Below are 57,076 nucleotides of genomic sequence, written 5' to 3'. Positions count from 1 at the left end.
CACCTTGCTGGGGAAGCTTTCCACCACTTTACCGTGGCGGTCGATCAGGTATTTATGGAAATTCCAGGCCGGCGTCTTGCCCGTCTGCTTGATCAGGTCCACGTACAACGGATTGGGCGCGGGGCCGGAAACCGCCGATTTGGCGAACATGGGGAACTTCACACCATAGGTGTTGTAGCAGAAATCGGCGATTTCCTTGCTGTTGCCCGGCTCCTGCTTGCCGAAATCGTTCGACGGAAAGCCCAGTACCACCAGGCCCTTGCTGCCGTACTTGGCGTACAGCGCTTCGAGCCCTTCATACTGATTGGTAAAACCACAATAACTGGCCGTATTGACCACCAACACCACCTTGCCCGCGTACTGGCACAGGTTTTGCGGCGCTTCATCCTGCAGGCGGTTGAAGGTCTGCTTGAGGATGGCGGGACAGGCCGCTGGCGCCGCGGCGGCAGTCTCGGCGGCATGGGCCGGCATGGCCAGGCTGGCGCCGGCGGCAAGGGTGGTGAGCGCAAACAGCTGGGCAAGGGTCTTGGACATGAGGGGCACCATGGTTGAACGGAAAAAAACCATTCTATGTCAAACGCCGCGCACGCGCATGCGGGCGACAACAACAGCGATTGCTTGACCGGCATCAAGAACGGTGCAGTACTTGCCCAGCGCACAGTTTTTTTACCTATGCTCGGCCTTCCTGCCCTTGCCTTGTGGAGTCACCATGTCCTTCCCGCACCTGACCGCGCACCTGACCACACTAACCACCGCCCTGCTGGCCGCCAGCCTCGTCACCCTGGCGCCTGGCGGCGCGCATGCCGCCACGACGGCCAAAGCCGTCAAAGCCGCCAAGCCCGTCGCGAGCAAGGATGCCGCCGCGCTGCCCGGCTACCAGGCTGACCTGAGCCAGACCACCGTGTCGGGCCTGTCCTCGGGCGGCTTCATGGCGGCGCAATTTGCCGTCGCCTATTCGGCCACGGTGGCCGGCGCCGGCATCATCGCCGGCGGCCCGTATTTCTGCTCGGGCCAGCCGGGCCGCTTCCCCTACATTCCCTACCTGACGAATGCCCTGACCACCTGCATGAATCCGGGCAGCGCGCAGGTCGCGCCGCCCGTCGCCAGCGAATTGCTGCGCGCGGCGAACGATTTTGCACGCGCCCGCCTCATCGACGACACGGCCAACCTGAAACGCCAGCGCGTATATCTGTTCAGCGGAACGAAAGACCAGACCGTGACGCGGCCGGTGGTGGAACAGGTGGGAAAATTCTATCAACTGGCGGGCACGCCGGCCGAGCAGATCCGCTTCGTCGACACGGTCGGCGCGGGCCATGCCATCATCACCGACAACAACCAGGACAAGGCCTGCGACGTGACGGCGTCGCCCTTCATCAACGACTGCGACTTCGTGCAGGCGCGCGACATCCTGCAGCACCTGTACCCGGACCTGCAGCCTTCGTCGACCACCCTGACGGGCAAGCTGATCGCCTTCAACCAGCGCAGCTTCATCCAGAACGCCTACTCCAGCATGAACAATACGGGCTACGCCTACATCCCGAAAGCCTGCGACAGCGAGAGCTGCCGCGTGCACGTGGTGTTCCACGGCTGCCTGCAAACGACGCAAGCGATCGGTGACCGCTTCTATACCAGCACCGGCTACAACCAGGTGGCGGACGCCAACAAGATCATCGTGCTGTATCCGCAGGCCGAACCGAGCGCCGTCTACCCGTACAACCCGAAAGGCTGCTGGGATTTCTGGGGCTACACCAGCCTCAATCCGATCGATCCGGATTTTTACCGCAAGAGCGGCACGCAGATGGAAGCGGTCAAGGGCATGCTGGACAGGTTAGGATCGGCTCGCAACAGCCATCGATAACAGACGTCACGGATGCTTGAGAAAATCGTAGCGAGCGGCAACGATTTCTGGCTAAGAAGCGCAGCTGTACTTTAGTACAGCGAGCATCGCAGGCCAGAAAGCGCGCCGCGCAGTAGATTTAATCAAGCATCCTAGATCGCGCCGCGGCTCACGCTAGGCGGCCTTAGATACCGCCCATGCAGATGTACTTGATAACGAGGTAGTCCTCGATACCGTAGGTCGACCCTTCACGGCCCAGGCCCGATTGCTTGACGCCGCCGAAGGGCGCGATCTCGTTCGAGATCAGTCCCGTGTTGACGCCGACCATGCCCGTTTCCAGGCCTTCGGCCACACGCCAGATGCGGCCGATGTCGCGCGAATAGAAATAGGCGGCCAGGCCGAATTCCGTGTTGTTCGCCAGGGCGATGACTTCATCGTCGGTCTTGAAACGGAACAGCGGCGCCAGCGGGCCGAAGGTTTCCTCGGTGGCCACGCGCATGTCATTCGTCACGTCGGCGATGATGGTCGGCTCGAAGAAGCCATTGCCCAGCGCATGGCGCTTGCCGCCGGCCAGCAGGCGACCGCCCTTGGCCAGGGCATCGGCCACGTGCTCTTCCACCTTGGCGACGGCCTTGGCGTCGATCAGCGGGCCTTGCGTCACGCCCGCCTCGATGCCATTGCCCACCTTCAGCTTGGCCACGGCGGCCACCAGCTTCTCGGCAAACGCGTCGTACACGCTGTCCTGCACGTACAGGCGGTTGGCGCAGACGCAAGTCTGGCCCGCGTTGCGGTATTTCGAGGCGATGGCGCCTTCCACGGCGGCGTCCAGGTCGGCGTCGTCGAAGACGATGAACGGCGCATTGCCGCCCAGTTCCAGCGACAGCTTCTTGATCGTCGGCGCGCACTGTTCGGCCAGCAGGCGGCCCACCTGGGTCGAACCCGTAAACGTCAGCTTGCGCACGATGGGGTTCGAGGTCATTTCGCCGCCGATGTCTTTCGGCGCGCCCGTGACGATGCTGAACACGCCCGCAGGCACGCCCGCGCGCTCGGCCAGCACGGCCAGCGCCAGCGCGGAAAACGGCGTTGCTTCGGCCGGTTTCAACACCATCGGGCAGCCGGCGGCCAGGGCCGGGCCGACTTTGCGGGTGATCATGGCGGCGGGGAAATTCCACGGCGTGATGGCGGCGCATACGCCGATCGGCTCCTTGGTGATGACCAGGCGGCGGTCCGGCCATGGCGACTGCAGGGTGTCGCCCGCAACGCGCTTGCCTTCCTCGGCAAACCACTCGATGAACGAGGCGCCGAACTGCACTTCGCCTTTCGCTTCCGGCAAGGGCTTGCCCTGCTCGGTGGTCATGATCAGCGCCAGGTCGTCGGCGTTTTCCAGGATCAGGTCATGCCAGCGGCGCAGCACGGCCGCGCGTTCCTTGGCCGTCTTCTTGCGCCAGGCGGGCCAGGCGGCATTGGCCGCTTCGATGGCGCGGCGCGTCTCGGCCGCGCCCATCAGTGGCACCGTGCCGATATGCTCGCCGGTGGCGGGATTGCTCACATTAATCGTCTGGCCACCATCGGCATCCGCCCAGGCTCCATTCACGTAAGCCTGGTGACGCAACAAGGTAGGATCTTTCAACTGCAGCATATGGATCTCCGGTCTGGTTTGAATTATCGACGAGGGATACTATGCCACAGCGCGGCCGATTCCGCAGGCGGACAGCCGAATCGGCCGCGTAGTTACTCGACCTTGAACGACGACAGTTTCGGGTCCGGCGCCGGGTACTCCAGCTTCATGCCCTGCAGGGTTTCCAGCAGCAGCGAGGCGACCACCAGGTTGCGCTGGGTCTTGGAGTTCGATGGCACCACGTACCACGGCGCGTGATCGGCATCGGTCTCGCGGATCGCCGTTTCATAGGCGCGTTGGTAGCCATCCCACTTCTTGCGCTGGGCGATATCGTTGGGATCGAACTTCCACTGGCGATCGGGATCGTCGAGCCGCTCCTGCAGCCGTCCGCGCTGCTCGTCCTTCGAGATATGCAGGAAGACTTTCAGGATGACGGTGCCCGTTTCGCTCAGCATGCGCTCGAAATCGCGGATCTGCGCGTAGCGGCGCCGGCATTCGGCCTTGTCGATCATGTCCTGCACGCGCGTGATCAGCACATCTTCGTAATGGCTGCGGTTGAAGATGGCGATCTCGCCCTTCACGGGCACGTGCTGGTGCACGCGCCACAGATAATCGTGCGCCAGTTCGATATCGGTGGGTCCCTTGAACGCCACGGCGCGGATGCCCATCGGATTGATATTGCTGAAGATGGCCTTGACCGTGCCATCCTTGCCCGAGGTATCCATGCCCTGCAGGACCAGCAGCACTTTTTTCTTGTGCTGCGCATACAGCATGCTCTGGCACTCGGCGATCTGCGCCGTCAGCGCCACGGTTTCCTCGATGTCCAGCGCCTTGCACTGGAGCGCCGTCAGCTTCTTGTTCGCCGCCTTGGTGGCGGCGCCCAGCAGGCGCTTGCCGGCGAAGTCCTCATTCAGGTCGAAGCCCTGACCGGCGCGAAATTGCGTGCGCGCCTTCATGCCGCCACTTCCAGCTTGCGGTGCTCGATTTTTGTGCAATGGTCCATCACCACATCCAGGCCAGCCGCCCGCGCCAGCTGCGCCGCCTGCTCATTGACGACGTCGAGCTGCAGCCACAGGCAGCCGGCCTTGACGGCGATGGCTTCCTCGGCGATGGGCACGATATCCCCGGACTTGCGGAAGCAATCGACGATGTCGATGCGCGCCGGCGCCACGGCCGCCGCAGCCTCCACCAGGGTGGCATAGGCGCGCTGGCCCAGCACTTCCTTGCCGGCGAGGGCCGGATTGACGGGCAACACGCGGTAGCCCTGCCGCAGCAGGTAATCTGCCACTTCATGGCTGGCGCGTTCGGGCTTGTCGGACATGCCGACGATGGCGATGATGCGGCTGTCTTGCAGGATGCGGGCGATGTTGGACATATTCTGGTCTATGAGGCGGGCGACATTGCCCCCTTAGCGTAGCAGAATTACTCCACCGTGGGAGCTAGGCTGAAGAGCTAGTGTTGCGCACGGCCGCCATCTGCGCGACAAAAGCCTGTGCGCGCGCCGTCACGGCCGCGTAATCTCCCGTGGCGCCCGGACCACTGAGGCTGCTGCCGATACCCACGGCCACGGCGCCGCTGGCAAACCATGCATGCAGGTTCTCCACCGTCACGCCACCCGTCGGCATCAACGGTGCCTGCGGCAAGGGTGCGCGCAGGGCCTTGATGTAGGCGGGGCCGAACATCTCGGCGGGGAAGACCTTGACGATGTCGGCGCCCGCCTGCAGGGCCGTGACGATTTCCGTCGGCGTCATCGCGCCCGGCATGGCCAGCACCTGGTAGCGCTGGCACAGCGCGATGGTTTCCACGTTGACGCCGGGCGAGATGATGAACTGCGCGCCGGCCAGGATGGCGGCGCGCGCCGTCTCCGTATCGAGCACCGTGCCCGCGCCCAGCAGCACGTCATCTCCATGGCGCTCGCGCAGGGTGCGCAGCACGCCCAGGGTATCGGGCGTGGTGAAGGCCACTTCCAGCGCCGTGATGCCGCCGGCGATGCACGCCTCGGCGATCTGCACGGCCGCCTGCGCCGAAGGGGCGCGCACGATGCCGACCATGCCCCGCTCGATAATGCCCTCGAAAACCGTATGTTTTTGCATCTGCTATCTCTCCTGTCAGGCCGGCAGGGCGCCAAAGCGCACTTCCGGCAAACCGCGCACGTCCACCTGGCGCGCATGAAACAATCCCCCGGCCAGCGGTTCGCCCGCCAGCTGGGCCGGCGTCAAACTCTCCTGCGCGGTGGTGACGAACAATTCGTCGTAGTGCGGCCCGCCCAGGCTCACGCAGCTGGGCTGCGAGACGGGCAAGGTGATCGCGCGCTCGACGCTGCCATCCGGCGCGAAGCGCAATACGCGTCCCGCGCCCCATTGCGCGCTCCACAAGTGGTCGTCCGCATCGATGGTGGCGCCGTCGGCCGCGCCGGGGCCGGGATCGAGCACGGCAAACACGCGCACCCGGCTGGCGTCGCCCCCCAGGTAATCGTCCCAGCGGTAGATCGCCTTCTGCATCGAATCGCAAAAATACATGGCCGCGCCATCGATGCTGAAGCAGATGCTGTTCGAGATGGCGATCGGCGGCAGCGGCAGGCGCTCCAGCGTCAAGTCCAGGTTGAGGCGGTAAAAGCTGCCGATGGCATCGCGGCACGGGCGCTCGTCGAGCGTGCCGAAGACAAAGCGTCCCTGGCGGTCGCAGCGGCCATCGTTCAGGCGCGTCATGGGCAGGTCCGCCTCCACCGTGTGCAAGGGCGTGACGGCCCCGCTGCGCGCGTCAAACCAGGCCAGTCCGGAGGCCAGTCCCAGCAGCAGCACCTCGTCGCTGTGCGTCAGCGCAAAGCAGGCCAGGCGCTCGGGCATGGCCCAGCTCTGGCGCTCGCCCGTGGCCAGCACCAGCGCATGCAGCTGGCAGCCTTCGATATTCGTCCAGAAAACGCGGCCGCTGCGTTCGCACCAGCGCACGCCCTCGCCGAGAAAATTCTGCGCATCGACCAGTAATTGGGCCCGTGTCCCCATGTCTGTTCCTTCTTTCAATGTGATTCACGCGGAACCGCGGAGCCGCGGCAGCCGACGAGGAAGTCCAGGTCCGCGCCTTCGTCGGCCTGCGTCACGTGCTTGATGTACATGGACTGGTAGCCGCCCTTCATGGCCGCTGGCGGCGCGTGCCACTCTGCGCGCCGGCGTGCCAGTTCGGCCTCGTCGACGTCCAGGTGCAAGCGCCGTCCCGCCACGTCGAGTTCAATCATGTCGCCATCGCGCACCAGCGCCAGCGGCCCGCCGACGGCCGCTTCCGGCGCCACGTGCAGCACCACCGTGCCGTAGGCCGTGCCGCTCATGCGCGCATCCGAGATGCGCACCATGTCGCGCACGCCCTGCTCCAGCAGCTTTTTCGGCAGCCCCATATTGCCCACCTCGGCCATGCCAGGATAGCCCTGCGGGCCGCAATTTTGCAGCACCATCACGCAGCTGGCGTCGATATCGAGCGCGGGATCGTCGACGCGCTTTTTATAATGCTCGATGCTGTTGAAGACGACGGCGCGGCCACGGTGCTGCATCAGTTCCGGCGAGGCGGCGGACGGCTTGATGACGGCGCCGCGCGGAGCCAGGTTGCCCTGCAGGACGGCGATGCCGCCCTCGTCCTTGAACGGCTGCGCCAGCGGCGTGATCACTTCGGGATTGAAGTTTTCCGCTTCGGCCACGTTGACGGCCATGCTGGCGCCCGTGACGGTGAGCGCCTCGCCATGCAATGTGCCCAGCAGGTCGCGGATGATCACGGGCAGGCCGCCCGCATAGTAAAAATCTTCCATCAGGTACTGGCCCGACGGCATCAGGTTCAGCAGGCAGGGAATGTCGCGCCCCAGGCGGTCCCAGTCGGCCAGGCGCATGTCCACGCCGATGCGCCCGGCAATGGCCAGCAAGTGGATCACGGCATTGGTCGAGCCGCCGATGGCGCCGTTGACCATGATGGCGTTTTCAAACGCGTCGCGCGTGAGGATCTGCGACAGTTTCAGGTCTTCATGCACCATGTCGACGATGCGCCGGCCCGTCAGCTGCGCCTGCAGCTTGCGGCGCGCATCGACGGCGGGAATGGCGGCGTTGCCGGGCAAGGTCACGCCCAGCGCCTCGACCATGCTGGCCATGGTGGAAGCCGTGCCCATGGTCATGCAGTGGCCGGCGGAGCGCGACATGCACGATTCGGCCTGCTTGAATTCGTTTGAGGTCATGCGCCCGGCGCGCACGTCTTCGGAAAACTTCCACACGTCCGTGCCCGAGCCGATCGGTTTGCCGCGGTAATTCCCGTTCAGCATGGGGCCGCCCGACAGCACGATGGTGGGCAAGTCCACGCTGGCCGCGCCCATCAGCAGGGCCGGGGTGGTCTTGTCGCAGCCCGTCAGCAGCACCACGCCGTCGATCGGGTTGGCGCGGATCGATTCCTCGACATCCATGCTGGCCAGGTTACGGAACAGCATGGCCGTCGGGCGCAGATTCGTCTCGCCCAGCGACATGACGGGAAATTCAACGGGAAAACCGCCCGCTTCGAGCACGCCGCGCTTGACCATCTCGGCCAGGTCGCGGAAATGGCCATTGCAGGGCGTCAGCTCGGACCAGGTATTGCAGATGCCGATGACGGGACGGCCATCGAAGGCGTCACCGGGATAGCCCTGGTTCTTCATCCAGCTGCGGTGAATGAAACTGTCCTTGTCGTCGCCGCCAAACCACGCTTGCGAACGCAAGGGACGCTTGTTCTTGTTGTCACTCATACTGTCTCCTGCGGGGAAATCAAGCCGCGCGCGGCGGCGATCAGCAGCGCACCGTGACCGGCCAGATAGTCTTGCTGCTGGTCGTCGACGATGATGCGCTTGCCATAAAAAAATCCGTGTTCTTCGATCAGCAGCCCGAGCGCCTGGCGCAGCATGGGCTTACCGGTAATGACGAGCGGCGTATCGGGCCGCATCTGGATGGCGGTGCTGTTGCGCAGCGCCAGCAAGTCGCCGCTGAGGACGGCCCCCATCAGAAAATTGGCCCGCTCATTGCATTCGACGGCGCTGAACTGGCCCAGCGTGCGCACGCTGAAACAGGCGCGCGCCAGCCCCGTTTTTTGCGCCGCGGCCGCGCCGGCCAGCAGCATTTTCGGCACCAGGGTTTGCGCAAAACCGCCATCGACCGATTGCTTGATCAGGGTGTGCTGCGTGATCGCCTGCAGCAACTCGCCCGCGATGGTGGTGCTGCAGCCGAGGATGCGGCGCTGCTCGTCCACGCTGATCAATTTGGTATGCGAACCGGGCATGATCAGGGTCGCCGCGCCGCGCAATTGCAGGCGCTCGAGCAGCGCGATGACTTCCGTCTCTTCGCCGCGCATCATGTCCATCGCCTCGACGTTATGCAGGCCGACGGCACCATGCTGATTGCGCACGCCGGGGATCAGCCACAGAGGCTGCGCCAGCACATCGGGCAAGTCCACCGCCTGCATGCCTTGCGCCAGCTGGGCCAGGCCGGCGGGCGCCGGCACATGCGGCACTTCCCGCACGCCCATGGGCGAGCTGATCATGCCCGAGGCCAGCGCCAGGCCCACCTCGGACGGCGCGATGCCGGCGCTGGCCAGCACGCTGGCGATGGTGTCGCGCAGCGCCTGTTTCAGCGCGCCGTTATGGCCATCAATGGCGGTATTGCGCACGCCCGTTTCGAGCTGCGCCTGGGCGACGACGGCGCCTGCGCGCCACAACAAGGTACGCGTATTGGTGGTGCCGGCATCGATGGTGAGTATGTTCATGGGCAGGTTCGCAGCGTCGGTCAGGATAAAAATAAATGAGGGAAAAACTACCCCATGGTAGAACTGCCCCGCATATCTGACCAATCACTTATTTGACATCATTGATACCGGTTCGGATATGTCAAACGCGTCGAGATCCTGTACGCCCAAACGGTAGGCGAGCGTGAAGCGCATCATCTGTCCCGGCTGCAATTGCACGCCCCGCGCCAGCAGGGAAAAACAGCGCGCATCGGAAGACAGATGGCAGCTGTCCTGAGTGCTGGAAAAACGCAAGACCCTGCCAGAAGCGGGATCGGCAACCCGCGCCACCTCGCGCAGCTGGCCGCTGCCCGTCCAGTAAAAGTCATGCCCAAATCCCGGCAAGTGCACCAGCGCGGGCCAGGCCAGGCGCGATGCGAGCGGCGCCGGCTGGCGGAAGTCAAACGCGCTGCCCGCCACATCGAGCGGAGCATCGCTGGCGCAGCCGCCGGACCAAGGCCAATAATGGTCGGCGGCCAGGCGCAGCACATGGTCGGCCACGGCGGCATGATGACCCTGCAGATTGAAGCGCGGCGCGGCAAGCGCGAAACGGGACACCGTATCGGCCGTGGCGGCGCAGTCGAGGTGCAGGCTGCCATCGTCATCAAGCCGGTAGGCCAGGCGCACCGACAGGCCGTCGTGCGCCAGGTGCAGCAGCAAGTGGCCGTCGTCGGGCGGCGCGCACCGCCACCCCCTGGCCGACCGCGCCGCAGGGGGCGCCGCGCCCAGCACATCGGCCAGGCGGCCATAGCGGTCGGGCGCCCACCAGGACCGCACGCTGGCATCGTGGGCGTCGATGGCCACGCGCATGCCGCGCGCATTGTGCAAGGTAAACATCGTCATGGCGGCGGCTGGCTGCGCTGCTGGAATTCGCGTGGCGTGCAACCGAGTTCGCGCTTGAAGACGGCGTGCATGTACTGCACCGTGGTAAAGCCGCAACGCACGGCCACCTCGGCCACCTGTCCCGGTCCGCGCGCCAGCAGGGTCTTGGCCGCATCGAGCTTGAAATGCAGGATTTCATCGTGCACGCTGCGCCCCAGTTCCTGGCGGAAGTGCGCTTCGAGCGAGGAGCGCGAGACGCCCACGTAATCGGCCACCTGCTCCGTCTTGATGCCCTGGCAGGCGTACTGGCGGATGAAATGGCGCGCCTGCATCACCTGCGGATGCTGGAAGGGCTGGTGGCGCGTGGAGGCGAGCACGTTCAGGCCGGCCGGCGGCACCAGGATGCGCGTGCCGGACAGGCGCGCGCCATTGAGCATCTGGTGCAGCAGGTGCGCCGCCGTGCGGCCCATTTCCTCGGTGCCCTGGATTACGGAACTGAGCGGAATACGCGTGAGCATGCGCGCCAGCGGGTCGTTGTCGATGCCGATCAGGGCCACTTGCTCCGGCACGGCGATGCCCGCATGCATGCACGCTTGCAGCAGCTGGCGCGCGCGCGCGTCGCTCACGGCGATGATGCCGACGGGTTTTTCCAGGCTGTTGAGCCAGGCGATCTGCTGCTCCACCGCTTCGTCCCATGAGGGCGCGCTGGTGGCGACGCCCCGGTACACGTCGGCGCGCATGTGGTCGCGCTGCATCAGGGCGCAAAACGCCGTTTCGCGCTCCTGCGCCCAGCGGTTGACGTCGGCCTCGGGCAAACTGAAACAGGCAAAGCGGCTCAGGCCCGCTTCCACCAGGTGTTCATAGGCCAGCTTGACGATCTTGAAATTATCGGTCGCCACATACGGGATGCCGGCCGGGTAATCCTCCGCGCGCGCATACGAGCCGCCCACGGCCACCACGGGCAGGCGGCTGTGCGCCAGCGCCGCGCAGACGGCGGGATCGTCGAAATCGGCGATGATGCCGTCGCCCTGCCAGCGCTCGATGCCGGGCAGGCGGCAGCGGAAATCCTCTTCCAGGAACAGGTCCCACGACACGCGTGTGGTGTTCAGGTAGGCGGCGATGCCCGCGATGATGTCGCGGTCGTAGATCTTGTTCCCGTTGAACAGCAGCGCGATCCGGTGCGCGGTCGGCAGTTTCATGGTGTCCCCTCGCGTGCCAGATCGTTTCACGGTTAACGACGCCCTGCCCGCGTGCTGACATCGACCCACACGGCGAGGGTGAGGATACTGCCTTTCACGATCATCTGCCAGTAGGTGTCCACGTCCAGCATGGACATGCCGTTATCCAGGCTGGCCATCACCAGCGCGCCGATCAGGGCGCCGTACACGGTGCCCGAGCCGCCGCGCATCGAGGTGCCGCCGATGAAGCAGGCGGCGATGGCATCGAGTTCGCTGAAGGTGCCGGCCGAGGGCGAACCGGCCGCCAGGCGGCCGGTGTTGATCAGGCCCGCCAGCGCGCACATCAAACCCATGATGCCGAAGATCCACAGCTTGACGGCTTTCACGTTGATGCCGGACAAACGCGTCGCCTCCATATTGCTGCCGACGGCGTAGATGCGGCGGCCGAACACCGTCTGGCTGGTGATGTAGCTGAACAGTCCCAGCAAGGCCAGCAGCAACAGCACGGGCAGCGGGATGCCTTCATAGCCGTTCAGGGTTTGCACGAAGGCGTACAGCACGGCGCCGATGACGGCCAGGCGCAAGCCGTCGGCCCAGGGCGCCGTCTGCGGCAAGCCATGCTGCGCGCGGCTGGCGCGCGCGCGCCACGTCAGGAAGGCGGCCAGCAGGAACAGGCCGACGCCCAGCACGATGCCGGGCACCGCGGGCAGGTAGCCCTGTCCCAGGTAGACCATCGGCTCGGAGACGGGTGCGATCGTGATGCCGCCCGTGATGCCCAGCAGGACGCCGCGATACGCGAGCATGCCGCCCAGGCCCACGATGAAGGACGGGATGCCCCGGTACGCCGTCAGGTAGCCGTTGAGCAGGCCGATCACCAGGCCGCAGCCGAGTACCGCCGCCAGGTTCAGCGCCAGCGGCCAGTGCTGCGTCACGTCCAGCACGGCGGCGATGCCGCCGAGTAAGCCCAGCAGGGAGCCGATCGACAGGTCGATCTCGCCGGCGATAATCACCAGCACCATGCCGCAGGCGAGGATGCCGGTGACGGACATCTGGCGCAGCAGGTTCGACAGGTTGCGCGGCGTGAGGAAACTGCCCTGCGTCTTCCACGAAAAGAAGGCCCAGATCAGCGCCACGGCGATCAGCAGGGCCAGCATCTTGTATTGGGTGAACAGCTGTTTGATACTGTGCGGTTTCATGCTGCGGGTTCCTTGTTAGCGGTGTTGGTGGCGGGCGCCGGACGCTGATCGAGCGCCGCCGCCAGCACGGTTTCCTGGCTCAGGCCATCGTTGATAAAGTCGCCGCGCAGGCGGCCCTCCCCCATCACCAGCACGCGGTCGGACACACCCAGCACTTCGGCCAGTTCCGACGAGACCATGATGATGGCCACGCCCCGGTCGGCCAGCGCCAGCATCAATTTGTAGATTTCATATTTGGCGCCCACATCGACGCCGCGCGTGGGCTCATCGAGGATCAGCACGCGCGGGCGCGTCAGCAGCATCTTCGCCAGCACGGCCTTTTGCTGGTTGCCGCCCGACAGGCTCGTGATGGGCAGCGACGGACTGGCCGCCTTCAGTTCCAGCTGGGCGATCTCGCCGCGCACGGCCGCCAATTCCGCCTCGCCATCGATGCGCGTGGCGCGCGCGAATTGCTCCAGCACGGCCAGGGTGATGTTCTGTCCCACATCGAGGTCCGGCACGATGCCGTGGTGCTTGCGGTCTTCCGGCACCATGGCCAGGCCCATGGCAATCGCTTTCTGCGGCGAGCGGGTATCGATTCTCCGGCCATCGAGCCACACCTCGGCCTGGCATGGCCCCTGGTAGGCGCCGAACAGGGCCGAGACGAGCTCCGTGCGCCCCGCCCCCACCAGGCCGGCGATGCCGAGGATCTCGCCACGGCGCAGGGTGAATGACACATCGTCGACCCGCTTGCGCTGCGGGTTGTCGGCATCGATGCAGCTCACGTGGCGCGCCTCGAACAGCACTTCGCCGATAGGTGCCGGCTGTGCGCGTTGCGGGTACAGCTGGCTCATTTCGCGGCCCACCATCTGCGCGATGATGCGCTCGACGTTCATCTGCGCCATCGGCGTGGTGGCGATATGCTTGCCGTCGCGGATGACGACGATGGTGTCGCAGATGGCCGCCACTTCATCGAGCTTGTGCGAAATGTAGATGCAGGTGACGCCCTTGGCTTTCAGGGCGCGCAGGATATCGAGCAGCACGGCGATTTCCGACGCCGTCAGCGACGACGACGGCTCGTCGAGGATCAGCAGGCGCGCATTCTTGTTGAGCGCCTTGGCGATTTCCACCAGCTGCTGGTGGCCGCCGCCGTAATTCATCACGGGCTGCGCCACGTTCAGTTCGGGAATGTTCAGTTCGCGCAGCAGCTCGTCGGCACGCTGGTACATGGCCGCGTAATGCATGCGCCCGCCCGGCAGGGTGAGCTCGCGGCCCATGAAGATATTCTCGGCCACGGACAGCTGCGGCACCAGCATCAGTTCCTGGTGGATGATGATGATGCCCGCGTCTTCCGTGTCGCGGATCGATTGCGCACGCAGGGGCTGGCCCTCCCACAGGATCTCGCCATCCCAGGTGCCGTGCGGGTAGACGCCCGACAGCACCTTCATCAGGGTCGACTTGCCGGCGCCATTCTCGCCGCACAGGCCGATGCACTCGCCGGCCCGCACCTGCAGGTCGATGCCGTCAAGCGCGCGGACACCGCCAAATTGTTTGACGATGCCTTTCATTTCAAGCAGATAGTCGGACATGCTCACTCTCGTTGCGGATACGGGAAAATGTCGGATTACGCGACGCCAAGGCGTCGCTAATCCGACCTACGGTCGATGCGGACAGCCGACACCACAACCGGCGTTTCCGGAGCCGGCGATTGTCGGATAACGGCCGATGCAGGCAATCGTAGGTCGGCTTAGCGCACAGCGCGTAAGCCGACATCAGGCGGGTGATTAATTACCCAGCTGCGCCTTGGTATAGAAACCGTCATCGACGAGAATGTTCACATTCGCCTTGGTCAAGGGCGTTGGTTTCAGCAGCACCGTGCTGACTTTTTTCAGGCCGTTGTCATAGCTGGAGTTGTAGGCCGGCTTTTCATTGCGCGCCAGCTGGATGGCCAGCTTGGCCGCTTCCGAAGCGATGGTTTTCAACGGCTTGTAGACGGTCATCGACTGCGTGCCGGCGATCACGCGTTTCACCGCCGCCAGATCGGCGTCCTGGCCCGAGACGGGCACCTTGCCAGCGAGTTTTTGCGCGGCCAGGGCCTGGATGGCGCCGCCGGCCGTACCGTCGTTCGAGGCGACGATGGCGTCGATCTTGTTGCCGTTGGCCGTCAACGCGTTTTCCACGATGGACAGCGCTTCGGTGGCGCTCCAGTCCTTCACCCACTGCTGGCCGACGATCTTGATGTCGCCCTTGTCGATGAACGGTTTGAGTACTTTCATCTGGCCTTCGCGCAGCATCTTGGCATTGTTGTCGGTGGGCGAGCCGCCCAGCAGGTAGTAATTGCCCTTCGGCTGCAGCCTGGTCACGCCTTCGGCCTGCATCTCGCCCACTTTCTCGTTGTCGAACGAGATGTACGCATCGATATCGGCGTTCAGGATCAATCGGTCATACGACAGCACCTTGATGCCGGCCTTTTTCGCTTCCTTGACGGTGTTGTTGAGGACTGTGGCGTTGAACGGCACGATCACCAGCACGTCCACACCGCGCGAGATCAGGTTTTCGATCTGCGAAATCTGGCGCTGCTCGCTGGCGTCGGCCGATTGCACGAAGACCTTGGCGCCCTGCTTCTCGGCGGCGGCGATGAAGAAATCGCGGTCACGCGTCCAGCGTTCCACGCGCAAATCGTCGATGGAAAAGCCGATCTTCGGGTTTTTCGCATCGGCCAGGGCGGCGCTGCTGCTCAATGCCAGCATGGCGGTCATGATGGCTGCACTGATGATCTTGTTCATTGTGTGTCTCCTTGTGGATTTTATTAACAACGTTTTTTCACTGCGGGTGCTGCTGAAAAATTTTATGTCTGTGGTGGTGTCGGGTTACGCGCGGAGCGCCAACCCGACCTACATCAATGGTTGTGGCGTGGCAGGGTCTGGCCCACGGCGCGGTATTTCAGCGCCAGCTCCATGCAGGCGCCCGTTTCCAGCTGGCCCACGCTGGCGCGGTAGATCTCTTGCCACGGCGTGGCGCTGTCGTTGACGGGCGGCGGCAGTTCCTGTGCGCGGCGCGCCAGTTCCTGTGCCTCGACCAGCATGTCGCAGCGGCCCGCGTTCAGGTCGACGCGGATGATGTCGCCCGTGCGCAGCAGCGCCAGACCGCCGCCGACCGCGCTTTCCGGCGACGCGTTCAGGATCGACGGGCTGTCCGAGGTGCCCGACTGGCGCCCGTCGCCCAGGGTCGGCAGGTTCAAAATGCCGGCCTTGAGCAAGGCGTCGGGCGGCTGCATGTTGACCACTTCGGCCGAACCGGGCCAGCCCACGGGGCCGGCGCCGCGCATGACCAGCATGCAGCTGTCGTCAATCGCCAAGGCCGGGTCGTTGATGCGCGCGTGGTAGTCAGCAGAACCGTCAAAGACGATGGCGCGCGCCTCGAACACGCCCTCGCTGCCAGGGCGCGACAGGTAGCGCTCGCGGAAAGCGGGCGAGATCACGCTGGTCTTCATGATGGCGAAGTCGAACAGATTGCCCTGCAAGGCCATGAAACCGGCCTTTTCCTTCAGCGGCGCGGCAAACGGACGGATCATCTCGCGGTCCGCGCTTTCACGCCCGGCCAGGTTCGCCGCCATCGTCTGGCCCGTGACCGTCAAGCGCTCCGCGTGCAGCAAGCCCGCCTGCTGCAGCTCCCACATCACGGCAGGCACGCCGCCGGCGCGGTGGAAGCGCTCGCCCAAGTACTTCCCGGCCGGCTGCATGTTCAGCAGCAGCGGCACGTCGTAGCCGTGTTCCATCCAGTCGCTCGAATGCAGTTCCACGCCCGCATGGCGCGCCATGGCCATCAAATGCGGCTGGGCGTTGGTGGAGCCGCCGATGGCCGCGTTGACGATGATGGCGTCCAGGAACGCGGCGCGCGTGAGGATGCTTGAAGGACGGACGTCCTCGAACGCCATGTTGACGATGCGGCGTCCCGTTTCGTAGGCGATCTGGCCGCGCTCGCGGTACGGCGCGGGGATGGCCGAGCAACCCGTCAGGGACATGCCCAGCGCCTCGGCCAGCGCATTCATGGTCGACGCCGTGCCCATGGTGTTGCAGTGGCCGGCCGACGGCGCCGAGGCGGCGGCGATCTGCAGGAATTTGTCGTTGTCGATCAGGCCGGCGGACAGCTGGCGGCGGCCCTTCCAGATGGCGGCGCCGGAACCCACCAGTTCGCCGTCCATCCAGCCGTCGAGCATGGGACCACCCGACAGCACGATGGCGGGAATGTCCACCGTGGCGGCGGCCATTAATTGCGACGGCGTGGTCTTGTCGCAGCCCGTGGTCAGCACCACGGCGTCGATCGGGTAGCCATGCAGGATTTCCACCAGGCCCAGATACGCCAGGTTGCGGTCCAGCGCGGCCGTCGGACGGCGGCAATTTTCAAAAATCGGGTGTAGCGGGAATTCCATCGGAATGCCGCCCGCGTCGCGGATGCCGTCGCGCACGCGCTGCGCCAGTTCCAGGTGGATGCGGTTGCAGGGACTGATGTCGCTGCCGCTTTGCGCAATGCCGATGATGGGTCGGCCCGAACGCAGCTCCTCGGCCGTGATGCCGTAGTTCATGAAGCGCTCCAGGTACAGCGCCGTCATGTCGATATGCTCGGGATTGTCGAACCAGTCCTGCGAGCGGAAGCGCCGCGACGGGCGTTGGGCAGGAATGTTCATGCGCCGTACCAGCCGGCGTCGACGTAGTATTCGCGTCCCGCGCACTTGGCCGCATTGTCCGACGCCAGGAACAGCGCCAGCGCCGCCACGTCTTCCGGCTCCACGCGCGTCTGCAGGCATTGTCCCTGCAGGATCACCGCTTCCGCTTCCGGCGTATGCCACAGCCGCTCCTGGCGCGGCGTGCGCACGGCGCCGGGAATGATGCAGTTGACGCGGATGCCGTCGGCACCCAGGTCGCGCGCCAGGCCGCGCGTGAGACCCTCGATGCCGGCTTTCGCCGTCATGTAGATCGACAGGTTCGCCTGCGCCAGGTGCCAGGAAATCGAGCCCAGGTTGAGGATCACGCCGCTGCCCTTGGCGCGCATGGCCGGCGCCACTGCCTGGGCGCAGAAATACTGGTGGCGCAGGTTGACGGCGATGCGCTCGTCCCAGTACGCGGGCGTGACGTCCTGTAGCTGGTGGCGGTCGTCATTGGCGGCGTTGTTGACGAGGATATCCGTGGCGCCCGCGCTGCGCTCGATCTCGGCGAAGGTGGCGGCCAGGGCGGCCAGGTCCGTCAGGTCGCAATAGCGGAACACGGGCGGCTGCGGCAGGTGCGCCAGCTTTTCCTGCAGCGCCAGCGACGCCTCGCGGGCGATGTCGAAGAAAGTGACGTGGGCGCCCTGGCGCGCGAACGCCTCGACGATGGCCACGCCGATGCCGGTGCCGCCGCCCGTGATGACGACGCGCTGACCTGCCAGGCTGGGATAGATTGCATGCTGCATGGTGTCTCTCTTTTTAAAATAATCGGATCAAAGCAAACCGCGTTGGCCCAGGTTCTGGTACAGCGCGCGCACGCCGAACGTCCAGGGAGGGATCGCATCGCAGCGCTGCACGTCGTTGACCAGCGCGCCCAGCGCGGCGCTGGCAATCGTCACGCGGTCGCCCAGGTGGTGCGTGAAGCCGCCGCCCTGCGCGCCGCGGTCCTTCACGGGCGAGAACATGGTGCCGAGGAACAGCATGAAGCCGTCCGGATACTGGTGGTACTGGCCCGCCGTCTGGCGCACCAGGTCGAGCGGGTCGCGGCTGATCTCGCGCATGAAGCTGGCGCCTTCGAGCACAAAGCCATCGTCCGCGCCTTCGATCAGCAGCGACACTTCGGCCTGGCGCACGGTGTCGAGCGTGAAGTGTTCGTCGAACAGGCGGATGAAGGGGCCGATGGCGCAGGAGCCGTTGTTGTCCTTGGCCTTGCCCAGCAACAGGGCGCTGCGCCCTTCGATGTCGCGCAGGTTGACGTCGTTGCCCAGGCTCGCCCCCAGCACCTCGCCGCGGCTGTTGACGGCCAGGACGATCTCCGGCTCCGGGTTGTTCCAGGCGGACGATGGCAGCAAGCCCACCTGCGCGCCGCAGCCCACCGACGACATCGGCTGCGCCTTGGTAAACACTTCCGCATCGGGGCCGATGCCCACTTCCATGTATTGCGACCAGGCGCCGCGCTGCTGCAGCTGCTGTTTCAGGCGCTGCGCCGCCTCCGAGCCGGGTTTTAAGGCGGACAAATCGCCGCCCAGGGTCGTTTGCAGCGCGGTGCGCAAGCTCGCGGCGCGTGCCGCATCGCCGCCCGCCTGTTCCTCGATCACCCGTTCCAGCAGGCTGACGGCGAAGGTCACGCCACAGGCCTTGACGGCCTGCAGGTCGCACGGCGCCAGCAGCAGCGGCTCACCTGCCGGTGCGGCCAGCGCCTGCGCCAGCAGCGCCTGCACGGAGCCGAGCGCGATACCGGGCGCATGGCGGGCGATATCGAGCGCATCGCCGCGCTCGAACAGCTCGGCCACGGTCGCCACCGTCTGCGTGATGTCGACCACCTCGCCGCCGCGCACGGCGACGACGCAGGGTCCGTCACGCCAGATGCGGCCGATGAGGAGGGCCTGCGCCAGGTCGGCGGGCAACAGGGAAGCGGGGGAAATCGGCTGCATGGCAAGCTTTCAAAAGGTCGTGACGGGATGGCCGGTCTTCAAGTCCGGACCGATTCTGCGCGCCGGCCTGTGTCGCCGCAATTACGAAAATCACCAAATTGCATGATGATTATTGGTATTGCAGCGCACCAAAAAAAGCCGCCGCCCGGCCCCCGTTTCCGCCTTGCCAGCAGGCGGGAAGGGACGACATGGCGCATTGCATCAATTGACCCATCGATATCGTTTTGGATATCGCCTATGCGAAAAAAGTGATTGGTGAGGGATGGATGGACAAACTAGTATCAGCCGTGGCCTGCAATCGGCCATCCGCACGGAGCCCGCCCACTGGGACGACGGCCCTGGCACATTCAACTATCGAAGACGGTGGAGACCTGAAATGAAAACAACAATGAAAATGCTGACCGCGAGCCTGGCGCTGGCCATCTCCGGCATGGCGGTAATGCCCGTGGCAAGCGCCGCCGACAAGGGCGCGATCGGCATCTCGATGCCGACCAAGTCGTCCATGCGCTGGATCGCCGACGGCGACAACATGGTCAAGGTATTCAAGGAGCGCGGCTACAAGACGGACTTGCAGTTCGCCGACGACGATATCCCGAACCAGCTGGCGCAGGTGGAAAACATGATCACCAAGGGCGCCAAGGTACTGGTGATTGCCGCCATCGACGGCACCACCTTGTCGAACGTGCTGCAAAAGGCGGCCGACAAGGGCATCAAGGTCATCTCGTATGACCGTCTGATCCGCGGCACGAAAAACATCGATTACTACGCCACCTTCGACAACTTCCAGGTCGGCGTGCTGCAGGCGGGCTATATCGAATCGGCGCTGAAACTCAAGGAAGGCAAGGGCCCGTTCAACATCGAACTGTTCGGCGGCTCGGCCGATGACAACAACGCGCACTTCTTCTACAACGGCGCCCTGTCGGTGCTCAAACCCTACATCGACAGCGGCAAGCTGGTGGTGCGCTCGAAGCAGATGGGCATGGAAAAAGTGGCCACCCTGCGCTGGGATGGCGCCGTGGCGCAGGCACGCATGGACAACCTGCTCAGCGCCTACTACGGCAATGCCAGGGTCGATGCGGTGCTGTCGCCATATGACGGCTTGAGCATCGGCATCCTGTCCTCGCTCAAGGGCGTCGGCTACGGCACGCCGAAGCAGCCGTTCCCCGTCGTGACGGGCCAGGATGCGGAAATCCCGTCGGTGAAATCGATCATCCGCGGCGAACAGGCGTCGACCGTGTTCAAGGACACGCGCGAACTGGCCAAGGTGACGGCCAACATGGTCGACGCCATGATGTCGGGCAAAGTCCCGACCGTCAACGACACGAAGACCTATAACAACGGCGTGAAGGTCGTGCCGTCCTACCTGCTCAAACCGGTCACCGTCGACAAGGCGAACTGGAAGCAGGTGCTCGTCACCGGCAGCGGCTACTACACGGAAGCGCAAGTGAAATAAGCATCGACGGTACTGAAGGCCCGGCGCTGCCGGGCCTTTCGCTTCATGCACGATCCAGAACAAGACTGCCGCACGACCGGCGCCGACCAACGCGGCCGTGCCAGAGAGGTTATATGACGAACACTATCCTGGAAATGCGCGGGATACGCAAAACATTCCCGGGCGTCGTGGCGCTCGACAATGTCAACCTGCGGGTACGCAGCGGCGAGATCCACGCCATCGTCGGCGAAAACGGCGCCGGCAAATCGACCCTGATGAAAGTGCTGAGCGGTGTCTACGGCCATGGCAGCTATACGGGCGACATCGATTACCTGGGCCAGACGCGGCACTTCCGCGGCATCAAGGACAGCGAAGAAATCGGCATCATCATCATCCACCAGGAACTGGCGCTGGTGCCCCAGTTGTCGATCGCCGAGAATATCTTCCTCGGCAACGAGCCGGCCCGCCTGGGCGTCATCGACTGGGAATACGCGCAAACGAAGACGCGCGAACTGCTGCACAAAGTCGGCCTGAAAGAGTCCCCGGACACCCTGATCACCAACCTGGGCGTAGGCAAGCAGCAGCTGATCGAGATCGCCAAGGCGCTGTGCAAGGACGTCAAGCTGCTGATCCTCGACGAGCCGACGGCCAGCCTGAACGAAAGCGACAGCGCGGCCCTGCTCGACCTGCTGCTGGACCTGAAAGCCCAGGGCATCGCCTCGATCCTGATCTCACACAAGCTCAATGAAATTTCAAGAGTCGCCGACGCCATCACGGTGCTGCGCGACGGGAACACGGTCGACAGTTTCGACTGCCGCATCGAGCCCGTCAGCGAAGACCGCATCATCGAAAAAATGGTCGGGCGCGAGATGGCCGACCGCTATCCGCCGCGCACGCCCACCATCGGCGAGACCATTTTCGAAGTGCGCGACTGGCGCGTCTTCCATCCCGAGCATGCCGACCGCCCCGTCATCAAGGGCATCAACCTGCACGCAAAAAAGGGCGAGATCATCGGCATCGCCGGCTTGATGGGCTCCGGGCGCACGGAACTGGCGATGAGCCTCTTCGGGCGCGCCTACGGCCAGCGCATCAGCGGCACGGTGCTCAAGAATGGCCAGGAGATCGACGTCAGCACCATCGGCAAGGCGATCGCCCACGGCCTCGCGTATGTCACGGAAGACCGCAAGGGCCTGGGCCTGATCCTCGAGGAAGACATCCAGAAGAACACCAGCCTGGCCAACCTGGACGCGATTTCGAAGCACATGGTGATCGACGAGCAGCGTGAATTCAGCGTGGCCGAGGAGTTCCGCCGCAAGCTCAAGACCCGTTGCTCGAGCGTGGCGCAGAAAGTGGTCAATCTGTCCGGCGGCAACCAGCAGAAAGTGGTGCTGGCGAAGTGGCTGTTTTCGCGCCCCGACATCCTGATCCTCGATGAACCGAGCCGCGGCATCGACGTGGGCGCCAAATACGAGATCTACAGCATCATCAGCGAGCTGGCCGCCGAAGGCAAATGCATCATCATGATTTCCTCGGAAATGCCGGAATTGCTGGGCATGTGCGACCGGATCTATGTCATGAACGAAGGCCGCTTCGCGGCAGAACTGAGCGCGGCAGAAGCATCGCAGGAGCGCATCATGCGCGCGATCATTACACACGGAGAAAACAATGGACAATAAACTGACAGCAGGCGCGCCGGCAGCGGCAGCGCCAGCGGCCGCGCCGCAAGCGAAAAGCTATGCCGGCTTCTTGAAGAACAATATGCGCGACTACGGCATGCTGCTCTCGCTGATCGTCATCATGGGCTTTTTCCAGTACATGACCGACGGCACCCTGATGCAGCCGCTGAACCTGACGAACCTGGTGCTGCAAAACAGCTACATCGTCATCATGGCGCTGGGCATGCTGATGGTCATCGTGGCCGGGCATATCGATTTGTCCGTCGGCTCGGTGGTCGGCTTCGTCGGCGCGCTGGCGGCCGTCCTGATCGTCAACTACGAGATGAACTTTGTCGCCGCCAGCATTATCTGCCTGATCGCCGGCGCCGTCATCGGCGGCGCGCAAGGCTATTTCGTCGCCTTCTTCAAGATCCCGTCCTTCATCGTCACGCTGGCCGGCATGCTGGTGTTCAAGGGCCTGACCCTGGCGCTGCTGGCAGGCCAGTCGGTCGGCCCCTTCCCGGAAGGCTTCCAGATGCTCAGCTCGGGCTTTTTACCCGACCCGTTCGGCGGCGAAAACCTGCGCGGCATGTCGCTGCTGCTGGGCGTGATCGCCGCCGCGGCGCTGATCATCACCTCGCTGCGCAGCCGCGCCAAGCAACTGAAGCACGGCATGGAAAACGAACCGCGCGCCTTCTTCCTGCTGAAAAACGCGATCTTCGCCGCCGTGATGGTGTATTTCAGCTACCTGCTGGCGTCGTACCGCGGTTTTCCCAACGTGCTGGCCGTGATGTCGCTGCTGATCGTCGCCTACACCTTCATTACCAACCGCACCGTGCTGGGCCGACGCGTGTATGCCGTGGGCGGCAACGAGAAGGCGGCGCGCCTGTCCGGTATCAAGACGGAGCGGGTCAGCTTCTACACCTTCGTCAACATGGGCATGCTGGCGGCGCTGGCCGGCCTGATCTTCGCGGCGCGCCTGAACACGGCCACGCCGAAGGCCGGCACGGGATTCGAGCTGGACGTGATCGCCGCCTGCTTCATCGGCGGCGCCTCGGCGTCGGGCGGCGTGGGCAAGGTGATGGGAGCCGTCATCGGCGCTTTCATCATGGGCGTAATGAACAACGGCATGTCCATCATGGGCATCGGCATCGATTACCAGCAGGTGATCAAGGGCCTGGTGCTGCTGGCGGCCGTGTTCATCGACGTGATCAACAAGAACAAATAGACCGGTTCGAGCCTTAGGGGGCTCAGGCCGGCGTTCGCGCCGGCCTTTTTTTCATTTATTCGCAAGGCGCGCGGCCCGATCCCCCCACCACGCCGCCTCTTCGAACACGGAAAAGCCCGACAGATCGGCATGCGCGAACAGGATGGCGCCGTCGTGCTCGCGCAGCGCCTTCAAGCCCGCGTTGCTGCGAAAGCCCGGTAACGGTGCGGCCATGGCGTGACCGCGCACGGTGATGTCGACGCGCTCGACGCAGCGCGCAAAATCGCGCCCGTACGCCGTCTTTAAATCGACGCTGGCCAGCGCCAGCAACTCCTCGGGAGTGGCCACATCTAACCATTTTCGCGCTTGCTGCGGCGTGCGGTCGGACAGGGCGACATAGGCGCTGAAGACGGTTTTCTCGGGCGGGCGCACGCGGATATCCTGGTGCGTGGAGACGACATAGCCGAGGCCCGGTTCCTGGTACACCACGTTGTCCCAGCACAGGGGCGCATGCGGCAATTCGTCGGGAAAGCGTTTCAGTAAAAAATTCGCCACCAGCCACGGCGCATAGGCGGGCGTATCGCGCTTCGCATCAAAGCCATACCCGGCGATATTGTCGACCACGCGCGCGGCGACATACAGCGGCATGGCGCAGATGGCCTTGCGTGCCTTGACCAGGTAGGTGCGTGGCTGGCCGTCGACCAGTTCCAGGCACAGCGCCTCCACGCCCTTGTCCGTCGTGCGCACGGAAACCACCGTGCCCGCATGACGCTTGACGCCCGAGGCCTGCTCCATGGCCGTGGCGACCGGTTGCATGCCGCCGGGCCAGGTCAGCCAGGCGCCATTGCCGGCATTCGCCGCCTGGCCCCAGCGGCTGCAGTAGTAATGCAGGCCGGCCCAGGCCGACACCTGGTCGTAGCGCGTGCCGTAGTCGTCGCGGCAGCAGTAATTCAGATACCAGTGCAGGGTGGGCGAGGTATAGCCTTCGCGCTCCATCCACTGCTTCAAGGTGATGGCGTCGAGCGCCTGCCAGGCCGGGTCCTGCGACGATTCGATGGTCGGGAACACGAACACGCGTTTGCCATCGTTGCCGCGCGCCTGGCGCAGCTGCGCCACCTGCGCAAAGAAGCGCGCGTGTTGCGCCAGTTCCGCAGGCGGCACGCCTTCGGTGGGAATGAAGCCATCCTGCCACTGGCCGTTGAACAGCAATCGTTCTTCCGGCGCGTGCAGGATATAGCGCTCGTCGTAATAGGGCTTTTCCGCCTGCGGGTCGCGCTGGATAATCCCCAGGTCGAACAGGATCTCGCGCACATGGGTCGATTCGGGCGAAGGCAGCGGCAAATAATGGCCACCGGTCGGATAGGCCAGTTCGCCGAACTGCCCGCCGGCCGCGTTGCCGTAAGGCTGGGGACCGTCGATCATCAGGAAATCCTGGTGCCCCAGCTTGTTCAAGCGCCAGGCCGCCGTCAGGCCGGCGATGCCGGAACCTAAAATTGCCACGTCGGTGCTCAAGATGCGTGAAGGCGGCGGCAGCGCCGTGCGCTCACGCAGCAGCTGGCGCAAATAGTGTCCCTCGCTGCGGCCCGGATACAGCACCTTCGGCGTGATTTCCTGCCAGCGCAGATACGCGGCGATGCTGCCGATGCCGGCGGCCGCCGCTGCCGTGCCACCGGCGGCCCACAGCATGAAGGAGCGGCGCTGCATCAGCGGATCACCCGGTTCCAGTCCTGCTCGAATTCATGCACGAGCGACTGGGTGTTGAGGCGATTCGGCGCCATCGGCAGCGGCTGCATATCGGGCGGGAAGATGAACATTTCGCGCGTGGTGTCCGCATTCAGGTAGCGCATCGGCAAGCGGTAGGTGGTGGGCGGCACGTAATCGAGCTGGGGCGAGGCGAGGATAAAACCCCATTCGCCGAACGAGGGCACGTAGGCGTGGTAGGGCCAGGTGCGCATGCCCACTTCGCGCAGGGTCGCATTGATGGTCCAGTAGGCGTGCGGGGCGAAGAAGGGCGACGTCGATTGCACCACCATCAGGCCCTTGGCGGCCAGGTGTTTTTTCACCAGGTCGTAGAACGGCACGGAATACAGTTTGCCGAGCGCGAAGCTCGACGGATCGGGAAAGTCGACGATGGCCGCGTCGAACATGTCGCCGTTGTTGCGCAGCCAGACGGCGGCATCGGCGTTGACGACGGTGACGCGCTTGTCCGAGAACGCGCCGTTATTCAGCTTGGCCAGTTCCGGGCGCGTGGTAAACGCGGCCGTCATGGCCGGATCGAGGTCGACCACGGTGACGTGTTCGATATGCGGATAGCGCAGGATTTCGCGCAGCGCCAAGCCATCGCCGCCGCCCAGCACCAGCACGCGACGCGCCCATGGCAACGCTTCCAGCACGGGGTGCACAAGCGCCTCGTGGTAGCGGTACTCGTCGCGCGAGGAAAACTGCAGGTTGCCGTTGATGTACAGCCGCGTATCGTCCTTCCAGCGCGTGATCACCAGGCGCTGGTAGGGCGTGGTGGTGGCATACACGATCTGGTCGCCGAACAGGCCGTGCTCGCCCCACGCCACCATGCGGTCCGACATGGCAAAGCCGGCGATCAGCACCAGCATCACGACGCAGGCGCGCAGGAAGCGCCCCGTGAGGTTCTTCAGCTCGGCACGGAACACGTAAATCGTCCACAGGCCCACGCCAACATTCAGCATGCCGAACAAAAAGCCCGTGCGTACCAGGCCCAGGTACGGCGACAGCACCAGCGGGAACAGCAGGGAAACGGCCAGCGCGCCCAGGTAATCGAAGGTCAGCACGCGGCTGACCAGTTCACTAAATTCCGTCTGACGCGAGTTCAGTGCGCGCATCACCAGCGGCACTTCCATGCCGACCAGTGCGCCGATCAGGAATACCATCACATACAATAAGGTGCGAAATGGCGCCGCCATCCACGAAAACGTCATGAACAGGATGGCGGCCGACAAGCCGCCGATCAGACCCACGGCCAGCTCGATGTCGACGAAGCGCGAGAGCACGTCGTCGTCCTTGACATACTTGGAAAAGTGAGCACCCACACCCATGGCGAACAGGTAGCAGCCGATGATGGTGGAAAACTGCAGGATGGAGTCGCCGAGCAGGTAGCTGGACATGGCGCCGGCGATCAGCTCATACGCGAGGCCGCAGGAGGCGACCACGAAGACGGACAAGATCAGAATCTTTTTGTTCATGGGACTTTTTTTGTTCTAATATGCGTTGACGTTATCAAATACTCATTGCGAGGAAAGCCGTGCCCGCCATCCTAAACTATCTGATCCATCTTTTACTGGCCGCCGGGCTGTTGATTGTATTTTTTATCATCTACACGCGCGTCACGCCCTACAACGAAGTGCTGCTGATCCGCCAGGGCAACCAGGCGGCGGCGCTGTCGCTGGGCGGCGCGCTGCTGGGTTTTTCCGCCACCATCGCCTCGTCCCTGATGCACACGGCCGACTACCAGCAGTTCTTCGCCTGGGCCTTCGGCGCCATGGTGGTGCAATTGCTCGCCTACGTGGTCACCACGCGCCTGCTGCGCATGTCGAAGGACCAGATCGAATCGAACAACAGCGCCTTCGGCGGCTTGCTGGGCGCCATTTCCCTGTCGATCGGCGCCATCAACGCCGCCTGCATTTCCTGACACCGTTTTATCTTATTCAAGGATATCCATCATGAGCCTCGGCAGCTTTATCAAGAAGCAGTTTATCGACGTACTGCAGTGGAACGAAGAAACGGAAGGCGTGCTGGCCTGGCGCTTTCCGATGCAGGACTTCGAGATCCAGAATGGCGCCATCCTGAATGTGCGCGAATCGCAGGTCGCCGTCTTCGTCAATGAAGGCAAGATCGCCGACGTCTTCGGTCCCGGCACGCACAAGCTGACGACGCAGACATTACCGCTGCTGACCAACCTGAAAAACTGGGACAAGCTGTTCGACTCGCCCTTCAAGTCGGACGTGTATTACTTCAGCACCCGCGTGCAGACTGGCCGCAAGTGGGGCACGCCGCAGCCGATCACCATCCGCGACAAGGATTTCGACATGATCCGCGTGCGCGCCTTCGGCATGTATTCGTACCGCATCGCCGACGCCCGCACCTTCTTCACCGAGATCAGCGGCACGCGCGAAATCTATACGCGCGACGAGGTGGAAGATCAGTTGCGCGGCATTTTGATGTCGAGCATGGCCAGTTCCTTGGGCGGCGCGAATGTGCCCTTCCTCGACATGGCGGCCAACCAGGCGCTGATGGCGCAGGAAGTCAAGGATGGCCTGGCGCAGGCGTTTGCCCGCTATGGCGTGGGCCTCGATGAATTCAACGTGGCCAGCATCAGCCTGCCCGAGGAATTGCAGGCGGCGCTCGACGAGCGTATTTCCGCCGGCATGAAGGGCGGGCTGGGCGCCGACAAGATGAGCGGCTACACGAAATTCCAGGTGGCCAACGCGATCCCGCTGGCGGCGCAGAATGAAGGCGGCATGGCCGGCATCGGCGCGGGCCTGGGCGCCGGGCTGTCGATCGGCCAGGTGATGGCGCAAAGCATGGGCGGTGCACTACAGCAGCCGGCACCTGCCACGGCCGCACCGCCTGCGGCGCCACCGGCGCCCGTGGAAGAACCGATCGAGGCGCGCCTGGAAAAGCTCAAGGGTTTGCTCGACAAGGGCCTCATTTCGCCGGCCGACTACGACGGCGCCAAGGCTGAACTGCTGAAAAAACTGATCGGCTAAATATTAGCGAAATACGACTGCATGCAAACTGTTTCCTGTCCCAGCTGCGGCGCGGAAGTCCGCTTCCGCTCGCACGCTTCCGTGCTCGCCGTGTGCGAGTACTGCCACAGCACCATCCTCAAGGACGCCGATTCCGTCAGGGACGTGGGCAAGATGTCGGCCGTCCTGGAAGACTATTCACCGATCCAGATCGGCACGGCCGGCGTCCACGATGGTCTGCACTTCACGGTCGTCGGCCGCATCCAGCAGCGCTACAGCGCCGGCACGTGGAACGAGTGGTTTCTGCTATTCGACGACGCCAGCACGGCCTGGCTGGGGGACTCGTCCGGCCTGTACACGCTGACGCGTGAGCGCGCGACGCAAGACGCCCTGCCCGCCTTTGGCGAGCTGGCGCCGGGCAAGCGCTATACGCTCTGCGGCGAACCGTACACGGCGGCCGAGATCCGCAGCGCCGAGTGCATCGCCGGCCAGGGAGAATTGCCATTCAAGGTGGGCGCCGGCTGGCGCATCCAGGTGGCGGACTTGCGCAACTACGCCAGCTTTGTCACGCTCGACTACACGGATGGCCCGCAACCGGTGCTCTATCTGGGTTTCGCCGTCACGTTGGAAAGCCTGCAGTGCCAGCTGCTGCGCGACGACGATGCCATCGCCAAGAGTGCCGGCAAGTACCGCGGCAAGCTCGATGCGCTCGACTGCCCGTCCTGCGGCAGCGGCATCCAGTATGTGCCCGGCGCGGCGGCGCAGCTGGTGTGCCCCGCCTGCCACGCGCAGCTCGACGCCAGCGGCCCGGAAGCGCAGGTGCTGGCCATCGGCAAGCAGGTGCACGACAACGCCGACATCACGCTGGAACTGGGCGCCAGCGCGAAGATCAGCAATGCCGACTTCACGGTGATCGGCATGATGCGGCGCGCCGACGACGAGGGCAGCGAGTGGAACGAATACCTGCTGTACAACGCGCGCGCCGGCTTCTTCTGGCTGGTGGAGACGGACGACGGCTGGTCGCGCTCGAACGTGCTGCCGAACTGGCCCAACTGGGCGTCATTGGACGCCGCCACCTGCACGCTCGATGGCGCCACCTACCGCAAACTGTATGACTACGGCTCGCAGGTCGTGTATGCGGCGGGCGCCTTCAACTGGAAGGTGGCCGTCGGCGACAGCACGCGCGTGTTTGAATTCGAACAGGGACAAACAAAACTGGCGGCGGAACTCACCGGCGAGGAAATGACGTGGTCGCGCTCCGTCCCCGTCGCCTATGACCAGATGGCCGCCTGGTTCGGCGCCGCCTTCCATGGCGGCGCCAAGGTACAAAATACCAAACTGAGCCACCGTGGCATCGCCAAGATCTTCATCGTCATCGTGCTGGTCTTGAATGCGATTCCCATGTTTGTCTCCTTCTCCAGCACCTTGATGTGGAGTTTGCTGGGCTGCCTGGCGCTGTTCCTGCCCGCCGTTTTCCTCGACAAAAATGCAAAGAATCCCCCATGAGTAAATACGTGATCTATGCCTTGATGGTGACGTTCTCCGTCACGGCCGCCAATTGGGTGCGCATGTTCAAGGTCGCCGGCAGCAGCAGCGGCAGCAGCTGGAGTTCGCGCACGGGCAGCGGCGGCGGCAGCTATGGCGGCGGCTCCAGCGGCGGCAGCCACAAATAAGCATGACCGCCACACCGCATCTGCCCCTGGGCATCCATCTGCTGGCCGACTTGTCCGGCATCGCACCGGAACGCCTGCGCGACTGCGCCGCGCTCGAACGCCTGCTGCGCGCAGCGGCCACTACGGCCGGCGCGCAGGTGCTGCACAGCCATTTCCACAGCTTTGGCGCAGGCCAGGGCGTCACCGGCGTGGTGCTGCTGGCCGAATCGCACATTTCCATCCACACCTGGCCGGAATGCAGCTTTGCCGCCGTCGACATCTTCATGTGCGGCGCGGCGCAGCCGCAGCTGGCATTGGGCGTCATCCAGGACGCGCTGCAGGCGGCGCATTGCCAGCTGCAGTCCGTGCGCCGCGCCCCGCCGGGACATTCCTAGCGTCGCTGGTGCATCGCGTGGGGATCGCTTACACTGTCGGCTGATCCTCCAACCGTGACTCCCATGCGCCGTTCCGCCCTCCTCGCCCTGCCCCTGCTGCTGCTGGTTTCCGCCTGCGACGACTACACGGCGCCCAGCCTGTACCAGGCCACCACGCCCGAGTGCAAGACATGGACGGAAGGTTCGCGTTTCGCGCTGCCGCGCGGTATCAGCGTGTATGCCACGCCCCCCGTCACCCTGAAGGACGGCGGCACGGAGCTGGCGCTGATTTTTACCTTGCCCGTCGGTACCCAGGCCAGTTTTACGCGCCTGTCCTTCCTGCTGGAAGAACCGAAACAAGCACCGTTCGCCGAAGCCAAAATACTCACCATTTACCAGCGCGGCGTGAGCCGCAAGGCGGAGATGGTCGACGTCATCGACACACTGCCCATCATGTTTTCCGCCGTGGGTTCGAGCGCCGAAACCCAGTGGCGCTTGCGCCTGCAACTGCCGCGCCAGCTGCCGCAGCGCTTCGACCTGTCGATGCCCGACATGCTCGTCGCCGGCAAGCGCTATCCGGTGCGCACGTTTACGTACCGCTATTTCCCCGAGCGCCAGGCTTACGGCATGTGCAGCTGAGCCACACCGTCCATTGACGGCGGCGCGCGCCGCTGGCACACTGGCGTTTTCCCTCACACCTCAGGAGTAGACAATATGCGCCATTCGGATACTGCCGTGCTGTCGGCTGCCTGATCACTGTTTTTCCCCGCTGAGCCTTTTAGCTCGCAACTCCCCATACGCGTGATCGCGTAGCCGACGTTCCCCTTCTTTCGTGCCAGTCCTCGCGACTGGCGGTGCCTGCACGCGCAGGCTTCACGTCCGCACGCGGACGACAGAATATGGAATCACGCTACCATGATCGCATTCGATTTTGCGCAACTACGCCTTATCGGGCTGCAGCAGGCCATCGCCGGCGCAGCCACCCAACTCGACTTATCTTCCCCGCTATCGTCTTCCCGCGCGCAGCTGCTGCGCGTGAGCGCCGTGCATCGCGACAGCATCGGCGTGCACGACGGCATCCTGGAACACCCGGCGCAGATCCTGCCGCGCCTGCTGCACGAGCTGCAGGCGCAGGACACCGTCCTTGCCGTCGGCGACTGGGTCGCCGCCGAACACGATGCACACGGCACGCTGTGGATAACGGCGCACTTATCCCCAGTCACGCAAATCGCCCGGCGCGGCAATGACGGCCGGCGCCAGGTACTTGCCAGCAATGTCGATACGGCCCTGCTGGTGATGGGACTGGACGGGGATTTTAATCCGCGCCGCCTGGAGCGCTATCTGGCCATCGTGCTGGCGGCGCAAGTGACGCCGGTGGTGGTGCTGAGCAAGGCCGATGTGGCCGACGACGTGGCCGGCAAGCTGGCGCAGCTGAAACAGCGCCTGCCGCCCCACGTGCCGCTGTTTGCCGTCGATACGCGCCATGCGTATGACGTGGCCATCCTGGCACCTTGGCTGGGCGCCGGCCAGACCCTGGTGCTGCTCGGTTCATCGGGCGCCGGCAAGTCCAGCCTGACCAATACCCTGTGTACGGCCGGGCAGGCGACCAATGCTGTGCGCCATGGCGACGGCCGTGGGCGGCATACGACGACGGCCCGCTCGCTGCACCTGTGCTCAAGCGGCGCCTGCATCATCGACACGCCGGGCTTGCGCAGCTGGCAGGCCGATGCCGATGCGCAGACCCTGGCCGCCACGTTTGACGACATTGCGGCACTGGCGTCCACCTGCCAGTTCCGCGATTGCCAACATGCGAGCGAACCCGGTTGCGCCGTGCGCGGCGCCGTCGATGCGGACCGCCTGCGCAATTATCACAAGCTGCTGCGCGACGCGCGCCGTGGCGAGGCAACGCCGCTCGAGCGCATTGCCGCGCGCGCCAAGTGGAAGACGATATTGAAGGCGGGACTGGAAAGGGGCAAGGACAAGCGCCGCTGATTTTGACTGAAATCGGTTTGCTGAAAAAAAAGGCAGCCCGCAGGCTGCCTTTTTGTTTTACTGCATGCGAGCAAATTAATGCTTGCGCAGTTTCTGGATCGCTGCCAGCTGCGCAATCGCGCTGGCCAGCTCGGCTTGCGCTTGCGCGTAGTCGATGCCCGAATCCTTGTTGTGGATATTTTCTTCCGCCAACTTCTTCGCTTCCAGCGCTTTCGCTTCGTCGAGGTCGTGACCACGGATCGCGGTATCGGCCAGGACGGTCACGGTGTCCGGTTGCACTTCCAGCAGACCGCCGGCAACGAAGACGAATTCTTCTTCAGCCTGACCGACTACCTTGATGCGGACCGCGCCCGGACGGATGCGGGTAATCAAAGGCGTGTGGCGTGGGTAGATACCCAGCTCGCCCTGCTCACCCGGCAACGCGACGAATTCTGCTTCGCCTGAAAAAATCAGTTCTTCAGCGGAAACCACGTCAACGTGAATTGTGTGTGCCATGTGTGTCCTATCGGGTTGAAGAACCCCGCCTTCTGAGGGGCGGGGTTAGGCCCAGACTTAACTTAGTTAAGTTTCTTGGCTTTTTCGATTGCTTCTTCGATCGTGCCGACCATGTAGAACGCTTGTTCCGGCAGGTGATCGAGTTCGCCCGAAGCGATCATTTTGAAGCCCTTGATCGTGTCTTTGAGCGAAACGTATTTACCAGGCGCGCCGGTAAAGACTTCAGCGACGTGGAAAGGCTGCGACAGGAAACGCTGCATCTTACGTGCACGGGCAACCAGCAGTTTGTCTTCCGGTGCCAGCTCGTCCATACCCAGAATCGCGATAATGTCGCGCAATTCCTTGTAGCGTTGCAGGGTCGTTTGCACGGCACGCGCGGTGTCATAGTGCTCTTGACCGACGATCAACGGATCGAGCTGACGCGAGGTCGAATCGAGTGGGTCCACGGCTGGGTAGATACCCAGGGAAGCGATGTCACGCGACAGCGCAACGGTCGAATCCAAGTGAGCAAACGTGGTAGCAGGCGATGGATCGGTGTAATCATCGGCAGGAACGTAGACGGCCTGGATCGAGGTGATCGAACCGGTCTTGGTCGACGTGATACGCTCTTGCAGACGGCCCATTTCTTCCGCCAGGGTCGGTTGGTAACCCACAGCCGACGGCATACGGCCCAGCAGTGCCGAGACTTCGGTACCGGCCAGCGTAAAGCGGTAGATGTTATCGACGAAGAACAGAACGTCCTTGCCTTCATCACGGAACGATTCAGCGATCGTCAGGCCGGTCAGCGCAACGCGCAGACGGTTACCTGGCGGTTCATTCATCTGACCGTAGACCATCGCGACTTTGGAGTTCTCTGGATTTTCCAGATCGACCACTTTCGCGTCAGCCATCTCGTGGTAGAAGTCGTTACCTTCACGCGTACGCTCACCGACACCGGCGAACACGGACACGCCGCTGTGCGCTTTGGCGATGTTGTTAATCAATTCCATCATGTTGACGGTCTTGCCTACGCCAGCGCCGCCGAACAGACCAACTTTACCGCCTTTTGCAAACGGGCAAACCAGGTCGATCACCTTGATGCCGGTTTCCAGCAGTTCTTGCGATGGCGACAGTTCGTCGTATGCAGGAGCGGTGCGGTGGATCGACGCGACTTGCTCGTGCGACACTGGGCCGCATTCGTCAATCGGGTTACCCAGCACGTCCATGATGCGACCCAGGGTTGCTTTACCGACTGGCACCATGATAGGTTTGCCGGTGTTCTGAATCATCATGCCGCGACGCAAGCCATCGGACGTGCCGAGTGCAATGGTACGGACAATGCCGTCGCCCAACTGCTGTTGTACTTCCAGGGTCAGTTCCGAGCCTGCCATCTTCAAGGCATCAAATACCTTAGGCATCGCGTTGCGGGGAAACTCAACGTCCACCACAGCGCCGATACACTGAACGATTTTGCCATCAGCCATGTTCGTTCCTTCAATATAGTTAAATTCGTTTAAACCGCAGCCGCACCGGCGACGATTTCGGAGAGTTCTTTGGTAATCGCAGCTTGGCGGGTCTTGTTGTAGATCAGCTTCAGTTCGCCGATCACACTACCCGCGTTGTCGCTTGCAGCTTTCATCGCGACCATCCGTGCCGATTGCTCGGACGCCAGATTCTCCGCGACTGCCTGGTACACCAGCGCTTCTACATAGCGCTCCAGCAATTCGTCGATGATGCTTTGTGCATCCGGCTCGTAGATGTAATCCCACGAGTGTGCGCTCTTGTCGGCGACCATCTTGTCAGCCGTCAGGGGCAGCAACTGTTCGACCACTGGTTCCTGCTTCATCGTGTTGATGAATTTGGTGTAGCACAGGTACACTGCGTCGAGCTTGCCTGCCTGGAACTCTTCGAGCATGACCTTGACAGGTCCGATCAATTTTTCCAGGTGGGGCGTATCACCAGTTTGAATGGCAGAAGCGACGATCTTGACGCCGATGCGATTCAAAAAACCCAAACCCTTGTTACCGATGGCAACTGCTTCAATCCGGTTGCCAGCTGCTTCCAGCTCGCGCGACTTGCTCGTCACCTGGCGCAGGATGTTGGTGTTCATGCCGCCGCACAGACCCTTGTCGGTCGTGACAACGATGAAACCCACTGCCTTCGCTTGCGTACCCTGGGCAGCTGCCAGGAACGGGTGCGTGTATTCCGGATTGGCATTCGCCAGATTGGCGGCGATATTCCGAATCTTGTCACTATAGGGACGGGCAGCCCGCATCCGGTCTTGCGCCTTGCGCATTTTGGACGCGGCGACCATTTCCATCGCCTTGGTGATCTTCTTCGTATTCTCTACGCTCTTGATCTTGCCTCGTATCTCTTTGCTTGATGCCATGAGTCCTTACTCCTTCTGCGCGTAGGGCGGCGCCTCACTCGAGGTGGGCGCCGCCTGGCCGCTTAATATGCGCCGGATTTCTTGAAATCAGCAATGGCCGCCGACAGAGTTGCTTCGCTGTCTTTGTCGAGTTGCTTGGTTTCTTCGATCTTGGCCAGCAGAGCAGCTTGCTTGGTCTTCATGTAAGCGTGGACACCAGCTTCGAACGACAGCACTTGCTTGACTGGCACGTCGTCCATGAAGCCTTTGTTCACCGAGAACAGCGATACGGCCATCAGCGAGATCGACAGTGGCGAGTACTGGGCTTGCTTGAGCAATTCCGTCACGCGCGCACCACGGTCCAGCTGCTTGCGGGTCGATTCATCCAGGTCGGACGCGAACTGCGCAAACGCGGCCAATTCACGGTACTGCGCCAAGTCGGTACGGATACCGCCGGACAGGTTTTTGATGACCTTGGTCTGGGCGGCGCCACCGACGCGCGATACAGAAATACCGGCGTTAATCGCAGGACGGATACCGGCGTTGAACAGCGAGGTTTCCAGGAAGATCTGACCGTCGGTAATCGAAATCACGTTGGTTGGAACGAATGCGGACACGTCGCCAGCTTGCGTTTCAATGATCGGCAGTGCCGTCAGGGAACCGGTCTTGCCTTTGACGGCGCCGTCGGTGAACTTCTCGACGTAGTCGGCGTTCACGCGTGCTGCGCGTTCCAGCAGGCGGCTGTGCAGGTAGAACACGTCGCCTGGGTACGCTTCGCGACCTGGTGGACGGCGCAGCAGCAGCGAGATTTGACGGTATGCAACAGCTTGTTTGGACAGATCATCGTAGACGATCAGTGCATCTTCACCGCGGTCACGGAAGTATTCGCCCATGGCGCAACCGGAGTACGGCGAGATGTATTGCATGGCGGCCGATTCCGAAGCGGAAGCGGCGACAACGATGGTGTATTCCATCGCGCCGTGCTGTTCCAGCGAGCGCACGATGTTCTTGATCGACGAGGCTTTTTGGCCAATCGCGACGTAGATACATTTCATGCCCTGGCCTTTTTGATTGATGATCGCATCAATCGCCACAGCCGACTTGCCGGTTTGACGGTCGCCGATGATCAGTTCGCGCTGGCCGCGGCCAACGGGAACCATCGCATCGATCGACTTCAGGCCGGTTTGCATTGGTTGCGAAACGGACTCACGGGCGATCACGCCCGGAGCGATTTTTTCAATCGCGGCCGTCAGTTTCGTGTCGATGGCGCCTTTGCCGTCGATTGGCTGACCCAGCGCGTTGACAACGCGGCCGAGCAGCTCAGGACCAATTGGCACTTCCAGAATGCGGCCGGTGCATTTCACCGTGTCGCCTTCGGAGATGTGCTCGTAGGCACCCAGAATCACGGAACCGACGGAGTCGCGTTCCAGATTCATTGCCAGGCCAAACGTGTTGCCTGGGAATTCCAGCATCTCGCCTTGCATCACGTCCGACAAACCGTGGATGCGGCAGATACCGTCGGCGACGGAAATAACCGTGCCTTGATTACGCACTTCAGCGCCGCCGTCAAGACCTTGGATCCGGCTCTTGATCAACTCGCTGATTTCAGATGGGTTGAGTTGCATACTAACTCCTAAAAGTGTTTCTCTCAGCTTGCGCGAGGGGTAAGGGTCTGTCTTAGCTGGCCTGCCGAAGCGCGTGTCTTACGACACCAGTGCAGCGTGCAGTTGCTGCAGCTTGGCGCGCACCGAGGTATCGAGCACTTGGTCGCCAACAACCACGCGCACGCCGCCGAGCAGCGATGGATCCACTGTGACGGCAGGGTTGAGCTTACGACTGAATTTCTTTTCCAGCGTTGCGACCAGCTCGGCCGTTTGGCCTTCGCTCAGATCGAAAGCGCTCGTGATCTCGGCGTCAGCCGCACCTTCCAGGCCATTTTTCAAGGCATGGAATTGCGCGCCGATTTCCGGCAGCAGGCTGATGCGGCCATTTTCGATCAACAACGTGACGAAGTTTTTGACTTCCTCATTGAGCGGCGATTTCAACAACGACAGGATGGTGGCGGCGACGTCGCTTTCCGAAACTTTCGGATTGCGCGCGTACGCCTGTACCTCGGGGTGGCTACCGATCTGTGCCAGTTCGGACACCAGTTCGGACCACGCCGCGAGGTTGCTTGACTCCTTACCAGCTTGGGCTACGCGGAACAAAGCTTCCGCGTAGGGACGGGCGACGGTTGCGAGTTCTGCCATGATTACAGCTCGACAGCAAGACGCTGCAACATTTCGGCGTGAGCCGTAGCGTTGACTTCACGCTTCAAGATCTGCTCGGCACCCTTGACAGCCAGGTCAGCCACCTGAGCGCGCAATTGTTCGCGTGCTTTCGACAGTTGCTGTTCCGCGTCCGACTGGGCTTGCGCAATGATACGCGCCGCTTCAGCTTGTGCATTTTGCTTGATCTCTTCAGCAACCAGCTGCGCGCGCTTTTCAGCGTCCGCAACGCGTTGCGACGCTTCTTCACGTGCACTGTTCAATGCCTCTTGCGCACGCTTTTCAGCGACAGCCATCGAAGCCTGACCTTGATCGGCCGCAGCCAATCCATCCGCGATTCGTTTGGCACGCTCATCCAGCGCTGTGTTCAGCGCTGGAAATACGAACTTCATCGAGAACCAGACCAACACCGCGAAGGTGATCATCTGGCCGATGAGCGACATATTGATGTCCATACCTTTGCTCCTAACTAAAAGTTTCTCCTAGGGTTGGAGCGAATTACTGAGCAACAGCCGTCAGAGCGGACAGGAACGGGTTAGCGAACGTGTACAGCAGAGCGATACCAACGCCGATCATCGAGATAGCATCCAGCAGACCAGCGATAACGAACAGTTTGGTTTGCAGTTGTGGCATCAGTTCTGGTTGACGTGCCGACGCTTCCAGGAATTTGCCACCCAGAATAGCGAAGCCCAGAGCGGTGCCGATTGCGGCCAGGCCGATGATGATTGCTGCTGCCAGAACGGTCATGCTTTGTACTTGTGCGATCAGAGCTTGCATAAAATTCTCCTAAATTTAAAAACGAAAGATACTAAAAAAACAAAATATAAAGTTGCTGATTAATGTTTCTCAACCGCAAGGCTCAGATACACAACCGTCAACGCCATAAACACAAAAGCTTGCAAAGTTACAATCAAGATATGGAAAATTGCCCATGGACCACCCAACGCCCACTGTGCCCACCAAGGCAACAACGCGATCAAGATGAAAATCAGCTCGCCGGCATACATATTGCCGAACAGTCGCAGCGACAGGGAGATCAGTTTTGCAACCAACTCAACCATTTGCAGCAAGAAATTAACTGGTGCCAACAAGATCGTGCCGATGATGCCACTTGCATGGAACGGCGCGGTAAACAATTCCTTGATCCAGCCGCCCAGGCCCTTGGCCTTGACGGAAAACGCGATAATGCACAGAACGACCGAGAACGACATCGCAAAAGTATGGTTCACGTCGGCGGTCGGCACCACGCGCAGCTTGTGCACGCCAAACCAGCTCAACACCGTCGGCAGCAAGTCCACCGGCAAGAAGTCCATCGCATTCAACAACCAGACCCACACGAAAATCGTGATGGCCAGCGGCGCGATGATCTTGCTTTTTGCGTGGAAGGCCCCATTAATAGTCTCATTGACCATTTCCATGATCATTTCGACGAAGTTTTGCAGTTTGCCAGGAACACCGGCCGTCGCGCGGCGCGAAGCCATGTAGAAAACGGCAAGGAAAACAAAGCCCATGATGGCAGACACCCAGAAGGTGTCCAGGTTGAAGGCGCCATCGGCGCTTTTCAAGTGGGCCAAATGGTGGCTGATGTATTCTGTGGCGTTGGCCGGGGCAGCATGGCCCGCTTCAATAGCGTGTTCTGTGGTCATAATGAATTTAGATTTGTCGTTTCAGAGCACAACAGGCCCCAAAACCAATGATTAAACAGCGAGCAATGAAAACCAGTATGCTAAGGTTGCCACCGCGAAACCCAAGATCAGCCATAACCAGGCGGCCGACTGAAACAACACCAGTGCCAATATAAACAGCACCGCTGTAATAAATATTTTCACCATTTCCGCCCGCAAGTGCGCGCGAAAAGCCTTTTTGGCGTCGCTACTACCGCGAACCACCAGCAAGGCATACGCCAGACTGCCGGCGACGGCGATCGCACCGCCGCATGCGGCGGACCAGCCTCTCACACTACCACCGAAAAACACGGTGAGCGTGGCAAAGCTGATCACGATTGCTAGCTGCAAGGCAACTACTTTGTAGACGGGCTTGGCAATACTTTGTTGTGAATCACTCAATTGCCAGGTTCCCAAAAAAATCTACACACGCAAAGACACGGGATTATAGTTGGCTTTGATCTATAGAGTCAAACGTTGCTGCACCGCAGCAGGGCGATTGCGGCGCGAAACTGACGCTTTACCGACTATTCGCCGCCATTTGCACCACTATATGGCAAAGTCGCTTGTCTGGCCGCTTCCAGCCGTGTTATCAAGGAATCACGTAGTGCATCTGGAAAGCATGGCTGGATCGTCCACACCGCACTCCCCCTGTCTTTGCAGCTTGCTATTTAACCACGCAAGCGGGTCAACAAACCATCGAGCACGTCAAGATCGGCAAAATCGATCACCAATTGGCCACGGCCTTTGTTGCCCATTTTGAACACCACGGGCGTGGCCAGCGCATCGGACAACTCTTCTTCCAGGCGCGCGATGTCGCCGGACTTTTCCTTTTGCCGCGGCTCGACCGGGTTGGCCGCTTCCTCGACCGTGCGGGTGACGAGCTTTTCCGTTTCGCGCACCGACAGGCGCTTGGCCACGACCTGGTTGGCCAGCGTGATCTGGCTGGCCGCATCGACGGCCAGCAAGGCGCGCGCATGGCCCATGTCGATATCGCCGGCCATCAGCATGGTCTGCACGGGACTGGCCAGGTTCATCAGACGCAGCAGGTTCGACACCGCGCTGCGCGAGCGTCCCAGCGCAGTGGCCGCTTGCTCATGCGTGAAACTGAAGTCGGCGATCAGGCGGTGAATACCCTGCGCCTCTTCCAGGGGATTCAAGTCTTCGCGCTGGATGTTCTCGATCAGCGCCATGGCGGCGGCGGCCAGGTCGTCCACATCGCGCACCAGCACCGGCACTTCCGTCAGTCCGGCCAGTTGCGAGGCGCGGAAACGGCGTTCACCGGCGATGATTTCATATTGGACAAGTCCGCTCAGGGTGTCTTGCCCGATCGGGCGCACCAGAATCGGCTGCATCAGTCCTTGCGCCTTGATCGAGGCGGCCAGTTCATTCAGGGCCCCTTCGTCCATGCGCGTGCGCGGCTGGTATTTGCCGGCTTGCATTTGCGACACGGGCAAGCTGGAGGGTTGATGCGTGTCCGGGCTGGCGAAATCGCCGCCGCCACCCAGGAGGGCGTCGAGTCCGCGACCCAGTCCTTTTAATTTTTTCGTAGCCATGCTGTCCTAATCGTGTTTTCAGAGTAAGCGCTCACATCATTCCTTGCGAGTCGCTCGCCCTTTGTTTACATATGTTTGATGCGCTCGACCATCTCGGCGCCGAAGGCGATATACGCCTGGGCGCCTTTCGAGCTGGGGTCGAAGGTCACGCCGGGCAAGCCGTACGATGGCGCTTCGGCCAGGCGCACATTGCGCGGGATGATGGTCTTGAAGACCTTGTCGCCGAAATGCTGTTCCAGCTGGGCCGACACTTGTTGCGATAATGTCATGCGCGGATCGAACATCACGCGCAAGAGACCAATGATCTTCAAGTCCGGGTTCAGGTTGGCATGCACCTTCTTGATGGTGTTGACCAGGTCGGACAGGCCTTCCAGCGCGTAGTACTCGCACTGCATCGGGATGATCACGCCATGCGCGGCGCACAGGCCGTTCAGGGTCAGCATCGACAATGCCGGTGGGCAATCTACTAAGATGAAGTCGTATTCGCCGTCCACTTCGGCCAGCGCATCCTTCAGGCGGCGTTCGCGGTTGTCCAGTTCGACCATCTCCACTTCGGCGCCGGCCAGTTCGCGGTTCGACGGCAGGACATCGAAGCGCCCCGCTTCCGAACGCTGGCGTGCCGTTTTGACATCGGACTCGCCCAGCATGACTTCATAGGTCGACGCCTTCAGGCCGGCCTTGTTGATGCCGGCACCCATGGTCGCATTGCCCTGCGGGTCGAGGTCGACCAGCAGCACGCGCTGGTTCAACTTGGCCAGACCGGCGGAGAGGTTGACGCTTGTTGTGGTTTTACCAACACCACCCTTTTGATTTGCTACACAAAAAATTTTGGCCATGTATCTTCTAGTTGTAAAGAGATGCAAACTTCATCGTGCGCTCCGGCATCCGGCCGAAACGATTTATACTGTTTATTCTATTTATACGATATAAATCGTTTATACGGTTTATACGGTTTATATCATTTATACCGTATAAACTGTTTATATGATTTATACCGTTTAATTTTCCAACTTTTACATTCTTGCTATAAAGACCAGATGACGCTCTGCATTTAGCCCTGGTACCTGAATTGCGCGTAATTGCGTCACTTTCCAGTCTGCCGGCAGTCGCTCGCGCTCGTCTGGCGGTGCCACCCCTTTCAAGGCGATGAATTGCCCGCCCTCGGCCAGCACGTGGTGCGACCAGTTGACGAAGTCGGACAGGTCGGCAAAGGCGCGCGAGGTGATCACATCGAATTTCTGCGCCACTTCCAGCTGTTCCACGCGCTTGGTGTACACGGTGACGTTGGCCAGGCCCAGTTCCGCCTTCACCTGCGTCAGGAAGGCCGTCTTCTTGTGCACCGTGTCGATCATCGACACTTTGACGTCGGGCCGCGCGATGGCCAAGACCATGCCCGGCAGGCCGCCACCGGCGCCCACGTCGAGCACGTTTTTGGCATCCGCGAACGCCGGCACGGCCGCCAGCGAATCGAGCACGTGCAGGGTCAGCATTTGCAGGGGGTCGCGCACCGACGTCAGGTTGTACACGCTGTTCCATTTGGCCAGCAAGGCCAGGTAATCGAGCAGTTTTTCCGTCTGATCCGCGCTCAGGTCCAGCTCCAGCGCGGCGATGCCTTCATTCAAAATGGGGGCCAGTGCGGCCCGGTCAAACTGCTTCATTCAACAACCTCGTCCTTTAAAGTGGTGGTCTGTATTTCGGCCTGACCTGCACCGAAGCCGCGCTTTTTCAAATGCACCAGCAGCAGCGAAATGGCCGCTGGCGTCACGCCCGAAATGCGCGAGGCCTGGCCCAGGGTTTCCGGGCGCTGCTTGTCGAGTTTTTGCCGCACTTCGACCGACAGCGCGCCGATATCGAGGTAATTAAAACCGGCCGGCAAGGCCAGGTTTTCATAGTGCTCGTGGCGCTCGATTTCCTTGCTCTGGCGCTCGATGTAGCCCGCATATTTGAGCTGAATTTCCACCTGCTCGCGCACGGCGGGGTCCTGCACGCCGGGGCCGGCCAGGGCCTGGCCTTCCATGCCGGTCATGCTCATCAAGGTGTCGTAGGCGACGTTCGGACGGCACAGCAAGTCCGCCAGCGAATACTCGCGCTCGATGGCCTGGCCGACGATGCGTTCCGATTCGGCGGCCGCCAGGATGCGCGGATTGACCCACGTGGAACGCAGGCGCTGCAGTTCCAGCGCCACCGCTTCGCGCTTGGTCTCGAACGCTTGCCATTGGGCGTCGCCGACGCAGCCCAGGGTGCGGCCGATTTCCGTCAGGCGCATGTCGGCATTGTCTTCGCGCAGGCTCAAGCGGTACTCGGCGCGACTGGTGAACATGCGGTACGGTTCCTGCACGCCCTGGGTGATCAGGTCGTCGACCAGCACGCCCAGATACGCCTCGGAGCGGCCCGGTACCCAGGCTTCCTTGTCCTGCGTCAGCAAGGCCGCATTCAGGCCCGCCAGCATGCCTTGCGCGGCCGCTTCCTCGTAGCCGGTGGTGCCGTTGATCTGGCCGGCGAAGAACAGGCCGGCGACAGCCTTCGTTTCCAGCGAGGCTTTCAAGCCGCGCGGGTCGAAGTAATCGTATTCGATGGCGTAGCCGGGGCGCAGGATGTGGGCGTTTTCCATGCCCTTCATCGATTGCACCAGGGCGATCTGCACGTCGAACGGCAGGCTGGTGGAAATGCCGTTCGGATAGAACTCATGCGTCGTCAAGCCTTCCGGCTCGAGGAAGATCTGGTGCGATTCCTTGCCCGCGAAGCGGTGGATCTTGTCTTCGATGGACGGGCAATAGCGCGGGCCCACGCCCTCGATCACGCCCGTGTACATCGGACTACGGTCGAGGCCGGCGCGGATGATGTCGTGCGTCTGGCTATTCGTGTGCGTGACCCAGCACGGCACCTGGCGCGGGTGCATGGCCGTGTTGCCCATCACGGAAAAGACGGGCACGGGATCGAGGTCGCCCGCCTGCTCTTGCATCACGGAAAAGTCAATCGTGCGGCCATCGATGCGCGGCGGCGTGCCCGTTTTCAAGCGCCCCTGCGGCAGCTTCAATTCCTTCAAGCGGGCGGACAGCGAAATGGCGGGTGGGTCGCCGGCGCGGCCGGCCGAGTAGTTATTCAAGCCCACGTGGATCTTGCCGTCGAGGAAAGTGCCAGCCGTCAGCACCACGGCGCGCGACAGGAACTTCAAACCGATCTGCGTCACGGCGCCGACGACGCGGTCGCCTTCGACGATCAGATCATCGACCGCTTGCTGGAACAGCCACAGATTCGGCTGGTTTTCCAGGCGCGTGCGGATGGCGGCCTTGTAGAGAATACGGTCGGCCTGGGCGCGCGTGGCGCGCACTGCCGGGCCTTTCGAGGAGTTCAGGATGCGGAACTGGATGCCGGACTCGTCGGTGGCAATCGCCATCGCGCCGCCCATGGCATCGACCTCCTTGACCAGGTGGCCCTTGCCGATACCACCGATGGAGGGGTTGCACGACATCTGGCCCAGTGTCTCAATATTATGCGTGAGCAATAGCGTCTTCTGCCCCATGCGGGCGGAAGCGAGGGCCGCCTCGGTACCGGCGTGACCACCACCGACAACGATGACGTCGAATTCTGTAGGAAATAACATGATAAATAGGTAACAGTGCAAGTAAAAATGCGGGAAGAGAGCTCCGATTATAGAGTCTTTTTGCAAGCGTAACCTTCCGCGGGCCAATTTTTGCTTAATTTTTACTCAGCATGGGCGAGTCAACGGGGTTTTCTGTTTCACGTGGAACACGTCACTGGCCTGCGCTGGGACTGCGGTGCTCGTGAATGTTTGCTACAATTGCCGCATCGTCCGCAAGCGTGGTCACGCCAGTGGCCATCGTGACGAGCATCCAGGAGGACGGCCTCCCCCATCATGGGCACACACCGGGACGGCCCGCTCTGGTTAAGGAGCCGCCATGGCCTGGATACTGTTACTGATTGCCGGCATGCTGGAAGTCGTGTGGGCATACTCGATGAAACTCTCCGAGGGTTTCACCCGACTCACCCCTTCCGTCATGACCATCGTCATGATGATCGCCAGCTTCGGCTTGCTGTCGATTGCCATGCGCACCCTGCCCCTGGGCACGGCCTACACCATCTGGACCGGCATCGGCGCCGTCGGCGCCTTCATCGTCGGCGTCGTCTTTCTGGGCGAGCAAGTCAACACCCTGCGCGTGTGCGCCGCCGTCCTCATCGTGTGCGGCATCGTGCTGATGAAACTGTCGTCCAGCCACTGAGAGGAATCCCCATGGGTTTTCTGAGCGTGCTGGCCATCGGCCTGGCGTATGCATGGAAACGCGGCGCGCTGGAGTGGGAATAGCGTTCCACGTGAAACAGGCGCACGGCGGGAAAGCGGAGTAAGCTTGGCTTCTGTCCCCACTGTCAGGAGTCTGCATGTCCGCCTTCCAGTTCCGCACCGTGCCGCATCTGATCGTTGAAGGAGGCGCCGCCCCCCAACTGGGTGCGCACGTCGCCCATCACTTCCCGAGCGTGCGCCGCGCCCTGCTCGTCACCGACGCGGGCTTCCTGCGCACGGGCCTGGCCGACGCTCCCCTGCACAGCTTGCAGGCGGCGGGGATCGAGGTCCACGTCTTTGCCGAGGTGCAAGCCGATCCCCCCGAAGCCATCGTGCTGGCCGGCGTGGCCCAGGCGCAGATGTTTCACGTGGAACTGATTATCGGCCTCGGTGGCGGCAGCTCGCTGGACGTGGCCAAGCTGATCGCCGTACTGGCCCCCGGGCGCCAGGAACTGGCGCAACTGTATAGCATCGGCAATGTCCACGGCCAGCGCCTGCCCCTGGTGCAATTGCCGACCACGGCCGGCACGGGTTCGGAAGTGACGCACATCGCCATCGTCACCACAGGCGCCACCAGCAAGATGGGCGTGGTGGCGCCGCAACTGTATGCGGACCTGGCCATCCTCGACGCCAGCCTGACCCTGGGCTTGCCGCCCGCCGTGACGGCCGCCACCGGCATCGACGCCATGGTGCATGCGATCGAAGCGTACACCAGCCGCCTGCTGAAAAATCCCCTGTCCGACATGCTGGCCACGCAGGCGCTGTCACTGCTGTCCAGCAACCTGCTCACGGCCTGCCGCGATGGCGGCAACTTGCCGGCGCGCCAGGCCATGCTGCTCGGCGCCATGCTGGCCGGCCAGGCGTTTGCCAATGCACCGGTGGCCGCCGTGCACGCGCTCGCCTATCCCATCGGTGGTTTGTTCCACGTGCCACATGGCTTGTCGAATGCGCTGGTGCTGCCGCACGTGTTGCGTTTCAATCTGTCGCACGCGACACCGCTGTATGCGCAACTGGCGGCCGTCTTGCAGCCCGGCATCACGGGCAGCGAGGAAGCGCGGGCCGTGGCCCTGATCGACGCCATGCAGGCGCTGGCGCACGCCACCGGTATCGCGCGCACCCTGCGCGAGGTAGGCATCGCGGCCAGCGACCTGGACCGGCTGACCGACGACGCCATGCTGCAGACGCGCTTGCTGGGCAACAATCCGCGCGTCGTCACGCGCGCGGATGCCCGCGCCATCTATGCGGCGGCGTTATGAGACTCAGTCGGGCACATCCACCACCGTCCCCGTCACACTGATCGCATTGCCTGCCGCTGGGGTCGACGCTATCGCCGGCACGTTGGCAGCCGTGATCAAGGTCGACGCATCGGCGCGCGTCACCGTGCGCACTACCTGCGAAGGCGGCAAAGCTTGCTTGGCGGACAAATGCGCATACATGGCATCGAGCGCCCGGTTCAGGTACACGTGTAGCGGCACGATCAGTGTCGGCAAGGCGCTGCTGAAGGAATCAAAGTGATTGGCATGGGTCACCTCGATATAGCGCAGTTGGCTACTGCGCCCTTCCACGGCGGCATTCAGGCCAAGATAGGCGCGCGACGCGTGATTGACGGGAATCAGGGTGTCGCTGCGGCCGTGCACGATGATGGCCGGCTTGCCGTGCAACTTGCCGCTGGCCGCTACCTCGGCCATGCCAGCCCGCACGCGCACGCTCTGCCCTGCCAAAGTGCCATCCAGGTTGGCGCCGCTGACGGCGTCGCGTCCCGTCGCCAGGCTGCGCAGGCACAGGAAGCCATCGAGCGACTGGTCCGCCAGACTGGTCGAGGGTGACACGCCGGCCGTGTAGCCCTTGGCCCCGCCCACGCTGTTCTCGTACACGACACTGCCGAGGATGCCGTTTTGCGCGGCAAAGCTGGCCGCCTTTTGCGCCGGGGTGAACGCGATGGGGTTGCCGCTGCCATCGGTCTGCGCAAACGTGAAACCACACACCTTGTCCGTCACGGAGAATTTTCCGTAGGCATACGCATACGTGACGGCCACCAGGATGTTCGTGCCCGCGTGCGCCGCCTGCAGCGGGTCGGAGTCCGGCAACCAGCCATACGCGCGCAAGCGCTGCTTCGCGTCCGCCTGCTGCGCCGCCAAGTCCGCGCCGTTCAACAAGCCCTTGGCTACCAGCGCCGTGCAGCGTCCCGCATTGCCGGCCACGGAAGCGATGCATGGCTGATACAGCGCCGCATAGGTGGCGTAGTCGAACAGGGCGCGCCCCGGTGCGTTCACCACCACCCCGCCCTGGCGCACGCTGTAGGCGCTCGACGCCGCTGGCTGGACCTGCGGCTCGCTGGCCGCCACGCCGCTGATCAAACCTTGCGTATCCTGTTCCGCCGCCAGCAAGGCCGAGCCGGCGCCGTTGGAAATGCTCGAGGCGATCGTGATGGTGTTCTTCGGCGTCAGGCGCACGATGCGTGAACTGCCATCGCGGGCCAGCACGCCATAGCGCTCGTTCAACACGTAATACGCCATCTCGACCGCCTGCAAGGTCACCTTGCCCCAATCCTTCTCCGGGTTCTGCTGCGAGTGCGCATGCTTGAAGGCGATGCGGTTCGGGTTGGCCCCGACCCAGGCGAGGCGATCCGCATCGCTCAAGTCCGGTGCGAAGAGCGCGCTCTTGCCGGCCGCCACCCTGCCCGCGCGCACGCCATTCTGCAGGTTGACGCTGTCGTCCTCGAACACATACAGGCCCGTGCCGGAACCCTTGTCTGCATACGCCACGGCGCAGCCCTTCTTCAGCCCCCACTCGCCGGAGCTGCCGATGGCGCCATAGATGCCGCGCGAGCCGCTCGATGTGCCCGTGACGATGCAGGCACGGTCCGGGTCGAAGCTGGCCGGCACCTGCACCATCAAGGTGACATTCTTCTTGCCCGTGCCATCATCGGCATAGGCGATGTATTCGCTGCCCGCCACCAGGCCCTCGCCCGCGCCCACGTTCCCACTGGCATCGACGTTCGGTCCGTACAGGGTGCCATAGCCGCTGTTGGCGGCAATGTCGAGCACGGCGCGGTAGTTGGCGTAGATCGCATTGCGGCGCAGTTCGAGCGGCGTCGGCTGCTCCGTATTCGCATACGCGGGCGTGGCGCCCGCCAGTCCCGTCTTGCCCAGGCCGGCCGTCAGCAGATCGTTCGTCTTGCCGTCGTAGTCGGCGCGCGTGATGCTGCCCAGGTAGCCGGGCATCTGGTTCAGCTCTTCCGGCGCATGGTTGCTGCCGCAGGCTGCCAATGCCAGCAAGGTGCACAGGCGCATGCCAGTCGTGCCCGCGCGCGTGATCGTCATTTGCATGGTGGTTCTCTCCGTTGAGGTAACAGTGGACGCACAATGAAAAACGCCGGACGAATCGTCCGGCGTTGCTTGAAAATCAGACCGCGGCTTTGGCTGGCCTGCCGCCGAAGCGCGCGATGGCTTCGCCGACGATGCCGCGCCGGAACAGCAGCACGCAGATGACGAAAATCACCCCCGTGACCATGCCCACCGATTCACCCAGGGTGCCGAACCACTCGATGCCCGTGTGCGTGGCCAGATAGGTACCGACATCGCCCAGCTTGTTTTCCAGCGCGATGATCAGCACGGCGCCGAGGATGGGACCGGACAAGGTGCCCATGCCGCCCACCAGGGTCATCAGCACGACCAGGCCCGACATGCCCCAGTACACATCGGTGAGGGTTTCAAAGCCCAGCACCAGGGTCTTGGTGGCGCCGGCCAGCGCGGCCAAGGAGGCCGACAGCACGATGGCCATCAGCTTGTACTTGTTGACGTCGTAACCGAGCGAGATGGCGCGCGGCTCGTTTTCCTTGATCGCCTTGAGCACCTGGCCGAACGGCGAGTGGATGGTGCGCACGATCAGGGCGAAGCCGGCGACAAAAATGGCCAGCACCACGTAGTACAGCACCGTGTCATTGCCCAGGTCTATCATGCCCAGCAAGGTTCCACGTGGAACACCCTGCAAGCCATCCTCGCCACCCGTGAAGGGCAGGCGCAAGGCGAGGAAGTACACCATCTGCGCCAGCGCCAGGGTGATCATCGTAAAGTAGATGCCCTGACGGCGGATCGCCAGGCCGCCGATCACCAGGCCCAGCAAGGCACCCGTGGCGACGCCGGCCAGCAAGCCCAGTTCCGTTGGCCAGCCCCAGGTGCGCAGCGCGTAGCCGGTGACATAGCCGGCGCCGCCGAAGAAGGCCGCATGGCCGAACGACAGCAAGCCGGTGTAGCCGATCAGCAAGTTGAAGGCACAGGCAAACAGGGCAAAGCACAGCAACTTCATCAGGAAGACGGGATAGCCGTAAAACGGGGCCGCCAACGCCAGCAGCAAGGCAATGGCGTAGCCTACATTCTTATTCATCGTGGTAGCTCCAATACATGACTGATGAGGATTACTTTTCTTTGCCGAACAGACCGGCGGGACGCAGCAGCAGCACGATGACCATCACCACGAACACCACGGTGGCCGAGCCTTCCGGGTAGAACACGCGGGTCAGGCCCTCGATCACGCCCAGGCCCAGGCCCGTCAGGATGGAGCCCATGATGGAACCCATGCCACCGATCACCACCACGGCAAACACGACGATGATCAGGTTCGAGCCCATCAGCGGCGAAACCTGGATGATCGGTGCGGCCAGCACGCCGGCGAAACCGGCCAGCGCCACGCCGAAGCCAAAGGTCAAGGTCACCATCAGCGGCACGTTGATGCCGAACGCTTCCACCAGTTTCGGGTTTTCCGTGCCGGCCCGCAGGTAGGCGCCCAGCTTGGTTTTTTCGATGACGAACCAGGTGGCCAGGCAGACGGAAAGCGAAGCGATCACCACCCAGGCGCGGTAGTTCGGCAGGATCATGAAACCGAGGTCCGTCGCACCGGCCAGCGCTTCAGGCACGGCATACGGCTGGCCCGAGACGCCATAGAACGAGCGAAACACGCCTTCCATGATCAGGGTAATGCCAAAGGTCAGCAGCAAGCCATACAGGTGGTCGAGTTTATACAGCCAGCGCAACATGGTCTTTTCGATCAGGATGCCGACCAGGCCGACGAGGATCGGGGCGATGACCAGCATGGCCCAGTAATTGATGTCGAAATAACTGAGGCCCATCCAGGCCAGGAAGGCGCCCATCATGTACATGGCGCCGTGCGAGAAATTAATAACGTTGAGCAAGCCGAAGATGACGGCCAGACCGAGGGACAACATGGCATAGAACGAGCCGTTGACGAGACCCAGCAGCAGCTGGCTCATCATCGCTTGTATTGGAACGCCGAAAATTTCCATGGCATCACAGTATAAAAAGCACCGCCGGGTAGCGGTGTGGTATCAAGGGAAACACGCCACCGCAGACCAGACTGGTGCGGCGGCGCAAGGCGAACCCTGCGGGCGAAGTGCAGGACGGAGCACCCGCGCAGCGGCGGGCACTCCGCAGGTGATGCTAGGGTCTTACTTCCACAGCGAACACTTCGATTCAGCCTTGGTCACATACGCTTGCGCACCGGGCACGGTAGCGACCACCTTGTAGTAATCCCATGGGTATTTCGACTCGGACGGCTTTTTGACTTCCATCAGGTACATATCGTGCACCATGCGGCCATCGGGACGCACTTCGCCATTCTGGGTGAACATGTCGTTGATCTTGGTCTTCTTCAGATACGCCATGACTTTCTCGGTGTCATCCGTCCCCAGCGCCTTGACGGCTTTCAGGTAGGTCGCCGCGGCCGAATAGTCGGCCGCCTGCAGCATCGACGGTTCCTTCTTCATCTTGGCGAAATAGCGTTTCGACCAGGCGCGCGTGTCCGCATTCAAGTCCCAGTACCAGCCATCGGTCAGGTACATGCCTTGCGTCAGGTTCAGGCCCAGCGAATGGATGTCGTTGATGAAGATCAGCAGACCGGCCAGCTTCATCGATTTCGTCAGGCCGAACTCGTTGGCCGCCTTGATGCTGTTGATGGCGTCGCCGCCGGCATTGGCCAGGCCGAGGATTTGCGGCTTGGACGCTTGCGCCTGCAGCAGGAAGGACGAGAAATCCGAGGCGCCCAGCGGATGCTTGACGCTGCCCAACACCTTGCCGCCGGCTGCCTTGACGACCTCGGCCGTGTCTTTTTCCAGCGAGTGGCCAAACGCGTAATCGGCCGTCATGAAGTACCAGTTCTTGCCGCCCTGCTTGACGATGGTGCCGCCCGTCCCGCGCGCCAGCGCTACCGTGTCGTAGGCGTAGTGCACGGTGTAGGGTGTGCATTCTTCATTCGTCAGGCGCGAGGAACCGGCGCCGATGGCGATGAAGATTTTTTTCTTTTCCGCCGCGACCTTGGCCATGGCCAGGCTGGCGCCGGAATTGGTGCCGCCGATCAGCATGTCGACGCCTTGCTGGTCGAACCATTCACGCGCCTTGGAGGCGGCGATGTCGGCCTTGTTTTGATGGTCGGCGGAAATGAATTCCACCTTTTTGCCGGCCAGTACTACGCCGGCATCGGCGATCGCCATTTTGATGGCTTCCGCGCCACCGAGGCCGTCGACGTCGGAATACACGCCCGACATGTCGGAAATAAAACCGATCTTGATGGTGTCGCCCGATACCTGGGCGTGCGCGGCGCTGGACAAGCCCAGTGCGCAAAGAGTGGCGGTGGCAATGGCGATAGCGTTACGTTTCATAGTGTCTCCGTTGGGATTATTGTTTGCTATTTAAACGATTGCTCGACGACGATACGGAACTACATGGGCATTACACGCCAAGCAGCTCGGTCAATACCGGCATCTTGGCTTCCAGTTCGGATGCAGCAAAGGTCTCGACGATCTGACCGTGCTCCATCACATAAAACCGGTCCGCCAGCGGTGCGGCAAACCGGAAATTCTGTTCCACCATGACGATGGTGTAACCCTTCGCTTTCAGGGTGGTGATCATGCGCGCCAGCCCTTGCACGATGACGGGCGCCAGGCCTTCGGAAATTTCATCGAGCAGCAGCAGGCGCGCGCCCGTGCGCAGGATGCGCGCCACGGCCAGCATCTGCTGTTCCCCGCCCGACAACCGCGTGCCCTGGCTGTGGCGGCGTTCCTGCAAATTCGGGAACATGGCGTAGATTTCCTCGACCGACATGCCCTTCTCGCCGCTGGCCAGGGTCGGCGGCAGCATCAGGTTTTCCTCCGTCGACAGCGAGGAAAAAATGCCACGCTCTTCAGGACAATAGCCGATGCCCAGGTGGGCGATTTTGTGCGTGGCCAAACCTATCGCTTCGACGCCATGGACTTTGATGGAACCCGTGCGTGCGCCCGTCAGCCCCATGATGGCGCGCAAGGTGGTGGTGCGGCCGGCGCCATTACGGCCCAGCAACGTTACCACTTCGCCCTGCTCCACTTTCAGGTTCACATCGTGCAGGATGTGCGATTCGCCATACCAGGTGTGCAGTTGTGCAATTTCCAGCGCGGGTGCCTTGTTGCTAGCGGTCATCAATGTGCCCCTTCCAGTTCGGCGTGGGTGGTGCCCATGTACGCTTCCATCACTTGCGGATTGCGCGACACTTCCGCGTAACTGCCTTCGGCCAGCATGGCGCCGCGCTGCAGGACGGAAATCTTGTCGCAGATGCCAGAGACCACGCTCATATTGTGTTCCACCATCAAAATGGTGCGGCCGACCGAGACTTTCTTGATCAGTTCGGTGACGCGGTGCACGTCTTCGTGGCCCATGCCCTGGGTCGGCTCGTCGAGCAGCATCATTTCCGGTTCCATCGCCAGGGTGGTGGCAATTTCCAGCGCCCGCTTGCGTCCGTACGGCATGTCGACCGTGATGGTGTCGGCAAACTCCGTCAGGTCGACTTCGGCCAGCAAGGCCATGGCGCGGTCATTGAGGCGGTTCAAGGAACGCTCGCTTTGCCAGAAGTGGAACGAGGTGCCCAGCTGGCGCTGCAAGCCGATACGCACATTTTGCAGCACGGAGAGATGCGGGAAGACGGCGGAAATCTGGAAGGAACGGATCACGCCCATGCGGGCGATCTGCGCCGGTTTGGCTGCCGTAATATCTTTCCCATTGAACAGGATCTGTCCGCCGGTGGGGACCAGGAATTTGGTGAGCAAGTTGAAACACGTGGTCTTGCCGGCGCCGTTAGGACCGATCAAGGCGTGGATATGGCCCCGCTCTACCTTCAGGTTCACGTCGCTCACTGCGGTGAAACCCTTGAATTCCTTGGTCAAATTTCTTGTTTCCAAGATTACGTTTGACATCGTGTCTCCTAGTTGTACTTTTTGTACTACTTAGTCATTTTTATAATACACAACTTAAATTTAACGCACAATACAGTATAACTACGGGGATTTTGCGCCAGCCCGAATAGCGCAAACCCGCGCTTTGCCGCGATCATTTCCAGGCCGCATGTATCATTTGCGCCGCTTTTTCCGCAATCATCACGGTGGGCGAGTTCGTGTTACCAGAAGTAATGTACGGCATGATGGAGGCATCGACCACCCGCAAGCCGGCCACGCCGAGCACGCGCAGCTGGCTGTCGACCACGCTCGACGCATCGCCTGCCACGCCCATGCGGCAGGTGCCCACGGGGTGAAAGATGGTGGTGCCGATCTGGCTGGCCGCCTGCGCCAGCTCTTCCTCGCTCTGGAATTGCACGCCAGGCTTGTATTCCTGTGGCGCAAATTTTTTCAGGGCCGGCGCGGCGGCGATGGCGCGCGTCAGGCGCAAGGCGTCGGCCGCGACCTTGCGGTCCGGCTCGGTACTCAGGTAATTGGGCACGATCTTCGGCGCCGCATAGTTGTCGGCCGAGGCGATGTGCACGTGACCGCGCGAGGTGGGGCGCAGATTGCAGACGCTGGCCGTAAACGCGGGAAACGCGTGCAGCGGTTCGCCGAATTTGTCCAGGGAGAGCGGCTGCACGTGGTACTGCAGATTCGGCGTGGCTTGCTGCGGATCGGACTTGGCGAACGCGCCCAGCTGCGACGGCGCCATCGACATGGGCCCGCTCTGAAATAGCGCATATTGCAAGCCGATCTGCATCTTGCCGACAAGATTGCTGGCCATCACGTTCAAGGTCTTGACGCCCTGCACTTTAAAGACCATGCGCAGCTGCAAGTGGTCCTGCAAATTGCCGCCCACGCCAGGAGAGTCCAGCACGGGCGTGATGCCGTGTTCGCGCAGCAAGGCGGCCGGGCCGATACCGGACAGTTGCAGCAATTGGGGCGAACCGATGGCGCCCGCCGTCAGCAGGGTTTCCCGCCGGGCCGTCGCCTGCCACTGCGTGCCGCCGCCCGTAAACACGATGCCCGTGCAACGCGGCCCCGATTCTGTCGTCTCCAGCAGCAGACGTTCCACGTGGCAACCCGTCATGATGGTCAGATTCGGCCGGCGCGATGCCGGTTTCAAAAACGCTTTGGAGGTATTCCAGCGGATGCCGCGGCGCTGGTTGACGTCGAAATACGCGCTGCCGCTGTTGTCGCCACCGTTGAAATCGCTGGTTTTCGGAATGCCGACCTGCTGCGCCGCATCGCGGAACGCATTCAAAATATCCCACGACAGCCGCTGCTTTTCCACGCGCCATTCACCACCCGCGCCATGGTTTTCCGACGCGCCGCCGTGGTAATCCTCGCTTTGCTTAAATAGCGGCAAGACTTTGTCCCAGCGCCAGGAGGCGTCGTCCGTCAGGTCGGCCCAGTGGTCGTAATCGCCGGCCTGGCCGCGCATGTAGATCATGCCGTTGATGGAAGAGCTGCCCCCGAGCACTTTTCCGCGCGGATACATCAGGCTGCGTCCGCCCAGGCCCGCGTCCGCCTGGGTGGAATACAGCCAGTCCGTGCGGGGATTGCCGATGCAATGCAGATAGCCGACGGGGATGTGTATCCACACGTAATCGTCCTTGCCGCCCGCTTCCACGAGCAAAACGTTGGCATCCTTGTCGCGTGTGAGCCGATTGGCCAGCACGCAACCTGCCGTACCGCCACCCACGATGATGTAGTCGTATTCGCCTGCCGATTCCAATGAAGCTCCTTTCGGTATGCCATCAAGCTGTCGCGCGGCGTGTCTCCCCGCCGCGTCCCGTTACCAGAGTCTGTCTTTCTTCATGCATGCATGGCTGTTGAGCCAGATTGAGATTACCACCAGTGCCCGGCCAGGGCGACATTATTCGTGGCAAGCGGCGCGACACGCTCAAAAGCCGGGAAAAACAGGGGCTGCAAGCTGTGGATAACCGTATGGATATCCACAGGGACGATATGTGCGTAAACGAAAATTTTTTTCAGCGGCGTTTTTTTGTCCAGAAACCGTCCCAGGCAGATACAACGCTTACTCAGCGCTTATCCGCACGCCAAGCGATTGTTTACAAGGATAAATCAGGACTTATCCACAGAAGATGCCGCCGTTAACTACTATTACTATGCTTGTATACGATCTTGTTAAGGTAAACCCGACAACGCGCGCTTTGCCTGCCCTTCGCCTTCGGGAAGGTTCGCCAGCCTGTCATCAAAAAAAAAGCCGACAAGCGGCTTTGGCTGACAAAAAAAATCGCGCCAACAACTGAGCGACGAAAACCGGCACGGCCGGCATCACGCACACAGCACTGCCAAACCGTCTTGCAAAATGGAAACGTCAACAGACCTGACCGGGCACAGTGCCAGCAAGCCATTCAATGTCGAAAAGAGGGGGAATTTACAACGATTGTGGATAAGTCACTTGATATCCACAGGATGATTTGTGCGTAAACACGAACTTTTACGCAGGCCCGCATTTTATACAATTTTGCTCCTCGCGTGATACAGCGATTATGCACGCTTTATTTTGCGCGTAAACGCTTGATCCTGTTGAAAAAAAGCGACTTATCCACAGAAAAAACCGCGTTTACTATTACTACTATTTTTATATATAGATCTATTGTAAACCGATAAAAAAAGCGGAAGTCCGGGGATATTTTCAAAAAGCATGCAAAAAACATCCAAAAAAAAGCCAACGGCGACATCGCGAGCCACTGCCAAACCGTTTTGCAGGAATCCCCTCGATGCCAGCGTTCGCGAAAGAACAGCGCCCGTGGTCGCTCAAGCTTGATTGCCAAACTTGATTGCCAAACAGGGATCTGAGCCTACGAAGCACGTCAAACATGCCACGACAGCAAGAAAAACCGTGATTTTTGCTTGCCGCTGTGGATAAGTGCCTGCATATCCACAGGATGAGATGTGGGAAAAGTCGATCTTTGTCCACAGCCCGATTTTTATCCCAAACAAGTCCTCGCTCGATACAATGCTTGTGCGCCTACTTTTTTGTGCGCCAAGTCGATGATTTTTATACGGTATACCGACTTATCCACAAAAAAATGGCCGTTTACTATCACTACTATTTTTATGTATACATCTTTATTTAAAACACAGAAACAAACGCGAACGGTGGAAAAGTCGCCGAAACGGCTGTTTTCACCTTGTAAACCGTCTGGCAATCCGAAAAACCTGTAAAAACAGTATGAATTCACACAAAAAAATGCGTTTAGGCATCATCAGTGCCTTGCACGAAGAACAGCAGGGGCTGGTAGAAGCCATGCAAGGCCCCCAGAGGCGTTCACACGGCATGCGCGACTACACCCTGGGGACCTTGTGGAATATCGACGCTGTGTGCGTCCTGTCGCGTCTGGGCAAGGTTGCCGCTGCCATGACAGCTTCTATCCTTGTGGAAAAGTACGGAGTTACCCACATCGTCTTCACCGGCGTGGCCGGCAGTGGGGATAAACACGTGAAAGTGGGCGACATCGTGGTGGCCGAAGCGCTGCTGCAGCACGATATGGATGCCCGACCGCTATTTCCCCGCTTCGAAGTGCCGCTGACGGGATTGCAGCGCTTCGCCACGGACCTGGAACTGAGCACGCAACTGGCAGCTGCCGCCGACGATTTCCTGCGTGACGATATTTCCAGCGTGCTTAAGGCGGCCGATATCGAGGCATTTGGCTTGCAGCACGCACAAGTGCACCGCGGCCTGATCGCCAGCGGCGACCAGTTCATCAGCAGCGCCGCGCATATCAACCAGCTGAAAGCAGATATCCCCGACCTGCTGGCCGTCGAAATGGAAGGCGCCGCCGTGGCGCAAGTCTGTTTTGAACTGGGCGTGCCGTTTACGGTCATGCGCACCATTTCCGATAACGCCAACGAAGAGGCCGCCGTCGACTTCATGCGTTTCGTGCAAACGGTCGCCTCGCCGTATGCGTTGACGGTGATTCAGCAATTGTGCCAGCGCCTGGCTGGCTGATTTTTCATCACGCGTTGTCCAGTCCTAAAATAGGTTGACAGTATTTACTGCTGTAGAAACGCCCGATGCACCGCATCGGGCGTTTTGTATTGCAAGGCCGTATGCGGCCGTTCCTGGTTATAGATGCGCACCGA

53 protein-coding genes (1 of these 53 cut by a window edge) are annotated in these 57,076 nt (G+C 62.0%); 14 read left to right on the top strand and 39 right to left on the bottom strand.

Annotated elements, in window-relative coordinates; translation table 11 throughout:
- Positions 1–534: the 5' portion of a glutathione peroxidase gene (locus tag ACP7DW_RS09555; RefSeq protein WP_426055154.1), read on the bottom strand. 54 nt of this gene lie to the left of the window's left edge; 534 of the gene's 588 nt are visible here — the first part of the coding sequence; its start codon is at positions 532–534; the stop codon falls past the left edge of the window.
- 175 nt (positions 535–709) lie between these two features.
- On the opposite strand from ACP7DW_RS09555, the gene ACP7DW_RS09550 reads away from it, so the two are divergent.
- The gene (locus tag ACP7DW_RS09550; RefSeq protein ID WP_426055155.1) at positions 710–1,858 is read left to right on the top strand and encodes an extracellular catalytic domain type 2 short-chain-length polyhydroxyalkanoate depolymerase; all 1,149 of its coding nucleotides are present in this window, start codon (positions 710–712) and stop codon (positions 1,856–1,858) included.
- A 163-nt stretch (positions 1,859–2,021) separates the two neighbouring features.
- Here the strand turns inward: ACP7DW_RS09550 and gabD are convergent, their stop codons facing one another.
- From gabD to ACP7DW_RS09475, 15 genes are all read right to left on the bottom strand, one after another.
- Entirely contained in the window at positions 2,022–3,476 is a 1,455-nt protein-coding gene (gabD, locus tag ACP7DW_RS09545; RefSeq protein ID WP_099761128.1) for an NADP-dependent succinate-semialdehyde dehydrogenase, read from the bottom strand.
- A gap of 92 nt (positions 3,477–3,568) precedes the next feature.
- Complete coding sequence (locus tag ACP7DW_RS09540) at positions 3,569–4,411, bottom strand: PPK2 family polyphosphate kinase (RefSeq protein WP_426055156.1); 843 nt, start codon at positions 4,409–4,411, stop codon at positions 3,569–3,571.
- Positions 4,408–4,830, bottom strand: a complete 423-nt coding sequence (locus ACP7DW_RS09535) for a CoA-binding protein (protein WP_426055157.1) — start codon at positions 4,828–4,830, stop codon at positions 4,408–4,410. The genes ACP7DW_RS09540 and ACP7DW_RS09535 overlap by 4 nt, the downstream gene beginning before the upstream one ends.
- A 64-nt stretch (positions 4,831–4,894) precedes the next feature.
- Positions 4,895–5,548 carry a bifunctional 2-keto-4-hydroxyglutarate aldolase/2-keto-3-deoxy-6-phosphogluconate aldolase gene (locus ACP7DW_RS09530; RefSeq protein ID WP_426055158.1) on the bottom strand — a complete coding sequence of 218 codons (654 nt, stop codon included), beginning with the start codon at positions 5,546–5,548 and terminating at the stop codon, positions 4,895–4,897.
- A gap of 15 nt (positions 5,549–5,563) precedes the next feature.
- Entirely contained in the window at positions 5,564–6,457 is an 894-nt protein-coding gene (locus tag ACP7DW_RS09525) for an SMP-30/gluconolactonase/LRE family protein (RefSeq protein WP_426055159.1), read from the bottom strand.
- 14 nt (positions 6,458–6,471) lie between these two features.
- A complete protein-coding gene (gene araD, locus ACP7DW_RS09520; protein WP_426055160.1) occupies positions 6,472–8,202 on the bottom strand; it encodes an L-arabinonate dehydratase in 1,731 nt (576 codons plus the stop codon).
- Entirely contained in the window at positions 8,199–9,212 is a 1,014-nt protein-coding gene (locus ACP7DW_RS09515) for a 2-dehydro-3-deoxygalactonokinase (protein ID WP_426055161.1), read from the bottom strand. Before ACP7DW_RS09515 ends, araD begins: the two co-directional genes overlap by 4 nt.
- Before the next feature lie 84 nt (positions 9,213–9,296).
- Positions 9,297–10,073 (bottom strand): hypothetical protein, encoded by a 777-nt coding sequence (locus tag ACP7DW_RS09510; protein WP_426055162.1) that lies wholly within the window; start codon positions 10,071–10,073, stop codon positions 9,297–9,299.
- Positions 10,070–11,251 (bottom strand): XylR family transcriptional regulator, encoded by a 1,182-nt coding sequence (locus tag ACP7DW_RS09505; protein WP_426055163.1) that lies wholly within the window; start codon positions 11,249–11,251, stop codon positions 10,070–10,072. Before ACP7DW_RS09505 ends, ACP7DW_RS09510 begins: the two co-directional genes overlap by 4 nt.
- 32 nt (positions 11,252–11,283) lie before the next feature.
- Positions 11,284–12,426 (bottom strand): sugar ABC transporter permease, encoded by a 1,143-nt coding sequence (locus tag ACP7DW_RS09500; protein ID WP_141171276.1) that lies wholly within the window; start codon positions 12,424–12,426, stop codon positions 11,284–11,286.
- Complete coding sequence (gene xylG, locus ACP7DW_RS09495) at positions 12,423–13,994, bottom strand: D-xylose ABC transporter ATP-binding protein (protein WP_426055164.1); 1,572 nt, start codon at positions 13,992–13,994, stop codon at positions 12,423–12,425. Before xylG ends, ACP7DW_RS09500 begins: the two co-directional genes overlap by 4 nt.
- 195 nt (positions 13,995–14,189) lie before the next feature.
- A complete protein-coding gene (gene xylF / locus ACP7DW_RS09490) occupies positions 14,190–15,164 on the bottom strand; it encodes a D-xylose ABC transporter substrate-binding protein (RefSeq protein ID WP_139174847.1) in 975 nt (324 codons plus the stop codon).
- A 140-nt stretch (positions 15,165–15,304) separates the two neighbouring features.
- Entirely contained in the window at positions 15,305–17,092 is a 1,788-nt protein-coding gene (locus ACP7DW_RS09485) for an IlvD/Edd family dehydratase (RefSeq protein WP_426055165.1), read from the bottom strand.
- Positions 17,089–17,856, bottom strand: a complete 768-nt coding sequence (locus tag ACP7DW_RS09480; protein WP_426055167.1) for an SDR family NAD(P)-dependent oxidoreductase — start codon at positions 17,854–17,856, stop codon at positions 17,089–17,091. Before ACP7DW_RS09480 ends, ACP7DW_RS09485 begins: the two co-directional genes overlap by 4 nt.
- A gap of 27 nt (positions 17,857–17,883) precedes the next feature.
- Positions 17,884–19,044 (bottom strand): fumarylacetoacetate hydrolase family protein, encoded by a 1,161-nt coding sequence (locus tag ACP7DW_RS09475; protein WP_426055168.1) that lies wholly within the window; start codon positions 19,042–19,044, stop codon positions 17,884–17,886.
- Between the two features lie 430 nt (positions 19,045–19,474).
- On the opposite strand from ACP7DW_RS09475, the gene chvE reads away from it, so the two are divergent.
- The 3 genes from chvE to mmsB all read left to right on the top strand — a co-directional run bounded on the left by chvE (position 19,475) and on the right by mmsB (position 23,359).
- On the top strand, positions 19,475–20,497 hold the full coding sequence (gene chvE, locus ACP7DW_RS09470) for a multiple monosaccharide ABC transporter substrate-binding protein (protein WP_226939565.1): 1,023 nt from the start codon (positions 19,475–19,477) through the stop codon (positions 20,495–20,497).
- 113 nt (positions 20,498–20,610) lie between these two features.
- Entirely contained in the window at positions 20,611–22,152 is a 1,542-nt protein-coding gene (gene mmsA, locus ACP7DW_RS09465; protein ID WP_426055169.1) for a multiple monosaccharide ABC transporter ATP-binding protein, read from the top strand.
- On the top strand, positions 22,142–23,359 hold the full coding sequence (gene mmsB, locus ACP7DW_RS09460; protein ID WP_426055170.1) for a multiple monosaccharide ABC transporter permease: 1,218 nt from the start codon (positions 22,142–22,144) through the stop codon (positions 23,357–23,359). Before mmsA ends, mmsB begins: the two co-directional genes overlap by 11 nt.
- Before the next feature lie 51 nt (positions 23,360–23,410).
- Here the strand turns inward: mmsB and ACP7DW_RS09455 are convergent, their stop codons facing one another.
- Both ACP7DW_RS09455 and ACP7DW_RS09450 read right to left on the bottom strand, forming a co-directional pair.
- The gene (locus tag ACP7DW_RS09455) at positions 23,411–25,042 is read right to left on the bottom strand and encodes an NAD(P)-binding protein (protein WP_426055171.1); all 1,632 of its coding nucleotides are present in this window, start codon (positions 25,040–25,042) and stop codon (positions 23,411–23,413) included.
- Positions 25,042–26,553 (bottom strand): polyamine aminopropyltransferase, encoded by a 1,512-nt coding sequence (locus ACP7DW_RS09450; RefSeq protein WP_426055172.1) that lies wholly within the window; start codon positions 26,551–26,553, stop codon positions 25,042–25,044. Before ACP7DW_RS09450 ends, ACP7DW_RS09455 begins: the two co-directional genes overlap by 1 nt.
- Before the next feature lie 59 nt (positions 26,554–26,612).
- On the opposite strand from ACP7DW_RS09450, the gene ACP7DW_RS09445 reads away from it, so the two are divergent.
- The 7 genes from ACP7DW_RS09445 (at position 26,613) to rsgA (ending at position 32,074) form a co-directional block, all read left to right on the top strand.
- Positions 26,613–26,999 carry a DUF350 domain-containing protein gene (locus ACP7DW_RS09445; protein WP_070313122.1) on the top strand — a complete coding sequence of 129 codons (387 nt, stop codon included), beginning with the start codon at positions 26,613–26,615 and terminating at the stop codon, positions 26,997–26,999.
- 31 nt (positions 27,000–27,030) lie between these two features.
- Entirely contained in the window at positions 27,031–28,077 is a 1,047-nt protein-coding gene (locus tag ACP7DW_RS09440; protein ID WP_426055173.1) for an SPFH domain-containing protein, read from the top strand.
- A gap of 21 nt (positions 28,078–28,098) precedes the next feature.
- On the top strand, positions 28,099–29,562 hold the full coding sequence (locus ACP7DW_RS09435; protein WP_426055174.1) for a DUF4178 domain-containing protein: 1,464 nt from the start codon (positions 28,099–28,101) through the stop codon (positions 29,560–29,562).
- Positions 29,559–29,729, top strand: a complete 171-nt coding sequence (locus ACP7DW_RS09430; RefSeq protein ID WP_157814714.1) for a hypothetical protein — start codon at positions 29,559–29,561, stop codon at positions 29,727–29,729. The genes ACP7DW_RS09435 and ACP7DW_RS09430 overlap by 4 nt, the downstream gene beginning before the upstream one ends.
- Positions 29,730–29,731: 2 nt before the next feature.
- Positions 29,732–30,103, top strand: coding sequence for an adenosylmethionine decarboxylase (speD, locus tag ACP7DW_RS09425; protein WP_426055175.1), 372 nt, complete (start codon positions 29,732–29,734; stop codon positions 30,101–30,103).
- Positions 30,104–30,166: 63 nt separating this feature from the next.
- The gene (locus tag ACP7DW_RS09420) at positions 30,167–30,721 is read left to right on the top strand and encodes a hypothetical protein (protein ID WP_426055176.1); all 555 of its coding nucleotides are present in this window, start codon (positions 30,167–30,169) and stop codon (positions 30,719–30,721) included.
- Between the two features lie 276 nt (positions 30,722–30,997).
- The gene (gene rsgA, locus ACP7DW_RS09415; RefSeq protein ID WP_426055177.1) at positions 30,998–32,074 is read left to right on the top strand and encodes a ribosome small subunit-dependent GTPase A; all 1,077 of its coding nucleotides are present in this window, start codon (positions 30,998–31,000) and stop codon (positions 32,072–32,074) included.
- Positions 32,075–32,149: 75 nt separating this feature from the next.
- On the opposite strand, the gene ACP7DW_RS09410 is transcribed toward rsgA, so the two are convergent.
- The 13 genes from ACP7DW_RS09410 to mnmG form a co-directional block, all read right to left on the bottom strand.
- Positions 32,150–32,569, bottom strand: a complete 420-nt coding sequence (locus ACP7DW_RS09410) for a F0F1 ATP synthase subunit epsilon (RefSeq protein WP_065307860.1) — start codon at positions 32,567–32,569, stop codon at positions 32,150–32,152.
- Positions 32,570–32,631: 62 nt separating this feature from the next.
- Positions 32,632–34,032, bottom strand: a complete 1,401-nt coding sequence (gene atpD / locus ACP7DW_RS09405) for a F0F1 ATP synthase subunit beta (protein WP_071080005.1) — start codon at positions 34,030–34,032, stop codon at positions 32,632–32,634.
- 29 nt (positions 34,033–34,061) lie between these two features.
- Positions 34,062–34,937, bottom strand: coding sequence for a F0F1 ATP synthase subunit gamma (gene atpG, locus ACP7DW_RS09400; protein WP_035823466.1), 876 nt, complete (start codon positions 34,935–34,937; stop codon positions 34,062–34,064).
- Positions 34,938–34,999: 62 nt separating this feature from the next.
- Entirely contained in the window at positions 35,000–36,541 is a 1,542-nt protein-coding gene (atpA, locus tag ACP7DW_RS09395; RefSeq protein WP_071080007.1) for a F0F1 ATP synthase subunit alpha, read from the bottom strand.
- Positions 36,542–36,619: 78 nt separating this feature from the next.
- The gene (locus tag ACP7DW_RS09390) at positions 36,620–37,165 is read right to left on the bottom strand and encodes a F0F1 ATP synthase subunit delta (RefSeq protein ID WP_071080008.1); all 546 of its coding nucleotides are present in this window, start codon (positions 37,163–37,165) and stop codon (positions 36,620–36,622) included.
- Positions 37,166–37,167: 2 nt separating this feature from the next.
- Positions 37,168–37,638 carry a F0F1 ATP synthase subunit B gene (locus tag ACP7DW_RS09385; protein WP_099761157.1) on the bottom strand — a complete coding sequence of 157 codons (471 nt, stop codon included), beginning with the start codon at positions 37,636–37,638 and terminating at the stop codon, positions 37,168–37,170.
- A gap of 43 nt (positions 37,639–37,681) precedes the next feature.
- On the bottom strand, positions 37,682–37,960 hold the full coding sequence (gene atpE, locus ACP7DW_RS09380) for a F0F1 ATP synthase subunit C (protein ID WP_071080009.1): 279 nt from the start codon (positions 37,958–37,960) through the stop codon (positions 37,682–37,684).
- A 59-nt stretch (positions 37,961–38,019) separates the two neighbouring features.
- A complete protein-coding gene (atpB, locus tag ACP7DW_RS09375; RefSeq protein WP_071080010.1) occupies positions 38,020–38,829 on the bottom strand; it encodes a F0F1 ATP synthase subunit A in 810 nt (269 codons plus the stop codon).
- Positions 38,830–38,880: 51 nt separating this feature from the next.
- Positions 38,881–39,249, bottom strand: coding sequence for an ATP synthase subunit I (locus tag ACP7DW_RS09370; protein ID WP_100875073.1), 369 nt, complete (start codon positions 39,247–39,249; stop codon positions 38,881–38,883).
- Positions 39,250–39,518: 269 nt separating this feature from the next.
- Positions 39,519–40,403, bottom strand: a complete 885-nt coding sequence (locus ACP7DW_RS09365) for a ParB/RepB/Spo0J family partition protein (RefSeq protein WP_426055178.1) — start codon at positions 40,401–40,403, stop codon at positions 39,519–39,521.
- 65 nt (positions 40,404–40,468) lie between these two features.
- Positions 40,469–41,239, bottom strand: a complete 771-nt coding sequence (locus tag ACP7DW_RS09360) for a ParA family protein (protein WP_071080013.1) — start codon at positions 41,237–41,239, stop codon at positions 40,469–40,471.
- A 177-nt stretch (positions 41,240–41,416) separates the two neighbouring features.
- On the bottom strand, positions 41,417–42,061 hold the full coding sequence (rsmG, locus tag ACP7DW_RS09355; protein WP_426055179.1) for a 16S rRNA (guanine(527)-N(7))-methyltransferase RsmG: 645 nt from the start codon (positions 42,059–42,061) through the stop codon (positions 41,417–41,419).
- Positions 42,058–44,007: a tRNA uridine-5-carboxymethylaminomethyl(34) synthesis enzyme MnmG gene (mnmG, locus tag ACP7DW_RS09350; protein ID WP_426055180.1), complete on the bottom strand. Its 1,950-nt coding sequence runs from the start codon at positions 44,005–44,007 to the stop codon at positions 42,058–42,060. Before mnmG ends, rsmG begins: the two co-directional genes overlap by 4 nt.
- A 316-nt stretch (positions 44,008–44,323) precedes the next feature.
- Between mnmG and ACP7DW_RS09345 the strand changes: the two genes are divergently transcribed.
- Both ACP7DW_RS09345 and ACP7DW_RS09340 read left to right on the top strand, forming a co-directional pair.
- Positions 44,324–44,644, top strand: coding sequence for a DMT family transporter (locus tag ACP7DW_RS09345; RefSeq protein ID WP_426055181.1), 321 nt, complete (start codon positions 44,324–44,326; stop codon positions 44,642–44,644).
- Between the two features lie 157 nt (positions 44,645–44,801).
- Positions 44,802–45,959 carry an iron-containing alcohol dehydrogenase gene (locus tag ACP7DW_RS09340; protein ID WP_426055182.1) on the top strand — a complete coding sequence of 386 codons (1,158 nt, stop codon included), beginning with the start codon at positions 44,802–44,804 and terminating at the stop codon, positions 45,957–45,959.
- A 3-nt stretch (positions 45,960–45,962) separates the two neighbouring features.
- On the opposite strand, the gene ACP7DW_RS09335 is transcribed toward ACP7DW_RS09340, so the two are convergent.
- The 7 genes from ACP7DW_RS09335 to ACP7DW_RS09305 form a co-directional block, all read right to left on the bottom strand.
- Complete coding sequence (locus tag ACP7DW_RS09335; protein WP_426055183.1) at positions 45,963–48,032, bottom strand: 3-hydroxybutyrate oligomer hydrolase family protein; 2,070 nt, start codon at positions 48,030–48,032, stop codon at positions 45,963–45,965.
- A 76-nt stretch (positions 48,033–48,108) separates the two neighbouring features.
- A complete protein-coding gene (locus ACP7DW_RS09330; protein ID WP_219134118.1) occupies positions 48,109–49,089 on the bottom strand; it encodes a branched-chain amino acid ABC transporter permease in 981 nt (326 codons plus the stop codon).
- Between the two features lie 31 nt (positions 49,090–49,120).
- On the bottom strand, positions 49,121–50,005 hold the full coding sequence (locus ACP7DW_RS09325) for a branched-chain amino acid ABC transporter permease (RefSeq protein WP_034752662.1): 885 nt from the start codon (positions 50,003–50,005) through the stop codon (positions 49,121–49,123).
- Positions 50,006–50,167: 162 nt separating this feature from the next.
- Entirely contained in the window at positions 50,168–51,376 is a 1,209-nt protein-coding gene (locus tag ACP7DW_RS09320) for an ABC transporter substrate-binding protein (protein WP_426055184.1), read from the bottom strand.
- A 70-nt stretch (positions 51,377–51,446) separates the two neighbouring features.
- Positions 51,447–52,169: an ABC transporter ATP-binding protein gene (locus tag ACP7DW_RS09315; protein WP_426055185.1), complete on the bottom strand. Its 723-nt coding sequence runs from the start codon at positions 52,167–52,169 to the stop codon at positions 51,447–51,449.
- Positions 52,169–52,939 carry an ABC transporter ATP-binding protein gene (locus ACP7DW_RS09310; protein ID WP_426055186.1) on the bottom strand — a complete coding sequence of 257 codons (771 nt, stop codon included), beginning with the start codon at positions 52,937–52,939 and terminating at the stop codon, positions 52,169–52,171. The genes ACP7DW_RS09315 and ACP7DW_RS09310 overlap by 1 nt, the downstream gene beginning before the upstream one ends.
- A gap of 133 nt (positions 52,940–53,072) precedes the next feature.
- Entirely contained in the window at positions 53,073–54,698 is a 1,626-nt protein-coding gene (locus tag ACP7DW_RS09305) for a GMC family oxidoreductase (protein WP_426055187.1), read from the bottom strand.
- Between the two features lie 1,485 nt (positions 54,699–56,183).
- Between ACP7DW_RS09305 and ACP7DW_RS09300 the strand changes: the two genes are divergently transcribed.
- Entirely contained in the window at positions 56,184–56,942 is a 759-nt protein-coding gene (locus ACP7DW_RS09300) for a 5'-methylthioadenosine/adenosylhomocysteine nucleosidase (protein ID WP_426055188.1), read from the top strand.
- Positions 56,943–56,986: 44 nt separating this feature from the next.
- On the opposite strand, the gene ACP7DW_RS09295 is transcribed toward ACP7DW_RS09300, so the two are convergent.
- On the bottom strand, positions 56,987–57,076 hold a 90-nt coding region (locus ACP7DW_RS09295), incomplete at its 5' end, for an integrase core domain-containing protein (protein ID WP_426055194.1).

The sequence above is a fragment of the Janthinobacterium sp. PSRC1-1 genome, assembly GCF_049897525.1.
In the GTDB taxonomy this organism is placed as follows: Bacteria; Pseudomonadota; Gammaproteobacteria; order Burkholderiales; family Burkholderiaceae_D; genus Janthinobacterium; species Janthinobacterium tructae.
This window is presented reverse-complemented; position numbering and strand designations above follow the sequence as displayed.

Coding starts and splice junctions, on each gene's coding strand:
- ACP7DW_RS09535 (WP_426055157.1), bottom strand. CDS start 4,830: ATGTCCAACATCGCCCGCATCCTGCAAGACAGCCGCATCATCGCCATC.
- rsmG (WP_426055179.1), bottom strand. CDS start 42,061: ATGAAGCAGTTTGACCGGGCCGCACTGGCCCCCATTTTGAATGAAGGC.
- ACP7DW_RS09430 (WP_157814714.1), top strand. CDS start 29,559: ATGAGTAAATACGTGATCTATGCCTTGATGGTGACGTTCTCCGTCACG.
- ACP7DW_RS09540 (WP_426055156.1), bottom strand. CDS start 4,411: ATGAAGGCGCGCACGCAATTTCGCGCCGGTCAGGGCTTCGACCTGAAT.
- ACP7DW_RS09385 (WP_099761157.1), bottom strand. CDS start 37,638: ATGGACATCAATATGTCGCTCATCGGCCAGATGATCACCTTCGCGGTG.
- ACP7DW_RS09500 (WP_141171276.1), bottom strand. CDS start 12,426: ATGAAACCGCACAGTATCAAACAGCTGTTCACCCAATACAAGATGCTG.
- ACP7DW_RS09345 (WP_426055181.1), top strand. CDS start 44,324: ATGGCCTGGATACTGTTACTGATTGCCGGCATGCTGGAAGTCGTGTGG.
- ACP7DW_RS09360 (WP_071080013.1), bottom strand. CDS start 41,239: ATGGCCAAAATTTTTTGTGTAGCAAATCAAAAGGGTGGTGTTGGTAAA.
- araD (WP_426055160.1), bottom strand. CDS start 8,202: ATGAGTGACAACAAGAACAAGCGTCCCTTGCGTTCGCAAGCGTGGTTT.
- ACP7DW_RS09420 (WP_426055176.1), top strand. CDS start 30,167: ATGCGCCGTTCCGCCCTCCTCGCCCTGCCCCTGCTGCTGCTGGTTTCC.
- xylG (WP_426055164.1), bottom strand. CDS start 13,994: ATGTCCGACTATCTGCTTGAAATGAAAGGCATCGTCAAACAATTTGGC.
- ACP7DW_RS09505 (WP_426055163.1), bottom strand. CDS start 11,251: ATGAAACTGCCGACCGCGCACCGGATCGCGCTGCTGTTCAACGGGAAC.
- ACP7DW_RS09365 (WP_426055178.1), bottom strand. CDS start 40,403: ATGGCTACGAAAAAATTAAAAGGACTGGGTCGCGGACTCGACGCCCTC.
- mmsB (WP_426055170.1), top strand. CDS start 22,142: ATGGACAATAAACTGACAGCAGGCGCGCCGGCAGCGGCAGCGCCAGCG.
- atpA (WP_071080007.1), bottom strand. CDS start 36,541: ATGCAACTCAACCCATCTGAAATCAGCGAGTTGATCAAGAGCCGGATC.
- ACP7DW_RS09330 (WP_219134118.1), bottom strand. CDS start 49,089: ATGAATAAGAATGTAGGCTACGCCATTGCCTTGCTGCTGGCGTTGGCG.
- ACP7DW_RS09435 (WP_426055174.1), top strand. CDS start 28,099: ATGCAAACTGTTTCCTGTCCCAGCTGCGGCGCGGAAGTCCGCTTCCGC.
- ACP7DW_RS09440 (WP_426055173.1), top strand. CDS start 27,031: ATGAGCCTCGGCAGCTTTATCAAGAAGCAGTTTATCGACGTACTGCAG.
- rsgA (WP_426055177.1), top strand. CDS start 30,998: ATGATCGCATTCGATTTTGCGCAACTACGCCTTATCGGGCTGCAGCAG.
- ACP7DW_RS09525 (WP_426055159.1), bottom strand. CDS start 6,457: ATGGGGACACGGGCCCAATTACTGGTCGATGCGCAGAATTTTCTCGGC.
- atpE (WP_071080009.1), bottom strand. CDS start 37,960: ATGCAAGCTCTGATCGCACAAGTACAAAGCATGACCGTTCTGGCAGCA.
- xylF (WP_139174847.1), bottom strand. CDS start 15,164: ATGACCGCCATGCTGGCATTGAGCAGCAGCGCCGCCCTGGCCGATGCG.
- ACP7DW_RS09390 (WP_071080008.1), bottom strand. CDS start 37,165: ATGGCAGAACTCGCAACCGTCGCCCGTCCCTACGCGGAAGCTTTGTTC.
- ACP7DW_RS09300 (WP_426055188.1), top strand. CDS start 56,184: ATGCGTTTAGGCATCATCAGTGCCTTGCACGAAGAACAGCAGGGGCTG.
- ACP7DW_RS09530 (WP_426055158.1), bottom strand. CDS start 5,548: ATGCAAAAACATACGGTTTTCGAGGGCATTATCGAGCGGGGCATGGTC.
- gabD (WP_099761128.1), bottom strand. CDS start 3,476: ATGCTGCAGTTGAAAGATCCTACCTTGTTGCGTCACCAGGCTTACGTG.
- mmsA (WP_426055169.1), top strand. CDS start 20,611: ATGACGAACACTATCCTGGAAATGCGCGGGATACGCAAAACATTCCCG.
- atpB (WP_071080010.1), bottom strand. CDS start 38,829: ATGACCACAGAACACGCTATTGAAGCGGGCCATGCTGCCCCGGCCAAC.
- ACP7DW_RS09510 (WP_426055162.1), bottom strand. CDS start 10,073: ATGACGATGTTTACCTTGCACAATGCGCGCGGCATGCGCGTGGCCATC.
- atpG (WP_035823466.1), bottom strand. CDS start 34,937: ATGGCATCAAGCAAAGAGATACGAGGCAAGATCAAGAGCGTAGAGAAT.
- atpD (WP_071080005.1), bottom strand. CDS start 34,032: ATGGCTGATGGCAAAATCGTTCAGTGTATCGGCGCTGTGGTGGACGTT.
- mnmG (WP_426055180.1), bottom strand. CDS start 44,007: ATGTTATTTCCTACAGAATTCGACGTCATCGTTGTCGGTGGTGGTCAC.
- ACP7DW_RS09550 (WP_426055155.1), top strand. CDS start 710: ATGTCCTTCCCGCACCTGACCGCGCACCTGACCACACTAACCACCGCC.
- ACP7DW_RS09410 (WP_065307860.1), bottom strand. CDS start 32,569: ATGGCACACACAATTCACGTTGACGTGGTTTCCGCTGAAGAACTGATT.
- ACP7DW_RS09310 (WP_426055186.1), bottom strand. CDS start 52,939: ATGTCAAACGTAATCTTGGAAACAAGAAATTTGACCAAGGAATTCAAG.
- ACP7DW_RS09450 (WP_426055172.1), bottom strand. CDS start 26,553: ATGAACAAAAAGATTCTGATCTTGTCCGTCTTCGTGGTCGCCTCCTGC.
- ACP7DW_RS09455 (WP_426055171.1), bottom strand. CDS start 25,042: ATGCAGCGCCGCTCCTTCATGCTGTGGGCCGCCGGTGGCACGGCAGCG.
- ACP7DW_RS09480 (WP_426055167.1), bottom strand. CDS start 17,856: ATGCAGCATGCAATCTATCCCAGCCTGGCAGGTCAGCGCGTCGTCATC.
- ACP7DW_RS09325 (WP_034752662.1), bottom strand. CDS start 50,005: ATGGAAATTTTCGGCGTTCCAATACAAGCGATGATGAGCCAGCTGCTG.
- ACP7DW_RS09485 (WP_426055165.1), bottom strand. CDS start 17,092: ATGAACATTCCTGCCCAACGCCCGTCGCGGCGCTTCCGCTCGCAGGAC.
- chvE (WP_226939565.1), top strand. CDS start 19,475: ATGGCGGTAATGCCCGTGGCAAGCGCCGCCGACAAGGGCGCGATCGGC.
- ACP7DW_RS09475 (WP_426055168.1), bottom strand. CDS start 19,044: ATGCAGCCGATTTCCCCCGCTTCCCTGTTGCCCGCCGACCTGGCGCAG.
- ACP7DW_RS09515 (WP_426055161.1), bottom strand. CDS start 9,212: ATGAACATACTCACCATCGATGCCGGCACCACCAATACGCGTACCTTG.
- ACP7DW_RS09315 (WP_426055185.1), bottom strand. CDS start 52,169: ATGACCGCTAGCAACAAGGCACCCGCGCTGGAAATTGCACAACTGCAC.
- ACP7DW_RS09335 (WP_426055183.1), bottom strand. CDS start 48,032: ATGCAAATGACGATCACGCGCGCGGGCACGACTGGCATGCGCCTGTGC.
- ACP7DW_RS09340 (WP_426055182.1), top strand. CDS start 44,802: ATGTCCGCCTTCCAGTTCCGCACCGTGCCGCATCTGATCGTTGAAGGA.
- speD (WP_426055175.1), top strand. CDS start 29,732: ATGACCGCCACACCGCATCTGCCCCTGGGCATCCATCTGCTGGCCGAC.
- ACP7DW_RS09320 (WP_426055184.1), bottom strand. CDS start 51,376: ATGAAACGTAACGCTATCGCCATTGCCACCGCCACTCTTTGCGCACTG.